Source organism: Rhizobium terrae, from assembly GCF_003425685.1.
Taxonomy (GTDB): Bacteria; Pseudomonadota; Alphaproteobacteria; order Rhizobiales; family Rhizobiaceae; genus Neorhizobium; species Neorhizobium terrae.
In genome coordinates this window covers 170,698-226,443 of the sequence record NZ_QJKM01000008.1, presented here as the reverse complement: position 1 = coordinate 226,443, position 55,746 = coordinate 170,698, and the positions used below count along the sequence as shown (strand labels likewise).

General features: G+C 63.0%; 58 protein-coding genes and 2 pseudogenes (2 of these 60 cut by a window edge). 41 read left to right on the top strand and 19 right to left on the bottom strand.

Annotation, left to right across the window (positions count from 1 at the left end):
* The 13 genes and pseudogenes from modA to DMO26_RS16855 all read left to right on the top strand — a co-directional run.
* On the top strand, positions 1 to 69 hold the final stretch of the coding sequence (modA, locus tag DMO26_RS16910; RefSeq protein ID WP_404947058.1) for a molybdate ABC transporter substrate-binding protein. It extends 726 nt beyond the left edge of the window; the window shows 69 of its 795 coding nt (coding positions 727-795); its start codon lies beyond the left edge, outside the window; it ends in the stop codon at positions 67 to 69.
* Between the two features lie 282 nt (positions 70 to 351).
* Positions 352 to 585 carry a hypothetical protein gene (locus tag DMO26_RS16905; RefSeq protein WP_117193318.1) on the top strand — a complete coding sequence of 78 codons (234 nt, stop codon included), beginning with the start codon at positions 352 to 354 and terminating at the stop codon, positions 583 to 585.
* A gap of 85 nt (positions 586 to 670) precedes the next feature.
* Positions 671 to 883, top strand: coding sequence for a hypothetical protein (locus tag DMO26_RS16900; protein WP_117193317.1), 213 nt, complete (start codon positions 671 to 673; stop codon positions 881 to 883).
* A gap of 98 nt (positions 884 to 981) precedes the next feature.
* Complete coding sequence (locus DMO26_RS16895; RefSeq protein ID WP_117193316.1) at positions 982 to 1,194, top strand: hypothetical protein; 213 nt, start codon at positions 982 to 984, stop codon at positions 1,192 to 1,194.
* Between the two features lie 223 nt (positions 1,195 to 1,417).
* Positions 1,418 to 2,119: a molybdate ABC transporter permease subunit gene (modB, locus tag DMO26_RS16890; protein ID WP_117193315.1), complete on the top strand. Its 702-nt coding sequence runs from the start codon at positions 1,418 to 1,420 to the stop codon at positions 2,117 to 2,119.
* Positions 2,116 to 3,192: a molybdenum ABC transporter ATP-binding protein gene (gene modC / locus DMO26_RS16885; RefSeq protein ID WP_117193314.1), complete on the top strand. Its 1,077-nt coding sequence runs from the start codon at positions 2,116 to 2,118 to the stop codon at positions 3,190 to 3,192. Before modB ends, modC begins: the two co-directional genes overlap by 4 nt.
* 235 nt (positions 3,193 to 3,427) lie before the next feature.
* Complete coding sequence (locus DMO26_RS16880) at positions 3,428 to 4,774, top strand: extracellular solute-binding protein (RefSeq protein WP_117193313.1); 1,347 nt, start codon at positions 3,428 to 3,430, stop codon at positions 4,772 to 4,774.
* Between the two features lie 94 nt (positions 4,775 to 4,868).
* A complete protein-coding gene (locus DMO26_RS16875; RefSeq protein ID WP_117193312.1) occupies positions 4,869 to 6,170 on the top strand; it encodes a carbohydrate ABC transporter permease in 1,302 nt (433 codons plus the stop codon).
* A 2-nt stretch (positions 6,171 to 6,172) separates the two neighbouring features.
* Positions 6,173 to 7,015: a carbohydrate ABC transporter permease gene (locus tag DMO26_RS16870; RefSeq protein ID WP_117193311.1), complete on the top strand. Its 843-nt coding sequence runs from the start codon at positions 6,173 to 6,175 to the stop codon at positions 7,013 to 7,015.
* Positions 7,015 to 8,070, top strand: coding sequence for an ABC transporter ATP-binding protein (locus DMO26_RS16865; protein WP_117193310.1), 1,056 nt, complete (start codon positions 7,015 to 7,017; stop codon positions 8,068 to 8,070). Before DMO26_RS16870 ends, DMO26_RS16865 begins: the two co-directional genes overlap by 1 nt.
* Positions 8,071 to 8,077: 7 nt before the next feature.
* Positions 8,078 to 8,845: pseudogene (locus DMO26_RS34160) on the top strand (glycerophosphodiester phosphodiesterase); the annotation flags it as partial.
* Positions 8,822 to 9,850 carry a LacI family DNA-binding transcriptional regulator gene (locus DMO26_RS16860; RefSeq protein WP_117193421.1) on the top strand — a complete coding sequence of 343 codons (1,029 nt, stop codon included), beginning with the start codon at positions 8,822 to 8,824 and terminating at the stop codon, positions 9,848 to 9,850. The pseudogene DMO26_RS34160 and the gene DMO26_RS16860, both read left to right, overlap by 24 nt.
* Positions 9,850 to 10,680, top strand: coding sequence for an inositol monophosphatase family protein (locus DMO26_RS16855; protein ID WP_117193309.1), 831 nt, complete (start codon positions 9,850 to 9,852; stop codon positions 10,678 to 10,680). The genes DMO26_RS16860 and DMO26_RS16855 overlap by 1 nt, the downstream gene beginning before the upstream one ends.
* 290 nt (positions 10,681 to 10,970) lie before the next feature.
* On the opposite strand, the gene DMO26_RS16850 is transcribed toward DMO26_RS16855, so the two are convergent.
* Positions 10,971 to 11,702, bottom strand: coding sequence for an SDR family NAD(P)-dependent oxidoreductase (locus DMO26_RS16850; RefSeq protein WP_117193308.1), 732 nt, complete (start codon positions 11,700 to 11,702; stop codon positions 10,971 to 10,973).
* A gap of 81 nt (positions 11,703 to 11,783) precedes the next feature.
* On the opposite strand from DMO26_RS16850, the gene DMO26_RS16845 reads away from it, so the two are divergent.
* The 8 genes from DMO26_RS16845 (at position 11,784) to DMO26_RS16810 (ending at position 17,834) form a co-directional block, all read left to right on the top strand.
* Positions 11,784 to 12,176: a winged helix-turn-helix transcriptional regulator gene (locus tag DMO26_RS16845; protein WP_117193307.1), complete on the top strand. Its 393-nt coding sequence runs from the start codon at positions 11,784 to 11,786 to the stop codon at positions 12,174 to 12,176.
* Positions 12,177 to 12,314: 138 nt separating this feature from the next.
* Positions 12,315 to 13,349 carry a LacI family DNA-binding transcriptional regulator gene (locus DMO26_RS16840; RefSeq protein ID WP_117193306.1) on the top strand — a complete coding sequence of 345 codons (1,035 nt, stop codon included), beginning with the start codon at positions 12,315 to 12,317 and terminating at the stop codon, positions 13,347 to 13,349.
* A 111-nt stretch (positions 13,350 to 13,460) separates the two neighbouring features.
* Positions 13,461 to 14,129, top strand: coding sequence for an amino acid ABC transporter permease (locus tag DMO26_RS16835; protein ID WP_117193305.1), 669 nt, complete (start codon positions 13,461 to 13,463; stop codon positions 14,127 to 14,129).
* 18 nt (positions 14,130 to 14,147) lie between these two features.
* Complete coding sequence (locus DMO26_RS16830) at positions 14,148 to 14,804, top strand: amino acid ABC transporter permease (protein WP_117193420.1); 657 nt, start codon at positions 14,148 to 14,150, stop codon at positions 14,802 to 14,804.
* A gap of 52 nt (positions 14,805 to 14,856) precedes the next feature.
* On the top strand, positions 14,857 to 15,660 hold the full coding sequence (locus tag DMO26_RS16825; RefSeq protein WP_117193304.1) for a transporter substrate-binding domain-containing protein: 804 nt from the start codon (positions 14,857 to 14,859) through the stop codon (positions 15,658 to 15,660).
* 24 nt (positions 15,661 to 15,684) lie between these two features.
* A complete protein-coding gene (locus tag DMO26_RS16820) occupies positions 15,685 to 16,476 on the top strand; it encodes an amino acid ABC transporter ATP-binding protein (RefSeq protein ID WP_404947057.1) in 792 nt (263 codons plus the stop codon).
* 56 nt (positions 16,477 to 16,532) lie between these two features.
* A complete protein-coding gene (locus DMO26_RS16815) occupies positions 16,533 to 17,438 on the top strand; it encodes a 2-hydroxyacid dehydrogenase (protein ID WP_162894945.1) in 906 nt (301 codons plus the stop codon).
* Between the two features lie 72 nt (positions 17,439 to 17,510).
* On the top strand, positions 17,511 to 17,834 hold the full coding sequence (locus DMO26_RS16810) for a hypothetical protein (protein WP_117193301.1): 324 nt from the start codon (positions 17,511 to 17,513) through the stop codon (positions 17,832 to 17,834).
* 113 nt (positions 17,835 to 17,947) lie between these two features.
* Here the strand turns inward: DMO26_RS16810 and DMO26_RS16805 are convergent, their stop codons facing one another.
* The 3 genes from DMO26_RS16805 to DMO26_RS16795 form a co-directional block, all read right to left on the bottom strand.
* Positions 17,948 to 18,757 (bottom strand): AraC family transcriptional regulator, encoded by an 810-nt coding sequence (locus tag DMO26_RS16805; RefSeq protein WP_117193300.1) that lies wholly within the window; start codon positions 18,755 to 18,757, stop codon positions 17,948 to 17,950.
* Positions 18,758 to 18,855: 98 nt separating this feature from the next.
* Complete coding sequence (gene kynA / locus DMO26_RS16800) at positions 18,856 to 19,695, bottom strand: tryptophan 2,3-dioxygenase (RefSeq protein ID WP_117193299.1); 840 nt, start codon at positions 19,693 to 19,695, stop codon at positions 18,856 to 18,858.
* 24 nt (positions 19,696 to 19,719) lie between these two features.
* Complete coding sequence (locus DMO26_RS16795) at positions 19,720 to 20,373, bottom strand: glutathione S-transferase (RefSeq protein WP_117193298.1); 654 nt, start codon at positions 20,371 to 20,373, stop codon at positions 19,720 to 19,722.
* Positions 20,374 to 20,486: 113 nt separating this feature from the next.
* Between DMO26_RS16795 and DMO26_RS16790 the strand changes: the two genes are divergently transcribed.
* From DMO26_RS16790 to DMO26_RS16750, 9 genes are all read left to right on the top strand, one after another.
* Positions 20,487 to 21,701 (top strand): polyhydroxyalkanoate depolymerase, encoded by a 1,215-nt coding sequence (locus DMO26_RS16790; RefSeq protein ID WP_117193297.1) that lies wholly within the window; start codon positions 20,487 to 20,489, stop codon positions 21,699 to 21,701.
* 73 nt (positions 21,702 to 21,774) lie between these two features.
* On the top strand, positions 21,775 to 23,148 hold the full coding sequence (locus DMO26_RS16785) for a malonyl-CoA decarboxylase (protein ID WP_117193296.1): 1,374 nt from the start codon (positions 21,775 to 21,777) through the stop codon (positions 23,146 to 23,148).
* A complete protein-coding gene (locus DMO26_RS16780; RefSeq protein WP_117193295.1) occupies positions 23,148 to 24,674 on the top strand; it encodes a malonate--CoA ligase in 1,527 nt (508 codons plus the stop codon). The genes DMO26_RS16785 and DMO26_RS16780 overlap by 1 nt, the downstream gene beginning before the upstream one ends.
* Positions 24,675 to 24,762: 88 nt before the next feature.
* On the top strand, positions 24,763 to 26,427 hold the full coding sequence (locus DMO26_RS16775; RefSeq protein ID WP_117193294.1) for a UGSC family (seleno)protein: 1,665 nt from the start codon (positions 24,763 to 24,765) through the stop codon (positions 26,425 to 26,427).
* Between the two features lie 3 nt (positions 26,428 to 26,430).
* Entirely contained in the window at positions 26,431 to 27,390 is a 960-nt protein-coding gene (locus DMO26_RS16770; RefSeq protein WP_117193293.1) for an NAD(P)/FAD-dependent oxidoreductase, read from the top strand.
* Between the two features lie 7 nt (positions 27,391 to 27,397).
* Entirely contained in the window at positions 27,398 to 28,087 is a 690-nt protein-coding gene (locus DMO26_RS16765) for a GntR family transcriptional regulator (RefSeq protein WP_117193292.1), read from the top strand.
* A 101-nt stretch (positions 28,088 to 28,188) separates the two neighbouring features.
* Positions 28,189 to 29,238 (top strand): ABC transporter substrate-binding protein, encoded by a 1,050-nt coding sequence (locus DMO26_RS16760; RefSeq protein ID WP_117193291.1) that lies wholly within the window; start codon positions 28,189 to 28,191, stop codon positions 29,236 to 29,238.
* Between the two features lie 194 nt (positions 29,239 to 29,432).
* Positions 29,433 to 31,181, top strand: coding sequence for an ABC transporter permease (locus tag DMO26_RS16755; protein WP_205421229.1), 1,749 nt, complete (start codon positions 29,433 to 29,435; stop codon positions 31,179 to 31,181).
* Between the two features lies 1 nt (position 31,182).
* Positions 31,183 to 32,253: an ABC transporter ATP-binding protein gene (locus DMO26_RS16750; protein ID WP_117193289.1), complete on the top strand. Its 1,071-nt coding sequence runs from the start codon at positions 31,183 to 31,185 to the stop codon at positions 32,251 to 32,253.
* Between the two features lie 2 nt (positions 32,254 to 32,255).
* Here the strand turns inward: DMO26_RS16750 and DMO26_RS16745 are convergent, their stop codons facing one another.
* From DMO26_RS16745 to DMO26_RS16715, 7 genes are all read right to left on the bottom strand, one after another.
* Positions 32,256 to 32,633 carry an HVO_A0114 family putative DNA-binding protein gene (locus tag DMO26_RS16745; RefSeq protein ID WP_117193288.1) on the bottom strand — a complete coding sequence of 126 codons (378 nt, stop codon included), beginning with the start codon at positions 32,631 to 32,633 and terminating at the stop codon, positions 32,256 to 32,258.
* On the bottom strand, positions 32,633 to 33,004 hold the full coding sequence (locus DMO26_RS16740) for a toxin-antitoxin system TumE family protein (protein ID WP_117193287.1): 372 nt from the start codon (positions 33,002 to 33,004) through the stop codon (positions 32,633 to 32,635). Before DMO26_RS16740 ends, DMO26_RS16745 begins: the two co-directional genes overlap by 1 nt.
* A gap of 37 nt (positions 33,005 to 33,041) precedes the next feature.
* Positions 33,042 to 33,788, bottom strand: coding sequence for an ABC transporter ATP-binding protein (locus DMO26_RS16735; protein ID WP_117193286.1), 747 nt, complete (start codon positions 33,786 to 33,788; stop codon positions 33,042 to 33,044).
* Complete coding sequence (locus DMO26_RS16730; protein ID WP_117193285.1) at positions 33,785 to 34,594, bottom strand: ATP-binding cassette domain-containing protein; 810 nt, start codon at positions 34,592 to 34,594, stop codon at positions 33,785 to 33,787. The genes DMO26_RS16735 and DMO26_RS16730 overlap by 4 nt, the downstream gene beginning before the upstream one ends.
* The gene (locus DMO26_RS16725) at positions 34,591 to 35,448 is read right to left on the bottom strand and encodes an ABC transporter permease (protein WP_117193284.1); all 858 of its coding nucleotides are present in this window, start codon (positions 35,446 to 35,448) and stop codon (positions 34,591 to 34,593) included. Before DMO26_RS16725 ends, DMO26_RS16730 begins: the two co-directional genes overlap by 4 nt.
* Positions 35,445 to 36,419 carry an ABC transporter permease gene (locus DMO26_RS16720; protein WP_226951318.1) on the bottom strand — a complete coding sequence of 325 codons (975 nt, stop codon included), beginning with the start codon at positions 36,417 to 36,419 and terminating at the stop codon, positions 35,445 to 35,447. The genes DMO26_RS16725 and DMO26_RS16720 overlap by 4 nt, the downstream gene beginning before the upstream one ends.
* Before the next feature lie 83 nt (positions 36,420 to 36,502).
* Complete coding sequence (locus DMO26_RS16715; protein WP_226951331.1) at positions 36,503 to 37,972, bottom strand: ABC transporter substrate-binding protein; 1,470 nt, start codon at positions 37,970 to 37,972, stop codon at positions 36,503 to 36,505.
* 295 nt (positions 37,973 to 38,267) lie between these two features.
* Between DMO26_RS16715 and DMO26_RS16710 the strand changes: the two genes are divergently transcribed.
* Both DMO26_RS16710 and DMO26_RS16705 read left to right on the top strand, forming a co-directional pair.
* Complete coding sequence (locus DMO26_RS16710) at positions 38,268 to 39,500, top strand: M24 family metallopeptidase (RefSeq protein ID WP_117193283.1); 1,233 nt, start codon at positions 38,268 to 38,270, stop codon at positions 39,498 to 39,500.
* A 110-nt stretch (positions 39,501 to 39,610) separates the two neighbouring features.
* Positions 39,611 to 40,072 (top strand): RrF2 family transcriptional regulator, encoded by a 462-nt coding sequence (locus tag DMO26_RS16705; protein WP_117193282.1) that lies wholly within the window; start codon positions 39,611 to 39,613, stop codon positions 40,070 to 40,072.
* Here the strand turns inward: DMO26_RS16705 and DMO26_RS16700 are convergent.
* Positions 40,069 to 41,286, bottom strand: a complete 1,218-nt coding sequence (locus tag DMO26_RS16700) for an SfnB family sulfur acquisition oxidoreductase (RefSeq protein WP_117193281.1) — start codon at positions 41,284 to 41,286, stop codon at positions 40,069 to 40,071. The two genes, DMO26_RS16705 and DMO26_RS16700, sit on opposite strands and share 4 nt — an antisense overlap.
* Before the next feature lie 285 nt (positions 41,287 to 41,571).
* On the opposite strand from DMO26_RS16700, the gene DMO26_RS16695 reads away from it, so the two are divergent.
* Together DMO26_RS16695 and DMO26_RS16690 are read left to right on the top strand one after the other, a co-directional pair.
* On the top strand, positions 41,572 to 42,891 hold the full coding sequence (locus tag DMO26_RS16695; RefSeq protein ID WP_117193280.1) for an LLM class flavin-dependent oxidoreductase: 1,320 nt from the start codon (positions 41,572 to 41,574) through the stop codon (positions 42,889 to 42,891).
* Between the two features lie 177 nt (positions 42,892 to 43,068).
* Positions 43,069 to 43,260 carry a hypothetical protein gene (locus DMO26_RS16690; RefSeq protein ID WP_117193279.1) on the top strand — a complete coding sequence of 64 codons (192 nt, stop codon included), beginning with the start codon at positions 43,069 to 43,071 and terminating at the stop codon, positions 43,258 to 43,260.
* Positions 43,261 to 43,353: 93 nt separating this feature from the next.
* Here the strand turns inward: DMO26_RS16690 and DMO26_RS16685 are convergent, their stop codons facing one another.
* The 6 genes from DMO26_RS16685 to DMO26_RS16660 all read right to left on the bottom strand — a co-directional run bounded on the left by DMO26_RS16685 (position 43,354) and on the right by DMO26_RS16660 (position 50,003).
* A complete protein-coding gene (locus tag DMO26_RS16685) occupies positions 43,354 to 44,013 on the bottom strand; it encodes a peroxiredoxin (protein WP_117193278.1) in 660 nt (219 codons plus the stop codon).
* A gap of 46 nt (positions 44,014 to 44,059) precedes the next feature.
* Positions 44,060 to 44,272 carry a thioredoxin domain-containing protein gene (locus DMO26_RS16680; RefSeq protein WP_205421228.1) on the bottom strand — a complete coding sequence of 71 codons (213 nt, stop codon included), beginning with the start codon at positions 44,270 to 44,272 and terminating at the stop codon, positions 44,060 to 44,062.
* A 303-nt stretch (positions 44,273 to 44,575) separates the two neighbouring features.
* On the bottom strand, positions 44,576 to 46,261 hold the full coding sequence (locus tag DMO26_RS16675) for a urocanate hydratase (protein ID WP_117193277.1): 1,686 nt from the start codon (positions 46,259 to 46,261) through the stop codon (positions 44,576 to 44,578).
* 10 nt (positions 46,262 to 46,271) lie between these two features.
* Positions 46,272 to 47,360 carry a DUF917 domain-containing protein gene (locus DMO26_RS16670; RefSeq protein WP_117193276.1) on the bottom strand — a complete coding sequence of 363 codons (1,089 nt, stop codon included), beginning with the start codon at positions 47,358 to 47,360 and terminating at the stop codon, positions 46,272 to 46,274.
* A 13-nt stretch (positions 47,361 to 47,373) separates the two neighbouring features.
* A complete protein-coding gene (locus DMO26_RS16665; RefSeq protein WP_117193275.1) occupies positions 47,374 to 48,624 on the bottom strand; it encodes a Zn-dependent hydrolase in 1,251 nt (416 codons plus the stop codon).
* Complete coding sequence (locus DMO26_RS16660) at positions 48,621 to 50,003, bottom strand: dihydroorotase (protein ID WP_117193274.1); 1,383 nt, start codon at positions 50,001 to 50,003, stop codon at positions 48,621 to 48,623. Before DMO26_RS16660 ends, DMO26_RS16665 begins: the two co-directional genes overlap by 4 nt.
* 170 nt (positions 50,004 to 50,173) lie before the next feature.
* Between DMO26_RS16660 and DMO26_RS16655 the strand changes: the two genes are divergently transcribed.
* From DMO26_RS16655 to DMO26_RS16625, 7 genes and pseudogenes are all read left to right on the top strand, one after another.
* A complete protein-coding gene (locus DMO26_RS16655; protein ID WP_117193273.1) occupies positions 50,174 to 51,376 on the top strand; it encodes a LysR family transcriptional regulator in 1,203 nt (400 codons plus the stop codon).
* A gap of 212 nt (positions 51,377 to 51,588) precedes the next feature.
* Positions 51,589 to 52,428 (top strand): transporter substrate-binding domain-containing protein, encoded by an 840-nt coding sequence (locus DMO26_RS16650; protein ID WP_117193272.1) that lies wholly within the window; start codon positions 51,589 to 51,591, stop codon positions 52,426 to 52,428.
* Entirely contained in the window at positions 52,422 to 53,192 is a 771-nt protein-coding gene (locus tag DMO26_RS16645; RefSeq protein WP_117193271.1) for an amino acid ABC transporter ATP-binding protein, read from the top strand. Before DMO26_RS16650 ends, DMO26_RS16645 begins: the two co-directional genes overlap by 7 nt.
* Before the next feature lie 9 nt (positions 53,193 to 53,201).
* Positions 53,202 to 53,885 carry an amino acid ABC transporter permease gene (locus DMO26_RS16640; RefSeq protein WP_117193270.1) on the top strand — a complete coding sequence of 228 codons (684 nt, stop codon included), beginning with the start codon at positions 53,202 to 53,204 and terminating at the stop codon, positions 53,883 to 53,885.
* 1 nt (position 53,886) lies between these two features.
* Positions 53,887 to 54,549, top strand: a complete 663-nt coding sequence (locus DMO26_RS16635) for an amino acid ABC transporter permease (RefSeq protein ID WP_117193269.1) — start codon at positions 53,887 to 53,889, stop codon at positions 54,547 to 54,549.
* 89 nt (positions 54,550 to 54,638) lie between these two features.
* Positions 54,639 to 54,930 (top strand): annotated as a pseudogene (locus DMO26_RS16630) (type II toxin-antitoxin system RelE/ParE family toxin).
* 4 nt (positions 54,931 to 54,934) lie between these two features.
* On the top strand, positions 54,935 to 55,249 hold the full coding sequence (locus DMO26_RS16625) for an addiction module antidote protein (protein WP_117193267.1): 315 nt from the start codon (positions 54,935 to 54,937) through the stop codon (positions 55,247 to 55,249).
* Between the two features lie 56 nt (positions 55,250 to 55,305).
* Here the strand turns inward: DMO26_RS16625 and DMO26_RS16620 are convergent, their stop codons facing one another.
* Positions 55,306 to 55,746 carry the 3' portion of an aspartate/glutamate racemase family protein gene (locus tag DMO26_RS16620; protein ID WP_162894938.1) on the bottom strand. It continues 210 nt past the right edge of the window, so 441 of the gene's 651 nt are visible here — the last part of the coding sequence; its start codon lies beyond the right edge, outside the window — the gene reads right to left on this strand; its stop codon occupies positions 55,306 to 55,308.

Below are 55,746 nucleotides of genomic sequence, written 5' to 3'. Positions count from 1 at the left end.
CTCGAATTCCTGAAATCGGCCAAGGCGGCTTCCTTCTTCGAAAAGGAAGGTTTCACGGTTCTGAAGTAGCCGACCGGATCATCCGGAACCGGATGGAAGCGGCTCCGAAAGGGGCCGCTTTTCCTTTTGTCGCCGAGGCACCCGACCCATTTGCAGGTGCCGGCACGGGTCAAGACGTGTTCACGCATTCTTTATTCCGGATTTCCGAACAATCCGTTTGGAAATCATTGCCTACCGGCTGGAGAGGGGCACTCCCATCTCAGGGTCGGAAGCAAGGCAACGAGCTTCACCAAATCGAAAAATTGCGGGGCCGGCTCCCAAGCGGTTCCGCTCCAACCAAGGACCAAGACCATGAAGACCATTCTTTCCACTCTCGCCGCCGCGATGATCGCTTCGGCTTCCTTCGCCGGCGTCGCACTTGCAGAAGGCGATTATTACGAAGGTGCCTCCAAGACGAAGGCTGCTTCGCACGTCGACCGCGTCCAGCATGTCGACCGCGTCCAGACCGGCAGCATCAACCACGACCACGCAGAGAAGGACAGCCCGCGCTCCGTCTTCGAACCGAGTGACGGCGACAACTACTAATCCGCAGCTCATTCAAGATATCGAATACATCCGCCGGCCGGTCGCAAACTTTGAGCCACGGATGCACTCTGAAAGGACCAAGACAATGAAGACTTCCATTTCCGCTATCGCCGCCCTGATCGTCGTCAGCTCGTTCGCAGGCTCCGCCCTTGCCGATGGCGACTATTACGAAGGCACGTCCAAGACCCAGGCTTCCGCCAAGGTCGACAATGTGAACACCGGCAGCATCGGCCAGACTCGCGTCGATACCGACCGCGGCCAAGTGATCTTCCAGCATGAAAGCCGCGACAACCGCTAATCGCGGTCCAGTCCGCGCAGCTCATTCAAGATACCGAATACATCCGCCGGCCGGTCGCAAACTTCGAGCCACGGATGCACTCTGAAAGGACCAAGACAATGAAGACTTCCATTTCCGCCATCGCCGCCCTGATCGTCGTCAGCTCGTTCGCAGGTTCCGCCCTTGCCGAAGGCGATTATTTCGAGGGCACGTCCAAGTCTCAGGCCTCCGCCAAGATCGACAATGTGAACACCGGCAGCATCGAGCTGGCCCGTGTCAACGCGGATCGCGGCCAGCCGGTCTTCGAAAAGACGACCCGCGACAACCGTTAAACTGCGGTTTCGCAGGCCAGGGCCGCGCCGCGGCCCGAGGTCTTCTTATCAGTGAATGCCCGTAATTCGCATATCCTGGTGCAGGGAGAGACTTTGGCTCTGCCATCGCTCTCCCACCGCCTTTCAAGACTCCCCCGTGATAACTTTCCCGCCAGTATCTAGCCATCCGGCCCATCTCGATATATCCAGAGTGATATATTGATCGGCGAATAGGGTCGAGCGTTTGGACTGGCTGCATCTGAGTGACGAGGAATGGACCGCGATCAGGCTCAGCCTGTGGGTTTCCGGCGTCGCCATGGTCGTCAGCCTTCCCTTCGGCATCTTCATCGCCTATCTTCTGGCGCGCGGAAGGTTCTGGGGAAAATCGGTCCTCAACGGCATCGTTCATCTGCCGCTCATCCTGCCGCCGGTCGTCACCGGCTTCATCCTGCTCATCCTGTTCGGCCGTCGCGGCGTCATCGGCGCCTTTCTCAACGATCATCTCGGCATCGTATTCTCCTTCCGCTGGACGGGGGCTGCACTCGCCTGCGGCATCATGGGTTTTCCGCTGATGGTGCGCGCCATCCGGCTTTCCATCGAAGCGGTCGACCGCAAGCTGGAGGATGCCGCCGGTACGCTCGGCGCGAGCCCCGCCTGGGTTTTCCTGACGGTGACGCTGCCGCTCATCCTGCCCGGCGTGATCTCCGGCATGATCCTAGCCTTCGCCAAGGCCATGGGCGAGTTCGGGGCGACGATCACCTTCGTCTCCAATATTCCAGGCGAAACCCAGACGCTTTCGGCGGCGATCTACACCTTCACCCAGGTGCCGGGCGGCGACGCCGGCGCCATGCGGCTGACGCTGGTCGCGATCGCTATCTCCTTTGCGGCACTGCTTGCCTCGGAATTCCTGGCCTATCTCGTCGGCAGGAGGGTCGATATCGAATGACCCATCCCGGGACCGGCCTTGTCGTCGAAGCGAAACAGAGGCTCGGGGAGTTCGTCCTCGACGCGGGCTTTGCCTCGCAAGGCGGCGTGACCGCGCTTTTCGGCCGTTCCGGCTCCGGCAAGACATCGCTGCTGCGGGTCATCGCCGGCCTCTCCCGGCCGGATCGCGGCCGGCTGACGATCGATGGAGACGTGCTGCTCGATACGGAAAACCGCATTTTCGTGCCGAAGCACAGGCGGCGTTTCGGTTATGTCTTCCAGGAAGGCCGGCTGTTCCCGCATCTCAACGTGCGGCAGAACCTGAATTACGGCCGCTGGTTCGCACCGAAGGCGGCGAGGAAAGAAAGTTTCGACCACATCGTCGATCTGCTCGGCATCGAAGCGCTGCTCGAACGGCGGCCGGGAAAATTGTCCGGCGGCGAAAAGCAGCGCGTCGCGATCGGCCGGGCTCTCCTTTCGGCTCCAAGACTGCTCCTGATGGACGAACCGCTCGCCGCGCTCGACGACAACCGCAAGGCGGAAATCCTGCCCTATCTCGAACGGCTGCGCGACGAGACGGCGACGCCGATCATCTATGTCAGCCATTCGGTCGCCGAAGTGGCGCGGCTTGCCGACAAGGTCGTGGTGATCAGGGACGGCCGGGTGGAAGCCGTCGGCTCGCCATCCGAGGTCCTCTCCATGCCGTCGACGGACCGCCGCGACGCGGGCGTGGTGCTCGCCGGCACGGTCGAGGCGATCGATATCCCGCACCGGTTGGCGACGATCCGGCTCTCGGCGGGGGAGATCATCGTGCCGAATGCCCATGTGGAGCAGGGGCGCGGCGTCCGGGTGCACATTCCCGAACGCGACGTGATGGTCGCCACCCGGCGGCCGGAAGGATTGAGCGCCCTCAACATCCTCGAAGGCCGGATTGCCGCCATCGAACCCGATACGGACGGCATGGTGCGAATCCGGATCCGGGCCGGCGAGGATATTCTGCTCGCCCGCATCACGGCGCTCTCGGTCGAACGACTCGATCTCAGGTTGGAAAAACCGGCTTTCGCCGTCATCAAGACGGTGGCGCTGGAACGTTAGCCCCGCATCGTGACGAGGGCCAGATCGAACCTGATACGCTGGCGTTTCCGAGGTTGAGCAAGCTCGAAGGAAATTTTGCACACGCGTACATTTTGTCATCCGGGTGTTATGGAGCACCTCTAAACCGCTTCCTGTTGATGATCTTTCAGCGCTTCCGGAGGCCTTGGCCCATGGGCTTTCACGGGTCTTTCCAAGGTTTCGGAGGCAGCCATCTCGCTCTTCGGGGAGTTAAACCATGACTGTTCTTCCGATCCTGAAATCCGCCGCGCTCGCAGCCGTGCTGCTCGCCTCGACCGCGGTCTTCGCCTCCGCCAAGGATGTCACCATTTCCGTCTGGTCCGGCGGTTCCGGCCCGAACGACAACTACCGCACCGATGCCTTCGACATCGCTGCCGATATTCTCGAGCGTGAAGCCGCCATCCGCGGCGAGCAGCTCAACATCATCGTCCAGAAGACGCCCTATTCCGGCTGGGAAGACTTCAAGCAGGCTCTGACGCTCGCCGCCGAAGCCAAGAAGGCGCCGAACATCGTCGCCACCGGCCATGAGGATATCGGTCCCTGGGCCCAGGCCGGCCTCATCGTTCCGGTCGAAAACTATATCGACCTCGACTCGTGGCCGATCGGCGACATCTATCCGAACCTGATGGAGATCACCTCCTTCAACGGCGCCGTCTACGGCATTCCGCAGGACGCCGAATCCCGTCCGATGTTCTTCTGGAAGCCCTACATGAAGGCCATCGGTTACACCGACTCCGATATCGAAGCGCTGCCGGGCAAGATCGAAAAGGGCGAATACACGCTCAAGAACGTGCTCGAAGACGCCAGGAAGATGCAGGACAAGGGCCTCGTCCAGGCCGGCTACGGCTTCTATCCGCGCAACAGCAACGGTCCGGACTACTGGCAGTTCTACACGTCCTTCGGCGGCGTGATGGAAGAAGAAGGCAAGCTTGTCTTCGACAAGGCCGCGATGAAGCGCACCTACCAGTATTTCGCCGATCTCGTGAAGGCCGGCGTCACCAAGAAGAACCACATCGGCATGCCGGGCGACCAGTGGTGGAAGGAAGTCGCCACCGGCAAGGCTGGCATCTGGCACGGCGGCACCTGGCACTATGCACGTCTCGTCAACCAGGAAGGTCTGAAGGATTTCTTCGCCAACGTTCAGTTCACGCTGATCCCGGCCGGCGAAGGCGGCAAGGCCAACACGCTGACCCATCCGCTTGCCTACCTCTTGATGGCCGGCCACACCGAAGAGGAAACCCAGATCGCCGCCGACCTCATCAAGATCGCCTCCGAGCCGCGCATCAACGCGCTGCACGCGATCAAGTCAGCCCATCTCGGCATCTCGCCGTCCGAAACCAAGGTCGACCTCTATGCCGGCAACCGCTGGGCATCGGAAGCCACCGAGCGCCTTCTGCCGCATGCCAACGCTATGCCGAACAACGCTGAATTCGGCAAGTACTGGACGATCATGTGGAAGAACCTCGAAGCCACCTGGACCGGCGCCAAGACCGCCGACGCCGCCGTCAACGATGCCGAAACCGAGCTGAAGTCGACGCTCGGCAACTCGATCATCATCCGTTGACGCTAAGGGCGAGGTTTCCTCGCCATCCCGCGGGCGGCGCTCGCTCCGCCGCCCGCATCTATACCCATCCCCACCGGCAATCCGGGCTTTTCCCATGCGCACCTCAAGAACGCTCGGCCTGTTCATGATCGCGCCCGCGTCGATCATGATCTTCCTGTTCTTCCTGATGCCGGTCGTGCTGACCGCCATTTTCGCGATGACCAACATGAGCACGGCGACCGGCATTTCCGGCGGCGCCTGGCAGGTGACCCAGGCAGCCGTGAACCGGCTGAAAACGGACCTGCCGGAGCTTGCCGACGGCATCGCCGAACCGCGGTTCATCATCGATGAGGAGGGGCTGAAGGAACTCGAAACCCTGAAGCTCAAGCCGGGTTTCGCAGCCGAACTGCGCGCCGAACACATGGGCGAGGTCTATCCCTCGCGGCGCGAGGCGGAGCGGGTCATCAAGGCGCTGAAGGACCGGCCCTCGACCCGCGAGGTCAAGCAGATCTCCGACCTCTTCAACCGTTCGGTGCTCAACACCCGCTTCGAGACCCGCGACGAACTGATGGCGAACCTCAAGAAGCTCGGCTTCGACCTGACACCCCAGCAGCAGGATATCGTCGCGCGGGCCACCTATACCGGCTGGATCTGGACCACCGACAATTTCCGGATCATCTCCAGCTCGCCGGACATGGCGCAGATCTTCTTCAACACCGCCTTCTACGTCTCCGTGACGCTGCTCCTCTTCAATGTCGGCTACGCGCTCTTCCTGGCGCTGACCACCCATTACATGCAGGCCTCTACCGCTTCCGTCTTCCGCGCCATCTGGCTTCTGCCGCGCATCACGCCGGTTGTCATCTACGTGCTGCTGTGGAAATGGCTTACCTGGGACAGCGGCTTCATCTCCACCTTCATGTCCCAGTTCGGTTATCCGCCGAAGAACTATCTGCTCGACACGGCCTATAATGCCTGGTTCTTCGTCATCCTGATCAACGGCTTCATCGGCGCCTCGATGGGCATGCTGGTCTTTTCCTCCGCCATCAAGGCGATCCCGCAGACGCAGTTCCATGCGAGCGAAGTGGATGGCGCCAGCCGCTTGCAACAGATCCGCTACATCATCCTGCCGCAGCTTCGCTGGCCGATCCTGTTCGTCACCTGCTACCAGACGCTTTCGCTGCTGGCCTCCTTCAACGAAATTCTCCTCTCGACCCGCGGCGGGCCGGGGAAGGCGACGGAGGTCTGGTCTCTCGCCGCCTTCCACACCGCGCTCAACAATTATACCGGCAATCTCGAATACGGGCTCGGCGCGGCCATGGCGCTGGTGCTGGTGGTGGTCGGCATCATCCTGTCGCTCATCTACCTGCGCATCTTCCGTTACGACACGCTTATCTCCAAGCCGCTGATCGAGGACTGACGATGGCCGAGAAACCCCAACCTTCGGCAAACTTCTCCAGCCTGCCGGTGATCCTGCTGCTGACGCTGTTTAGCCTGCCGCTGGTGCTGATGTATGCCTATCTCTTCATCGACACGATCAGCGAGACCCCGGTCGGCTCGCTGATCCCGAACGAGTTCACGCTGCGCCACTGGAGTTTTCTCTGGCAGACGAAGACCGGCAAGCCGAACATCTGGCTCGTCACGCTCAACACCTTCATCTTCGCAAGCTGCATTACCGCAGTCATCCTGACGGTCGCATCGATGGCGGGTTACGTGCTGTCGCGCCTCAACGTGCCGGCGCGCGGCTTCTTCCTCGCCGGCGTGATGGTGCTGCATGCCTTCCCATCGGTGACGCTGATCATCGCGATCTTCATCGTGCTCCAGTATATCGGCCTCTACAATTCGCTGATCGGGGTGATCCTCGTGAAGGCGGCGATCGATCTGCCGCTCGGCATCTGGCTGATGAAGGGTTTTTACGACACCGTGCCCTGGGAAATCGAGATGGCCGGCATCGTCGACGGCGCCTCGCGCTTCACGGTCTGGCGCAGGCTCGTCCTGCCGCAGATCAAGCCGGCGGTGATGGCGCTCGGCCTGTTCTCCTTTTTGACCGGCTGGAGCGAGTTCATCCTGCCGCAGGTGCTCGCACCCGGTGCCCAGGTCCAGGTCCTGTCGGTCTATCTGGCGAGCCTGATCATCGACGACAACAATTTCGATTTCGGCACCTTCAAGGCCGTCGGCGTCTTCTACGTCGTGCCGGTGCTGATCCTCTACGTCTTCTTCCAGAAGCATCTCATGAACATCTACGGCGGAGGCACGAAGGGCTGATGCGCATCCTGCTCGACAAATTTTCCAAGAGCTTCGGCTCCACCAAGGTCATCGAGGACATGAACCTCGAAGTCGCGTCCGGCGAGATGCTGGCGCTGCTCGGCCCTTCCGGCTGCGGCAAGTCGACGACGCTGTTTGCCGTCTGCGGCATCCACCGTCCAACATCGGGCCGCATCCTGTTCGGAGACAGGGACGTCACCAACTTGCCGAGCCAGGAGCGCAATGTCGGCGTCGTCTTCCAGTCCTATGCGCTTTATCCGCATATGACGGTGGAGGAGAATATCGGCTTTCCGCTGATGGTGAAGCGGGCCGCCGCGCCCGACATCAAGAAGCAGGTGGCTGCGATCGCGGCACTCGTCCATATCGACAACCTGCTCGACCGCCGGCCCTCGCAGCTTTCCGGCGGCCAGCAACAGCGCGTGGCGCTGGCGCGTGCGCTGATCCGCCGTCCGGACGTGCTGCTGCTCGACGAGCCGCTCGCCAATCTCGATGCGAAACTGCGCCTTGAAATGCGTTCGGAGATCCGCCGGCTGCAGAGGGAAACCGGCATCACCGCCATCCTCGTCACCCATGACCAGGTCGAGGCGATGTCGATGTGCGACCGCATCGCCATCATGAAATCCGGCGAAATCGTCCAGATCGCCACGCCGTCCGCCATGTATAACGACCCGCGCACCTCCTTCGTCGCCGGCTTCCTCGGCAATCCGCCGATCTCCTTCATCAAGGGCACCGCCTTCCAGGGCGCATTTGTCTCGGGCGACGGCCATCTCAAGGTCCCGCTCGCTGCGTTGTCCGGCATTTCGGACGACACGCCGCTGACGCTCGGCGTCCGGCCTGAACATTTCGGCACGGGCGGCGATATCGCGGTCGAAGGCAGGATTGTCTTTGCCGAAACGCAAGGGCGCGAAAACCTTTACGATGTCGCCCTGCCGGACGGCTCGGTGCTGCGCTCGATCCAGCCGGTGAGGAACGACATCAAGCCTGGCGACCAGGTGCGCTGGATGCTCGGCAGCGATGCAGCCTTCATCTTCGCTGAAAACGGCCAGAGACTTTGAGGGAGCTCTGATGCGCGACTTTTCCGCCTTTTTCCAGAAATACGGCTGGCCGGAAAGCCCTTTGGCGAACAGGGGCGGCAAGCTGCCCTTCTGCATCGGCCATCGGGGCGCCAGCGGCCACGAGAAGGAAAACACGCTCGCGGCCTTCCGCCGCGCCGCCGAGCTCGGCGCCGAAATGTGGGAACTCGACACGCAGATGACCGCGGACGGCGTTGTCGTCGTCTCCCATGATGACCATCTGCAGCGCGTCTTCCAGCAGGATCTGCATATCTCGCAGATGACCTTTGCCGAGCTGCGTGCCGCAGTGCCGGACGTACCGAGCTTCGAGGAAGTGGCGGCGCTTGGCCGCGAGACCGGCTGCGGCCTCTATGTGGAGCTGAAGCGGCCGGGCACCGGTCCGCTCTGCTGGCGGCATCTCAAGGAGAGGAACCAGCGGTTCGCCGCTCTCGGCTCGTTCGATGTGGCCCAGGTACGTGAGCTCCGCGAGATGGGCTGCGATTATCCGCTCTCCGTCCTGGTCCGCGTCGGCCATGATCCGCATACGGCGGGCGAGGCGGCCGGCGCCGATATCCTGCATCTCTGCTGGGAAAAGGCGAGCGACACGCCGCAGGACCTCGTCACCGAGGAGCTGATGGAAAAGGCCTTTGCCGATGGCAAGGAGCTCGTGCTGTGGCACGAGGAGCGGCCGGATGTGCTGAAGGATATCATGGTCCTGCCGGTCGTCGGCATCTGCACCGACCTGCCGGACCTGATGCGGCCGCCAAAATCCCAGGACGGCGACGGCAATGGCGCATCCCGCGAGCCGCGCCGCGTCACGTCCTTCGACGTGGCGAGGGTCGCGGGTGTTTCCCGCGCCGCCGTCTCGCGCGCCTTCACGCCGGATGCCAGCGTCTCGGAAAAAACCCGCCAGAAGGTCTATCAGGCCGCCAAGGAACTCGGTTACCGGGTGAATTATCTCGCCCGCAGCCTCACCAACAAGCGCTCCGATCTCGTCGGCCTGGTCGCAGCCGGCCTCGACAATCCGTTCCGGACCCAGCAGCTCGAACATCTGGCCCGGACGCTGATCGCCCGCAACTATCGGCCGATCCTGCTGCCGACCTCGAAGGAAGCCGACAGCGCCACTGTCATCGGCCAGCTGCTGCATTATGCGGTGTCAGGCGTCATCGTCACTTCGGATGCGCCGCCGTCGCATATCTTCGAGGAATGCGCGGTCGAGGGCGTGCCGATCGTGCTGGTCAACAAGGGCGAGGATTTCCCCTTCGTCGACCGTGTCGTGTCGGACGACCGCATGTCAGGCTACGTGGCGGCAGACCATCTTTTGGAAGCCGGCGCGAAAAAGCTCGCGGTCATCGCCGGCACAGCCGTCTCCTATTCCTCGCGCCGCCGAGCGGAAGCCTTCCAGAACCGCTGTCAGATGCTCGGGCTCGAGGCGCCGCTCATCCCCGTCGCCGTCAATGATTATGCGCACGGCCATGGCGCGGCGGAAAAACTGCTCGATCTCGGCATCGACGGCGTCTTTTCCGTCAACGACTACATGGCCTGCGGCGTCCTTGACGGCTTGAGAAAAGCCGGCCGGCCGGATGGATCGGTGAAAGTCATCGGCCATGACGACATTCCTCAGGCAAGCTGGAGCGCCTATGAGCTCACCACCTTCGTCCAGCCCTGCGACGTGCAGGCGGAACAGGTGATCGACCTCCTCACCAGCCGCATGTCCGAACCGGACGCGGTCGCGCGGGTGGAATTCACGCCCGTGACGCTGATCAAGAGAAGAAGTGCATAATGGCATCCGCATTCGATCTTTCCGCCCTTACGCCCCGTGCCGCCGTTGCAATCGACGTTGCCCGCGATGTCGGCCGGCAGGCCGCCGCCTTCCGCACTGACGCCCGGCCGGAAACGCTCGGCGTCGAGAACAAGGGTCTGCAGGATTTCGTCACGGTCGCCGACAAACAGGCGGAAGAGGCGGTCCGCGCGGCACTGCTCGCAAGATTCCCGCTGGACGCCTTCATGGGCGAGGAGGGCGGCGGCAATGCCGATGAAAGCGAGCGCGGCACCTGGGTGGTCGATCCGATCGATGGCACGACGAATTTCATCCGTGGTTTCCGGCACTGGGGCGTATCCATAGCCTTCGTCGCCGGCGGCGAGATCCTGATCGGCGTGATCTACGACGCCGCGCAGGACAAGGTCTTCCACGCGATCCGGGGCGAGGGGGCCTTCAAGGAAGGCCAGCGTATCGCCGCCGCCAAGACGTCCGATCCCAATCATGCGATCGCCATCCTCGGCCATTCTCGCCGCACGGATTTCGAAGACTATCTCGCCATCTCGCGAAAACTCTATGAGCGCGGCATCGATTACCGCCGCATGGGCGCCGCCGCCATCGGCCTTATCCGCGTCGCCGAGGGCGTCTCCGACCTCTATTACGAACGGCACCTCTCCGCCTGGGATATGATGGCCGGCGTGCTGATCGCGTCAGAGGCGGGAGCGGTCGTCGCGATCCCGCCGCTCGGCCTTCTGCTACGCCAGGGCGGCCCGGTCGTGGCCTGCTCGCCGGGGCTAGAGGATGAGTTTGCCTTTTTGATGGATATGGAAGGGCTGCTGGCCGCGGCGGAATGATGCGAGGGGAAGGTTTGTCGATCGATCCCGACCAAGGCGAGGCAATTGCATAAGACGTCAAGGTGCTTCCAAACCTTGAGGTCGGGGCGGTGGGTCCGCTGTCGGCCCGGAGCGGACGTTTCACGACAGGTGAAAGGGCTCGTCGAAGACAGCGCCGCTAACACGATCACACGCGGTGTTCAGTCGCTTTTTTTTGGTGTTGAACGGCTTCAATCTAAGGTCGATCTGTCATCGAGCGCGTTTTGCTGTACCCGACCTGCTCAGATCGGGTACACCGTATCGAGCTAACCTTAGACCTGCCGCAAGCCGCCGTCGACGCACAGTTCGACACCAGCGATGTAACTCGCGTCATCGCTCAACAAGAACAAGGCGGCCGCAGCCACTTCTGAAGGCCGCGCCATTCGCCCCATCGGGATCGGAGCGACAAACGCTGCACGCATGTCTTCCGCGACAGCAGCCATCATCTCCGTATCCGTGGGGCCGGGTGCAACGACGTTGACCCGAATACCTTTGGGTGCGAGTTCTGCCGTCCAGGTTCTGGCGTAGGATCGAACGGCCGCTTTGGTTGCGCAGTAGGTTCCATAAGCCGAGTAGCCCGCGTTCCCGGCTATGGACCCGACGAGGACGACCGAGCCGCCTTCTGTCATTGCGGGGAGAGCTGCTTGGAGGCCGAACACCATTCCTCGGACGTTGACGCCAAAGTGGCGGTCGAAGTGGTCCGGCGTTATTTCGCCGATCTGCGAAGGCTCGGAGAGGCCTGCATTCAATACGAGCGCGTCAATACGACCGCATGCTTTGCGTACTTTTTCGACAGCCTCCACCATGTCTTCCGGAGAGCTTGCGTCAGCGGTAATGCCGACAGCGCCATTGCCGATGCCTTTGGCCGCCTTTTCAGCATCTTCACCTCTACGGCTGGTGATGAAGACATTTGCCCCTTCGGCAGAAAGCCGCTCTGCAATCGCTAGGCCGATACCCTTCGCGCCACCGACGACCAAAGCCACTTTGTTATTCATTCGAGCCATCGTAAATCCTTTCACTGAATGGTCTCGCTATGATATACTTTGGATATCTGATATCAACTACGCACCTGGAATAGCCTAAATATGGACCAGTATACTGACCTTGAAGCACTGTCTCATCGCGCACTTTGCGACATGGCGCAGGTTCGTCCCGTGCTCGACAAGATCGCTGACAAATGGACGATCCTGATACTGACAGTGATCTGTCCCAAACCCTCGCGCTTCAACGAGATCAAGCGGCGTCTCGACGGGATCACGCACAAGGCTCTGGCCGACGCCTTGAAGAGGCTTGAGCGGAACGGCCTTGTGACGAGAACCGTGCTGCCAACGCAGCCGATTGGCGTGGAATATGCAATTACTCCACTAGGCCATTCACTGCGGGAGCCGTTTGAAGCACTGTGTGCATGGGCAGCCGCCAATGGCGACAAGGTCGAGGCAGCCACGCTGCGCTATGACAACACGGGAAATCGTCGCTGACGATGTCCCTATGACCGCTTCTGGCGCAAAGCTGCCATGCCTATACTCCTCCACACTTATCCGGGGTTACTTGCGATTCCGGTGCAATGGCAGGCGGGGGTCTGTTCGGGCTCCCCACATTCCTGCTAAATCAAACCCATGCCATCCGAAGACCGCAAGAAAAGCCGTGTGACGCTTCTCGATGTGGCGCGGCGAGCCAATGTCTCGCGCGCCACCGCCTCGCTCGTGATCCGCAAGAGCCCGCTGGTCGGCGCCGAGACGCGCGCCCGCGTCGAGGAAGCGATGCGGGAACTCGGTTATGTCTACAACATGGGCGCTGCGCGGCTGCGCGCCGAGCGCAGCCACACGGTCGGCGTCATCGTGCCCAATCTCACCAATCCGTTCTTCGCCGAACTCCTCTCCGGCATCGAGGCGGTGATCGATGCGGCAGGCATGGTGGTGATCCTGGCGAACAGCGGTGATTTGGTCGAACGGCAGGATACGGTCATGCGCCGCATGCGCGAGCACGGCGTCGACGGCGTCATCTTCTGCCCTGCGGCGGGCACCGAGCGGCAATTCCTGCACCAGCTCATCGAATGGCACCTGCCGCTCGTCCAGGCGCTCAGGCATATTTCCGACGAGGTCGATTATGCAGGCGCCGATTACGCGGCCGGCATGCGCCAGGCGGTGGATCATCTCGCCTCGCTTGGCCACAAGAGCATCGCCTTTGCCGTGCACGGACCGATCCATTCCGCCTATCACGAACGCATCGAAGGATTCCGCGAGGCCATGCACGCGCGCGGGCTCGACAGCGGCCTGATCGTCCGCATGCCGAACCAGACGGCGCAGATCCCAAGCGCGGCCCACCTGCTCTTCGAAGGTGTGGAGCGGCCGACCGCGGTGATCTGCTTCAACGACGTCATCGCGCTCGGCCTCAATGCGGGGCTCACGGATCTTGGGCTGAAGGTCGGCGGGAACTTCTCGCTGATCGGCTTCGACGATGTCGCCGAGGCCGACGTCATCCGCCCGCGGCTCACCTCCGTCTCCACCGCACCGGTGACGATCGGCGAAAACGCCGCCCGGCTGCTGCTCGATCGGCTGACCGATCCGCTCGCGCCACCTCGCAGAGTTGTGACGGAAACGCAACTTCATATTCGCCAATCCTGCGGACCCATCGCGGTTCCGGCCGGTTAGGAATGAACTAATTTACGGTTGACGCCCGCTTCGAAAGCTTTTAGATCGATCTAAAAGGAGGGGCGCTGCCGAGGAGCGGCGTCCGTCCGGCATCATTGGGGAGGTCCCAAGTTGTACAATTTCAACTTCGAGCCGGTCTTCGCCGGTTTCGACCAGCTTCTGCTCGGCGCCTGGTTGACGATCCAGCTTTCGGTGGCGGCGATGATTCTCGGGCTGATCGTTTCGATCGCCTGCGCCGCCGGCAAGACCTCCGGCGTAGCACCGCTGCGCTTCCTGATCGACGCCTATATCGAGGTGATCCGCAACACGCCTTTCCTGGTGCAGATTTTCTTCATCTTCTTCGGCCTGCCGTCGCTCGGCCTGCGTCTGACGCCGAACGGCGCTGCCCTTCTGGCGCTGGTCGTCAATTTCGGCGCCTACGGCACCGAGATCATCCGCGCCGGCATCGAGTCGATCCAGAAGGGGCAGGTGGAGGCGGGCACCGCGCTCGGCCTCTCGAAGCTGCAGATCTTCCGTTACATCATCATGAAACCGGCGCTCAGGACCGTCTATCCGGCACTCACCAGCCAGTTCATCTACCTGATGCTGACCTCCAGCGTCGTCTCGGCCATTTCCGCCGACGACCTTGCCGCCGCCGGCAATAACCTGCAGTCGCAGACCTTCGCGAGCTTCGAAGTCTATATCGTCATCACGATCATGTATCTTGTCATGTCGGTCGGGTTCTCGATGATCTTCTCGGCGATCGAGAAGGCCGCCTTCAAATATCCGCTGAGCCGGTAAGGGGAGAGACCAATGCCTCTGATCAGACCCTTCGGCATCAACGAGTTCTGGATCATCGTCTTTGCGGCGCAATGGACGATCGCCCTGTCGGCTATCGCCTTTGCGGGCGGCGGCATCGGCGGGCTCCTGATCGCGCTGCTCCGCGTCTCGGATGCGAAATGGCCGCGCCTCGTCGCCACCGGCTTCATCCGCGTCTTCCAGGGCACGCCGCTCCTGATGCAGCTTTTCCTGGTCTTCTTCGGCATGAACATCATGGGCTTCGCCATCAATCCATGGCTTGCCGCTACCGTCGCCTTCACGCTGCATGCCAGCGCCTTCCTCGGTGAAATCTGGCGCGGCTGCATCGAGGCGGTACCGCCCGGCCAGCGGGAGGCGGCGACCGCGCTCGGCCTGCGTTATTATAACCGCATGCGCTACATCATCCTGCCGCAGGCCTCGAAGATCGCGGTAGCGCCGACGGTCGGTTTCCTGGTGCAGCTCATCAAGGGTACGTCGCTTGCGGCGATCATCGGTTTCACTGAACTTACCCGCCAGGGCCAGATCATCAACAATGCCACTTTCAGCCCCTTCCTCGTGTTCGGCACGGTGGCGGCCGTCTATTTCGTGCTGTGCTGGCCGCTTTCGGTTCTCGCACGGCGCATGGAAATCCGATTCTCCCGGGCGACGACACGCTGACGGGACCCGCGCCGGAGGGAGGTCAACCCGGCACAACAGAAAGGGTAGGAAGATGAACATTTTCAGACGCATGATGATAGCCGCAATCGGCGCCGGCCTGATGATGGGCGCAACGGCTTCGACGGCCTCCGCACAGACGGTCGAAAGCATCAAGGCCGCGGGCACGGTGAAGGTCGGCATGCTGGTCGATTTCCCGCCCTTCGGCATCATGAACACCAACAACGAGCCGGACGGCTACGACGCCGACGTGGCGAAGCTGCTTGGCAAGGAATGGGGCGTGAAGGTGCAGATCGTGCCGGTCACCGGCCCAAACCGCATTCCCTATCTCCAGAGCAACCAGGTCGATCTCCTCGTCGCCTCGCTCGGCATCACCGAAGAGCGCGCCAAGAGCGTCGATTTCTCGCAACCCTATGCCGGCATCTCGATCGGCGTCTTCGGCGCCAAGGGCACCGCGGTCTCCAAGCCGGAAGACCTTTCCGGCAAGACGATCGGCGTCGCCCGCGCCTCCACGCAGGATACCGGCGTCACCAAGGTCGCCCCGAAGGATGCCAGGATCCAGCGTTTCGATGACGATGCCAGTGCCGTGCAGGCTCTTCTGTCCGGCCAGGTCGAGCTGATCGGCATCTCGAACGTCGTCGCCGCCCAGATCGAAAAGGCCGCTCCCGGCCGCTTCGACCAGAAGCTGCAGCTCAGCCAGCAGGTTCAGGGCATCGCGGTCCGCAAGGGTTCGCACGAGCTGTTGACGGCTGTCAACTCCTTCGTCGAAAAGGCCAAGTCGAGCGGCGAACTCAATAAGATCCACGAAAAGTGGCTCGGCGCGCCCCTTCCGAACTTTGTAGCGGATGCCAAGAAGTAAGAACGTAAAAGGGAGTTCCTCGTGATGACTGAGGTAAACGCAAACGCATCGGCCGCAGCCACGCGAGGGACTTCCGACGCCGCTTCCCCCTGGGTCGTCCGTATGGAAGGCGTCAACAAGTGGTACGGCGAATTCCATGCGCTGAAGAATATCGAGCTGTCGGTGAAACGCGGCGAGCGCATCGTCATCTGCGGCCCGTCCGGTTCCGGCAAGTCGACGCTGATCCGTTGCATCAACCAGCTCGAGACGATCAAGAACGGCAGGATCGTCGTGGACGGCCATGATCTGACCGCCGGCGGCAGGAATGTCGATATCGTGCGGCAGGAGACCGGCATGGTCTTCCAGCAGTTCAACCTTTTCCCGCATATGACGGTTCTGGAAAACTGCACGCTGGCGCCGATGAAGGTGCGCGGCGTTTCCAAGGCAGAAGCCGAGAAGACCGCGCGAAAATTCCTGGAGCGGGTGCGCATTCCCGAACAGGCGGAAAAATACCCGGCCCAGCTTTCCGGCGGCCAGCAGCAGCGTGTCGCGATCGCCCGCGCGCTCTGCATGAACCCGAAGATCATGCTGTTCGACGAACCCACCTCGGCGCTCGATCCGGAAATGGTCAAGGAAGTGCTCGACACCATGATCGACCTTGCCAAGGAAGGCATGACCATGCTCTGCGTCACCCATGAAATGGGCTTTGCGCGCCAGGTCGCCGACCGCGTGATCTTCATGGACCGCGGAGAAATCCTAGAAATGGGAACGCCGGACGAGTTTTTCGGCAACCCGAAGAACGAGCGTCTGAAAATATTCCTCGGCCAGATTTCCTGACCGCTTTCAAAAGACGGATTGCTTCCATGAAACCAGATATCCTGCTTGTCGAACAGATGATGCCGTTCATCGAAGAGCGTCTCGATGCAGCCTACACGGTGCATCGCCTGTACGACCCGGCCCAGAAGGCGGCGCTTGAGGCTGCGCTGCCGAACATCCGCGCGGTGGCGACAGGCGGCGGAACCGGCCTTTCCAACGAGTGGATCGAGAAGATGCCGTCGCTCGGCGTCATCGCCATCAACGGCGTCGGCACCGACAAGGTGGACCTGAAGCTCGCCCGCTCCCGCAATATCGACGTCACGACAACACCGGGTGTTTTGACCGACGACGTCGCCGATCTCGGCATCGCGCTGATGCTCGGCGTGCTGCGCCATATCGCCCAAGGTGACGCCTTCGTGCGTGCCGGCAAGTGGGGCAGGGAAGGTTTTCCGCTCGGCAACAGCCCGAAGGGCAAGAAGCTCGGCATCCTCGGCCTCGGCCAGATCGGCAAGGCCTTCGGCCGCCGCGCCGAGGCTTTCGGCATGGATGTTCGCTACTGGAACCGCTCGCCGGTGAAGGACACGAGCTGGAAGGCCTGCGCTTCACCGGTGGCGCTCGCCGAAGACAGCGACGTGCTCTGCGTCATCGTCGCGGCGAATGCCGAGACCCGGAACATCGTCAATGCCGATGTCCTGAAGGCGCTTGGACCGAAGGGCATCCTGATCAACATCGCCCGCGGCAGCGTCGTTGACGAGGACGCGCTGCTGGCAGCCCTGAACGACGGCACGATCGGCGCGGCCGGCATCGACGTCTATCTCAACGAACCGCGCATCCGCGAGGATTTCTTTACCGCGCCGAACACGGTGCTGATGCCGCATCAGGGCAGCGCCACGGTCGAGACCCGCGTCGCCATGGGCGAACTGGTGCTCGCCAATATCGCCGCCCATTTCGCCGGCGAAAAGCCGCCGACCACCGTCAACTAGGCAATTCCGGAAAAGTGTGGGCGGCTTACCGTCAGGAATTGCGCCGGACAAGAATAAAGCGAGATTGAAACCATGATCATCCGTCAAGCCTTCTTCGAAGGCACGATCAAGGCTGGCCGGGAAGAGGCGTTCAAGGCCTATGTGGCTGACAAGCTGATGCCCATGTGGCGCGCGTTTCCAGGCGTCAGGGAAGTCCGCGTGCTCTACAATGTCGAACGCGACGAGGGCGCACCGTCCTATCCGATGGTGCTCTCCACCTTGTACGACAGCCGCGAGGCGCTGGCGGCGGCACTCGAAGCGCCGGTGCGTTATGAAAGCCGCGAGATGACCAAGGGCCTGCTCGAAATGTTCGAGGGCCACATCCATCATCACGTCTTCGATCTGGCCCTGAGCTGAGATCCGGGAAGCCGCGGCAAGTGCGCTCCTTCAGATCCGCTCAGCGCGCTTTGGCGCCTTGTCTTCGCGCATGTCGCCATCGGAAGACGTTGGGCGGCCTTTAACAATGTGCTTCAACGCACGGCTTCCGCATAAAGGCGAGGAGAAAGGCCATAGCTGCGGGTAAAGATGCGGGTCATATGGCTCTGGTCGGCAAAACCGCTGGCAAGTGCCGCTTCCGCAAGGCTCACCCCGCCGGCAATCAGCTTACGGGCGAGCTGGATGCGCCGCTGGATCAGATAGGCATGCGGGGTAAGCCCCGTTGCGCGGTCGAAAGCCCGCAGCAGCTGGAAACGGCTGAGCCCGGCCAATCCGGCGAGTTCGGCGAGATCGACGGGTGCCGCCGGATCGTCGTCGATCCTCTCCCGGGCGGACCTGACACCTGCCGGCGCAGCCTTCGCCGCCGGCGCCGCGCGCATCACCTCGGCCAGCAAGGTCAGCAGCAGTTCGCCGCCGCGCATATCGGCATCGGCTTCGGCCGAGGTCACAGCCGCAAAAAGCCGCCGCATCGTGGCAGCGGAAGGTGCCGTCGTCATCACCGGATCGCAGAATTCGAAATCGCCCGGCAGGCCCTGGCGGATATCGGCAACCGCCTGGGCCACGACCTGCGGGTCGAGATACAGCATCCGCCAGAAACGCGCGTTGCCGCCGATCGGCACGCCGTCATGCACTTCGCCGGGATTGACGGTGATGACATCGCCCGGCCCGGCCTCCACCTGTCCGCGGCCGCTCAGCGATGTCTGCGCGCCGGCCTCGATCACGCCGATGCCGAACTGGTCATGGGTATGGCGGGCGAAATGCCGGTCGGAGCACGCCACCACCGCCTGCACGCCGGCCATGCGGGTGCGCAGTATCGTAAATCCGTGTCGTCCGTTCGTCCGCATCGGCTTCGTCCCAAGATCAAAGCCAGCCTAGCGCCGCCGGAGCGGATTTCCAAACGGCAGTTTACAGATCTGACGACGAGGCGAGACTTGCGTTCGCCCTAAAGGACCGTGCGCACCCGCCAGAGCTCGGGGAAGAGCTCGACCTCCAGCATCTTCTTGAGATAGGCCGTTCCGGACGTGCCGCCGGTGCCGCGCTTGAAGCCGATCACCCGCTCCACGGTCGTCACATGATTGAAGCGCCAGCGGCGGAAATAGTCCTCGAAATCGACCAGTTTTTCGGCGAGTTCATAGAGTTCCCAGTGTTTGCCGGGGGCGCTGTAGACCTCCCGCCAGGCCTCCAGAACCTTGGGATTTTCGCCGCGCTTGTCACGCCAGCCGGTGCGGGCGGCATCCTCGCCGATGTCGAAGCCGCGGCGGGCCAGCAGCATCAGCGCCTCGTCGTAGAGGCTCGGCCGCGCGAGAATGCCTTCCAGCATCTCGGTTACATCCGGCCGGTGCGCATGCGGGCCGAGCATCGCGGGATTGCGGTTGCCGGCCAGGAATTCAATCGCCCGGTACTGATAGGACTGGAAGCCGGAGGACTGGCCGAGCGAGGCCCTGAATTCGGTATATTCGCTGGGCGTCATGGTGCGCAGCACGTCCCAGGCATTGTTGAGCTGCTCGAAGATGCGCGCGACGCGCGACAGCATCTTGAAGGCCGGCTGCGGGTCGTCGTTGCGGATCGCCCCGATCGCCGAGCTGATCTCGTGGATCGCAAGCTTCATCCACAGTTCGGAGGTCTGGTGCTGGATGATGAACAGCAGTTCGTCATGCGCATCCGAGATCGGTTCCTGCGCATCGAGCACCCGTTCGAGATGCAGGTAGTCCGAATAGGACATCTTCTCGCGGAACGACATTTCCGCGCCGTCCTCGGCAGGATCGTAGGGTTTCGAGCTCATGATGTCCGGCCTGTCTTCCGCGGGTTAGAATTCCACTTCCAACTCGACGATTTCGTCCGGTTCCGCAAGCGCCCCTTCCGTCCATTCGATGATCAGCGGCCAGGAGAGGATCATCTCGGCATAGGCCGCAAGCCTTGGCTCCAGCTCGACCGCATAGGTGCGGAAACGGGTGCAGACAGGCGCGTACATGGCGTCCGCCACGGTGGGCCTGGCGCCGAACAGCCAAGGGCCGCCGCTCGCCTCGAGACATTCGTTCCAGATCGCCTTGACGCGCTCGACATCCGGCCGGGCGCCGGAAAAGATCTTGAAGCGCTCGTGCCTTGCCTTCAGGTTCATCGGCAGGGCGGAGCGGAGATTGTGGAAACCCGAATGCATCTCCCCCGAAACCGCGCGGCAGCGGGCGCGATCGGCGATATCGGCCGGCCACAGCCCCGCATCCGGGAAGATCTCGTTCAGGTATTCGGCGATCGCCAGCGTATCCCACACGGTGACCTTGTCGTGAGTCAGCCGTGGCACCAGAACGGAGGGCGACAGCAGCAGCAGCTCTTGGCGCGCGTTCTCGTTCATCTCCACCAGCACCTCGCGGAAATCGAGCCCCGCCATGCGGCAGAGCAGCCAGCCGCGCAGCGACCAGGAGGAGTAGTTCTTCGAGGAGATCGTCAGTGCCGCCTGCGCCATGGGTTATTCCTGTCGGACAACAATACTTTTCCATGACAATCTTCTCGCATCGCGAGACATATTGCACTAGCATTTTTGCACCGCCGCATTTGCGCGGCGAGCGGGGTCATCGAATGCTCTACCAGGCCTACCAATTCCAGGACGACCTCCTCGCGCCGATGCGGGATTTCGCAACGCGCATGCAGATCCTCTCCTCGGCGCTGTTCTTCGGCCCCGCAAGCGAGATGGGACGGCATGCCGCAGCCGCTTTCGAAATGGTCTCCCGCTTCAAGATCACCCATGAGCGGCCGGATTTCGAGATTTCCTCGATCGCGATCGGCAACCGCCAGGTGCCGATCAGCGTCGAGACTGCGCTGGAACTGCCCTTCGGCAAGCTCCTGCATTTCGTGGCGGATGTCGATACGCCCCGGCCTCGCGTGCTGGTGGTCGCACCGCTCTCCGGCCATTTCTCGACGCTCCTGCGCAGCACGGTCCAGACGCTGCTGAAGGATCACGACGTCTACATTACCGACTGGGCCAATGCGCGGGATGTCTCAACCTCCGCCGGTCGCTTCGGCATGGACGATTATGTCGATTACATCATTCGCTTCCTGGAAGAGATCGGCCCGCGCGGGCATGTGCTCGCCGTCTGCCAGCCCTGCGTCCAGACGCTCGCCGCCGTCGCGGTCATGTCGGAGGACAAGAATCCGGCGACGCCGCGCACCATGACGTTGATGGCGGGACCGGTCGATACACGCGAGAGTCCCACCGAGGTCAACGAACTGGCGGTCTCGAAATCGCTGTCGTGGTTCGAAAGCCAGCTGATCAGCGGTGTTCCGATGGGTTTTCCCGGCAACGGACGGCGAGTCTATCCGGGTTTCCTGCAGCTCGTCGCCTTCATGAGCATGAACATGGAGCGGCATGTGGAGGCGCACCGCAAGCTCTACCGCCATCTCTCCAGGGGCGAGACGGCCGAAGCCGGCAAGATCAAGCATTTCTACGACGAATATTTCGCCGTGCTCGACATGACGGAAGAGTTCTACCTGGAAACCATCGACCGCGTCTTTCAGAGGGCGGAACTGGCGGAAGGCACCTACACGCATCACGGCCGCAAGGTCGATCCCGGCCAGATCCGCAACACGGCGCTTTTGACCGTCGAAGGCGGCCGCGACGATATCTGCGGCCTCGGCCAGACGTCTGCGGCGCATGATCTCTGCCGGTCGCTGCGCCCTCATCTCAGGCGTCACCACCTTCAGGCCAATGTCGGCCATTACGGCGTCTTCAGCGGACGCCGCTGGGAAAACGAGATCTATCCCGTGGTGCGCAACACGATTCTCGCGATGGAATGACCGGTTCCGGACTTGCTACTCCTTGCATACGATCCAATATCTGCTGTATGCAATAGTGGGCAGGAGAAACGAGATGAGCCGCAGGGACCCTGTTTTCGGCTGGTGGGATGCGCCGCCCTTTATCGGCGAACTGGTTCAGTCATTGTCGGATCGCGGCCGGGCCTTGTTCGGCCTTTCATCACCGCCGGTGCAGAACCGCGATCTGATCGGCCTTGCCGAAATGATCCTGTCGCGGCGCGGCGAAGTCTCCGGCGCCATCCTCGCGGAAGCCTTTCTGGAAGCCTATCGCCAGGCGACCGCGCCCGAGCGCGATGCCTTCATGCGGGCGCTGCTCGACCGTTTCGGACCGAATCCGGAGGCCCTGCAGGCCGCTGCGGCCGCCTATCAGGCGGAGCCTACCGCTCCCAACATCGCCAGGCTCCACGAGGCTGCCGAACCGCGCCGGCAGGAGCTTTTCCGCCGGATCAATTTCGCCAAGCACGGCACCGCCAACCTGGTGGAGATGCGCGAGCATCTGATGGACATGCTCGGCAGGCATCCCGAACTGCAGCCGGTCGATCTTGATTTCTGCCACCTCTTTTCCTCATGGTTCAACCGGGGTTTCCTGATGCTCAGATCGATCGACTGGACGACGCCCGCCAACATTCTGGAAGCGCTGATCCGTTACGAGGCGGTACACGACATCGACGGCTGGGAAGACCTGCGCCGCCGGCTGGCGCCGGAGGACCGGCGCTGCTTCGGTTTCTTCCATCCGCAGCTCGAGGACGAGCCGCTGATCTTCGTGGAAGTGGCGCTGACCGACCATCTGGCGTCCTCCGTCGATGCGTTGCTGGCGCGAGACCGGCAGCCGCTGGACGTGCAGCAGGCGACGACGGCGGTGTTCTATTCCATTTCCAACTGCCAGCGGGGCCTCACCGGCATTTCGCTCGGCAACTTCCTGATCAAGCAGGTGGTCAACGACCTGAAGCGCGACCTGCCGAAGCTCGAAAATTTCGTGACGCTGTCGCCCATTCCAGGCTTCGGCACCTGGCTGCGCGGCGAAAGCCGTTTCCAGGACAGCGAAGACATCCGGGACGAAAAGAAGCGGCTCGTCGCAAGGCTGGAAGGAGATTGGGCCTCCGCCGGCGAACAGGAACTCGATCAGATCCGCCGTGCCATGCTGCCGCTCGGCGCGCATTACCTCTTGAACGTCCGCCGCCCGAATGGGCGTCCCGCGGATCCCGTCGCCCGTTTCCATCTCGGCAATGGCGCGCAGGTGGAGCGGCTGAACTTCCTCGGCGACCGTTCGCCGAAGGGCATGCATCAGTCCTACGGGCTAATGGTCAATTATCGCTACCGGCTCGGCGAAATCGAAAAGAATCACGAGGCCTATGCCGAAAACGGACATATCGCGGCGATGCCGGCGCTGCGCAAACTGGCCCAACCGGTATCCCAGGAGGTGTTCTGATGGCTGGCAATCTCTATGACGCGCTGCTCGGCAGGCTCGACCGGGAGGACCGGCTGCTCCTGACGGACGAAACGGCGGGCTCGGTCAGCTACCGCGCCTTTGCCGACCAGTGCGCAAGACTTGCCGGAGCGCTGCTCGAAGCAGGCCTGCAGCCCGGCGACCGGGTGGCCGTGCAGGCGGAGAAATCGGTGACGGCGCTGGCGCTCTACCTCGCGACGGTCAGGGCCGGCGGCATCTATCTGCCGCTCAACATCGCCTATACGCCGGCGGAGATCGAATATTTCCTCACCGACGCAGAGCCTTCGATCTTCGTCTGCGATCCTTCGAAATTCGCGGCACTCGAACCGATCGCCAGGGCCGCCGGGGCGAAAACGCTGACACTCGATCCAGCGGGCAAGGGCACCTTGACCGACGCCGCGGCCGCGGCCGAACCGATCGCACAAACCTCTTCGCGCAGCGGCAGCGATATTGCCGCGATCCTCTATACCTCGGGGACGACGGGCCGCTCCAAGGGCGCGATGCTGTCCCACGACAATCTCCTCTCGAATGCTCTTTCGCTGGTGGAAAGCTGGCGGTTCACGGACAAGGACGTGCTGATCCACGCCCTGCCGATCTTCCATACGCACGGGCTTTTCGTCGCGACCAACGTGGTGCTCGCCGCGCGCGCCTCGATGATCTTCCAGCCGAAGTTCGATCCGAACAAGATCATGGAAGCCATGCCGCAGGCGACGACGCTGATGGGCGTGCCGACCTTCTACACCCGCCTCCTGCAGCATCCGGGCTTGAGCAGGGAAAGCACGGCGCATATGCGCCTCTTCGTCTCCGGCTCCGCGCCGCTGCTCGCCGAGACGCATATCGAATGGCAGGAACGCACCGGTCACGCCATCCTCGAACGCTACGGCATGACCGAGACCAACATGAACACCTCGAACCCCTATGACGGCCGCCGCGTCGCCGGCACGGTCGGCTTCCCGCTGCCGGGCGTCGAGGTGCGGGTCGCCGATCCGGAAACCGGCGCGCTGTTCGGCACCGAAGAGATCGGCATGATCGAGGTGCGCGGCCCGAACGTGTTTCAGGGTTATTGGCGCATGCCGGAAAAAACCGCTTCGGAATTCCGCAAGGACGGCTTCTTCATTACCGGCGACCTCGGCAAGATCGATGCCGACGGCTATGTGCATATCGTCGGCCGCGGCAAGGACCTCATCATCACCGGCGGGTACAATGTATACCCGAAGGAGGTGGAGATGGAGATCGACGCCATGCCGGGCGTCAACGAAAGTGCCGTCTTCGGAGTCAGGCATCCGGACTTCGGCGAGGGCATCATCGCCGCCGTGGTGCTGAAACCCGGCGCGGAGTTGACCGAACAAAGCGTCATCAAGGCTCTGGACGGCCGTCTGGCAGGCTACAAACGCCCGAAGAAGGTGGCTTTCATGGCCGAACTGCCGCGCAACACCATGGGCAAGGTGCAGAAGAACCTGCTGCGCGACCAGTTCGCCGGTACGTTCGAACCTGCTGCAGCAAAATAAGCCGGCCTGATTTTTCTGCTTGACCTTCCGTGTATACGCGTAGACTATGATTGCATACGAATGCAGATCATTTCTGGGAGGAGATGCAATGCTGCAGCAGGGCCAGCCCGAAAGCGGACAGCCGCTTCTCACCGTCCATAACCCGATGGGTTATCCCCCGAAGGTCAGCCGCAAGCAACCGGCTGACCGACCGGCCAGCCTGGACGGCAAGGTGGTCTACCTGGTCGATAGCCGCTTCGACGACTCGGTTGAGCTTCTCAAGGAAGTGCAGGCCTGGTTCGAGCGCAATATGCCGTCAGTCAATGTGCGTATACGCCAGATGGCCAACACGTATTCAAAAGACGATCCGCAACTCTGGGAAGAGATCAAGGCGAACGGTCACGCTGCGATCATCGGCGTCGGCCACTGCTCCACTTGCGCACCGGCCGTCACCACCCATGCGATCACGCTGGAAACCAAATACGGCGTGCCGACCGCCGCCATCCATACCGAAAAGTTCGCCAAGGTCGTCCGCTCCGTTGCCAAGATGGGCGGCCTTTCGCAGCAGCCGCTGGTCTTCGTGCCGCAGCCGGTCATGGGCAAGACATCCGAGGAGCTGCGTGCCTATGTGGAGGGCATGGACCCGATCAACGGCAAGCCGGTGATGCGGGAGATCATCGAGGCGCTGACGCTCGGTCTCGGCTCCGGCGAAGACGCGCAGTTCGAGCGCAGCACGCCGCGCCACGTGGAGCCGGACACGGAAGACAATCTGCACGCCGCCTTCCTGCGCAACCACTGGACCGACAAGCTGCCGATCATCCTGCCGACCGACGCGCGCGTCGCCGACATGCTGGCCGGAACGTCCCGCAAGCCGGACGAGGTGGTCGGTCACATGCAGCCGACCACCAATCGCGGGCTGTGGGAATACACGGTCGAGAAGGTTGCCGTGAACGCCGTCATGGCCGGCGCCTCGCCGGAATATTTTCCGATCATCCTGGCGCTTGCGGCAGCGCAGGTTTCCGCCCGCGGTTCAACGTCCTCGTCGGCCGCGGCCATGGCGGTCGTCAACGGCCCGATCCGCGGGGAGATCGGCATGAATTGCGGTGTCGGCGCGCTTGGCCCCTACAGCCACGCCAATGCCACGATCGGCCGCGCTTTCGGGCTTCTGTCGCAGAACCTGCAGGGCGGTTCGGTGCCCGGCGAAACCTTCATGGGTTCGCTTGGCAACAACTACACCTACAACAACCTGACATTCGCTGAAAACGAGGAGCGCAGTCCGTGGGAGCCGCTGCACGTGCAGAAGGGTTTCGACGCAAGGACGAGCACCGTCAGCCTCTTCCACGGCTGCCGTTCCACCACCTTCAGCCTCGGGCTGCGCAAGGAATACTGGCGCGAACACGTGCGCGACATGCTGCTCGGCACCGATGCGATCACCGCGCCGACCCTCGTTCTCGACCCGATCTGCGCCCGCCAGTTCATCGATCGCGGCGGTTTCGTGAAGAAGCAGGATTTGCTGAACTTCATCTACGAAACGGCGCAGATGCCGGCCGGCCGTTATTGGGATCTGCAGCTGGTGCAGAACTACATCTATCCCCGCGCCACCTATGGCGAGGAGCCAATGGCCGGCAAGCTGAAGGCCGGCAAGGATGAACTCGTCCACATCTTCCGTCCGCAGGACATCAATGTCGTGGTCGTCGGCGGCGAATCGAACGGCTACTGGCAGATCTACGGCGCCCATTACCGCACCACCGTTTCCATCGACGACTGGCGCTGAGACATGGGGAACGATTACGACATCGCAGTCATCGGCGCCGGCGTGGCGGGGCTCAACGCCGCCATCACCGCCGCCCGCCACGGAGCCCGCACCATCGTCATCGACAGGCTGGGCGCCGGCGGCCAGGTGATCAACATCGACCGCATCGACAATTTTCCGGGCCCCGCCGAAGGCATGTCGGGCTTCGAGCTCGGGCCCATGCTGCAGATGCAGGCGGACGAAGCGGGCGTCGAATTCGCGCTCGATACGATCGAGGCGGTCTCGAAGACCGATGCCGGTTTCCGCATCGCCGGCAGCGATCTCGACCTGACGGCCGGCGCTGTGATCGTCGCCGCCGGCTCTGCAAAACGCACGCTCGGCATCCCGGGCGAGGAGACGTTCGAGGGGAGGGGCGTTTCCCACTGCGCCTCCTGCGACGGTCCGCTGATGCGCGGCAAGGACGTGTGCATCATCGGCGGCGGAGATTCGGCATTGGACGAGGCTCTGGCGCTGGTGCCGCATGCGGCGCGGATCACGATCATCCATCACGGGCCGAAACTGACGGGAAGTGCCACCCTGCAGGCGAAGGTCCGGGATGCCTCCAACATCGAGGTGAAGCTCGAAACGCTCGCGACTGAGATCCGCGGCACCGACGGCGTCGATGCCCTTCACGTGCGCAATCTCACCACCGGCGCGGCAAGCGACATCCCTTGCCACGGCGTCTTCGTGTATGTCGGCCTCGAACCGAACACCGCCTTCCTCGGCGAGACAGTCGCCTTGGCTCCGGATGGCCGGATCGTCGTCGATCTCGACATGCAGACCTCGGTGCCCGGCATCTTCGCCGCAGGCGATATCCGCGCCCGTTCCGTCGCGCATCTCGCCGCCTCGGCCGGCGACGGGGTGACGGCGGCGATATCGGCGGTGCGCCACCTCGCGGCGGACGGTATCGGAGAGCCGGTCCAACATTACGCATCGGCGGGGTAGGGCAGCGATGAACATGCAGGCGAAGGGAAAACACGGCAAGCCGAGCGTTCGCGACGCAATCGAGCAGGATATCGTCACCGGTTTTTATTCGCCCGGAGATCGGCTCGACGAGGCAAGCCTTGCGGCCCGCCATCAGGTTTCCCGCACGCCGATCCGCGAGGCGCTGATCCAGCTGAACGCCATGGGCCTCGTGCAGATGGTGCCGAACCGCGGCGCTTTCGTGACGCAGCTGACGATCACCGAACTGGTCGAGATGTTCGAGGTGATGGGCGAGCTGGAGGCCATGTGCGCCCGGCTTGCGGCCCGTCGCATCCGGCCGGAACAGCTCGCCAGGCTGGAGGAAGCGCAGGCCGCCTGCGCTTCTGCCCAGCAGGCCGGCAATTCCGACGATTATTATTACGCCAACGCCGAATTCCACCGGCTGATCTACGAGGCGAGCGGCAACGGCTTTCTTGCCGAGAACGCCCATTCGCTGCAGCGGCGGCTCAAACCCTATCGCCGCCTGCAATTGCGCGTGCCGGGCCGCGTCAACAGTTCGCTTTGCGAGCACGAGGAGGTGCTCGCGGCGATCCGTGCCCGCGACGATGCCCGCGCCCGCGACGCAATGCGCGCCCATGTGGTCATCCAGGGCGAATATTTCAGCGATTTCCTGGCGCTGATGCGCCCGGTCGAACGCCAGCTCATACCCGGGGAGTGAAGAGGAGAACGTTTCGGGAGCAGGCGGAGGAAAGTGCATGAACCCTGGGCTCGGGAGGGAGCCTTTGCCGGCCGAAGGCCGGTTCAACGGGAGGAGAGATCATGAAGCATGCCTTCAAATATTTAGCCGGATTCGTTCCGGCGCTGCTGCTCACCGCCGGCATTGCCGGCGCCGCGGAAATGACCGCCGGCGAAAAGCAGCTTTACGAAGCCGCCAGGAAGGAAGGTTCGGTCACCTGGTACGTCTCGCAGACGACCACCGAATTCGCCGACGGCATGTGCGGCCTGTTCAAGAAGAGATACGAGGGCGTCGGCTGCAACGTCGTGCGCGCCTCCGGTCAGGTCATCTTCCAGCGCCTGGTGCAGGAACTGCAGGCCAAGGCCGTGCAGGGCGATCTGATGTCGACCAATGACGACGGCCAGATGGCGCAGTTGAAGGAAATGGGCGCGCTCGCCCAGTTCGCGCCGGAAAACCTGAAGGACATGGTTCCCGAACTGCGCGCGCTGGCCGACAAGGAAAACTACTGGATCACGTCCGGCGTTTCTCCGCTCGTCATCGCCTACAACACCAAGCTGGTGACCGAAGCCGAGGCGCCGAAGAACTGGACCGACCTGACCGACCCGAAATGGAAGGGCCAGGTCGCCATCGGCCATCCGAGCTTCTCCGGCAGCGTCGGGCTCTGGACGATCATGATGAACGACCTCTACGGCTGGGATTTCTTCACCAAGATCGAGAAGAACAAGCCCCAGATCGGCCGTTCGGTCGCCGACGGGCATAACCTCGTCGTCTCCGGCGAACGCAAGGTGGCGCTGGCGCCGCTACCGCTGATCCTTTCGGATGCCGCCGCCAAAAGGGCACCGGTCGCCGTCGTCTACCCGACCGACGGAGCGCTGCTGCCGCCTTCCGCCACCGCGATCATGAAGGATGCGCCGCATCCGAATGCCGCACGCCTCTTCGAAAACTTCCTGCTCGGGCCGGAAATCGCCGAGTATTTTTCCAAGGACTATCGTTATCCGCTGCGTGCCGGCGTGCCGCTCGCACCGGGCATGAAGCCGCTCGACAGCTACAAGACCAAGTCGATCCAGATTTCCGACGGCATCAAGAAGCTGCCGGACGTGCAGTCGAAGTTCCGTGACACGTTCGGTATCTGAGCCGCCCCCTCCGGAGGCCGGTCCGCCGGCCTCCGCTTATGCCCGCAAGCGCGGGTGAACCGACGCCTCTAGAGCAATTCCAGCAAAAGCGGGAACCGATTTTGCATCCGGAATTGGGTAAAAACAAAGACATAGAGCATTGCAGGCGACTCCTTTTCGCCGGAAATGCGCTGGTGATGAAGTGAGCGCCGATCATGACGAGTGTTTCCGATACCCACGCGATGGGCTGGTCGAAGGACGAGCCGGCCAAGGTGCGCGTGCCCTGGCGCCAGCGCCTGCAGCCGGCCAATCTGCTCTGGCTTTTCCTCGCCGGCATTCTGGCGGTGCTGATCATCGCGCCGATGTGGACGCTCGTCGTTTCCAGCTTCACGGATGCCAAGACGGGCGGCTGGACGCTGCAGAACTATGTCGAGGCCTACGGCAAGGAGCGGCATATCACGGCGCTCACCAATACGCTGAAGATGGGTGCCTGCGTCGTCATCCTGAAACTCATGTTCGGCGTGCCGCTCGCCTGGGCCTGCACCCGTACCGACATGCCCGGCCGCAATTTCGTGCGCTACAGCGTGTTCGGCGCCTTCATCATGCCGCCCTATCTCGCCGGCGTTGGCTGGATCCTGCTCGCCGGCCCCAATACCGGCTGGATCAACAAGATCTGGCATGCCGTCTCCGGCTCCACCGAACCGCTGGTCAATATCTTTTCCTTCGGCGGCCTCGTTCTCGTCACCGCGATCGGCGGCTTCTTCCTCGTCTTCGTGCTGGTCAGCTCCGCCTTCGAGATGATCAATTCCGAGATGGAAGACGCCGCCAACATTCTCGGCGCCGGCCCGTTCAAGACAGCGATGAAGGTGACCTTTCCGCTCGTCATGCCGGCGATCATCGGTGCGGCACTGCTCTCCTTCCTCGGCGCGATCGCGCTTTACGGCGTGCCGGCGCTGATCTCGATCCCGGCGCGCTATCCGGTCGTGGTCATCCAGCTCACGGAATTCTTCTCCTTCCCCCTGAGGATCGAGGTCGCCGCCGCCTATTCGATCCCGTTGCTCCTGATCACCGCGGCACTGCTCGGCCTTCAGAAACTCATCCTGCGCCGCAAAGGCTATGTTTCGGTCAGCGGCAAGGGCGGCGAGCGGCGCATCGTCAAGCTCGGCCGCTGGCGCTGGGTCCTGTTCGCCTATTGCATGATCGTCGTGTCGCTCGCCGTCATCATGCCGCTTTTCGTGCTGCTGCTCGCCGCCTTCTCCGAAAGCTGGACGACCGGATTCTCGCTGTCGAACCTGACGCTCTCCAATTTCCATTACGTACTCTTCGAGCACTCCAGCTCGCAGCGGGCGCTGATGGGCAGTATCGGGCTCGGCATCGCGGCGGCGACTGTGGCGATCACGCTCGCGCTGTTCATCGCCTATATCGTCCAGCGCAAGCTCCTGCCGTTCTCCAGCGTGCTCGCCTTCCTGGCGGTCTCGCCCTATGTCGTGCCCGGCATCGTGCTGGCGATCGGCTTCTACGCGGCCTATGCACTGCCGCCGATCGCGCTTTACGGCACCTACATGATCATGGCGCTCGCCTTCATCACACGCTTCCTGCCGATCGCGTTCACCACCAGCTCGGCCGGCGTGCGCAGCATCCATCCGGAAATGGAGGAGGCCGTGCGCATCCTCGGCGGCGGGCGTACTACGGCGCTCCGCCATGTCGTCGGGCCGCTCTTGAAGCGCACGCTCGCCGGCGGCTGGCTGCTGATTTTCGTGCCGGCGGCACAGGAACTTTCGACCGCCATCTTCCTGGTCGGTCCCACCACGCGCGTCGTTTCCGTCGTGCTGCTTGATCTCAGCGAGGAGGGCGAGCTCGAAAAGCTCGCGGCGCTGGGCTCCGTACTTTTGATCATCATCGTAGCGGTGGTCGCTCTCGGGATGAAATATCTCGGCCGCGACTTCATGTTGAGGAGGAGCTGATATGGACGGACTTGTCCTCAAGAACCTGGGCCGCCGTTTCGGTGCGGTCGATGCGGTCAAGGATTTCGACCTGCATATCAAACCCGGCGAATTCGTCTCGCTGCTCGGTCCTTCCGGCTGCGGCAAGACGACGACGCTTAGGATGATCGCCGGCTTCATCGATCCGACCTCCGGCTCGATCGAGCTCGACGGCAAGGTGCTGTCGGCGCCGTCAGGCTCGGTGCCGCCGGAAAAGCGCGGCATGTCGATGATCTTCCAGTCCTATGCGATCTGGCCGAACATGACGGTGGCGCAGAACGTCGCCTTCGGCCTCAACCTGCGCAAGCTGCCCTCCGACGAGGTGAAGAAACGCGTCGGCGCGGTGCTCGAAACGGTGCGCATGAGCCATCTCGCAGACCGCTACCCGGCCGAGCTTTCCGGCGGCCAGCAGCAGCGTGTGGCACTCGCCCGCGCCGTGGTCATCCGCCCCGCCGTACTTTTGCTCGACGAGCCGCTCTCCAATCTAGACGCCAATCTGCGCGAGGAAATGCGCTTCGAAATCAAGCGCATGCATGACGAGTTCAAGATCACCTCGGTCTATGTCACCCACGACCAGGGCGAGGCGATGGTGACCTCCGACCGCATCGCCGTGATGAACAACGGCCGGCTCGAACAGATCGACAGCCCCTACGCGCTCTATAGCCGCCCGAAGACGCGCTTCGTGGCAAGCTTCATCGGCCGCACCAATTTCCTCTCCGGAAACTGCGGCAACCACATGATCGACTTCTCCGGCTTCAGCGTGCCGCTCGGCATGCTCGGCGAAGAAGTGACCGGCGGCGGCCCGATCACCGTCTCGATCCGCCCGCAGGCGATGAAGCTCTCGGCCACCGAAGCCGGCAGGGACAAGGCGATCAACCTCGAAGGCTCCGTCAAGCAATCCTCCTTCCTCGGCGAGACCTGGGATTACGTCTTCCAGTCCCGCGAAGGCGGCCTGCAATTCCGCGTCGCAGCCCCGCCCGCCGACGTCTTCCAGGTCGGCGCCCCCGCCTGGCTGCAGATCGACCCGAAACAGATCGTGCCGATTGCGGATTGAGTTTAAGAGGCGCGCGAAAGCAGCGGCAGGTCGAGGACGATGTGATCATAGGGAACGCGGGGAATGATCCGCCCCTGTTCCCCATCCTCCAGCTCGACCAGCCCGTAACGCGCCATGGTCTTCAACGTGCGGGAAAGATTGGATTTGGCGCGGCCGGACAGTGTTTCGAGTTCAGCGAGCGAACCGGGCTTGCGTTGCGCAATGAGATCCAGCAAGGCCTGATTGCGAGCCGAGAGAACCTTGGCCAAGCTTTCAAGCGAGGTGAACCACACGGTCGGATCCTCTTTGCCCGGCTTCTGTTCTCCGCGGGCAATGGCCATGGTCCGCGCCTTCATCTGGTCGAAAGTGGCAATTCCAATTCGAAGCGTTTTATCCGTCATCAGATCACTCCTCGTTCCCGAAGCACCGCATCCACTTCCTTCCAGAAGTCTTCGAGCAGCGTTCCGGCATCGCTATAGTCATAGGGCCGGATCGTGCGCAGGCGATGCCTATGGTCGTATCTTGCGGTACGTCTTGCCGAGGGCCCGCTTCCCTCGCTGATCGGATGGGCATTGTCGAAGCCGACGATGCGTTCGCCCGTATCGTCATGCAGCGTCAGCGAATAGCTGAGGCCGTGCGGACGTGCCTCGCTGGCTTCCACCCGGATGACGACGAACTTCACCCAATATTTGCCTTCCGGATCGACGAACAGCGTCCGCCCGTGAAGGTCAAGCAAGGTGTCGAGGCTCGTGTCACGATCATGCCCGGTCATCAATATAGGTTATCAGATACTGATAACAAGAGACAAGTCACGCCGGCATCCTTGGAATGCTGGCGAGCAGTTTTCGCGTATAGGCGTGGCGGGGGGCGGCGAGGATATCGCGCGTCTTGCCGCTTTCGACGATCCGGCCGCGTTCCAGGATGATGGTTTCTTCGCAGAGCGAGGCGACGAGGCCGAGATCGTGGGAGACGAGCACGAAGGTGACCGTCTTCGACAGGTCCTTCAGAAGCTCGACGATGCGGATGCGGGTGGAGAGGTCGAGCGCGCTCACCACCTCGTCGGCAAGGATCACCTCCGGCCGCGAGACGATCGCCCGGGCGATCGCGATGCGCTGGCGCTGGCCGCCGGAGAATTCGTGCGGGTAACGTTCCACGGCATCGGCCGGCAGGCCGACGGAGGCGAGGGCACCTGTTACCGCGGCTTTCGTATCGCCGGGGATTTTCAGCGAGCGCAGCGGCTCGGCGATGATATCGAAGACCTTCTGCCGCGGATCGAGCGAGGAATAGGGGTCCTGGAAGACCGCCTGCACGGTGCGGCGGAAGCCGCGCATGAAATCGCGGTTGCCGGGATCGAGCGAGGCGCCGTTGACTGTAATCGTACCCTCCGAAGGCCGGTTAAGGCCGAGCAGCAGGCGCAAGAGGGTCGTCTTGCCGGAACCGGATTCGCCGACGATACCGAGATTGGCGCCTTTCGTGAGCGTCAGGCTGACGTCGTCGAGTGTCCTCTGTTTGCGGCTGTAGCCGAAGGAGACGTTGCGGACATGGATGAGGCTCATGGCGCATTCTCCAGCGCATTGTCAAAGGCGCGCGCCGCGGCGACGAGGCTCCGGGTATAGTCGTGGGACGGCTCGCGGAAGACGGTTGAGACCGGCCCCTGTTCGACGACCCGACCGTGTCTGAGCACGATGACCCGATCGACCGTGCCGGCGACCACGGGCAGATCGTGGCTGATGAAGAGCAGCGCCATGTTGCGCTCGCGGACCAGTTGGCCGAGCAGTCTCAGGATTTCGGCCTGGGTGGTGACGTCGAGCGCCGTGGTGGGCTCATCGGCGATCAGGAGCTTTGGTTTGCAGGCGAGCGCCATGGCGATCGCGGCGCGCTGGCGCTGGCCGCCGGAAATCTCGTGCGGCCAGGATTCGGCGATGCGCTGCGGCTGCGGCAGCGCCACCTGGTCGAGCAGGTCGAGCACCTCGCTCATGACGCTTGTCGCATCGGTCGGGCGGCCGTCGCGCTTTGCCCGGCGGCGCACGGCCTGGCCGACCTGCCGGCCGATCTTCATCAGCGGGTCGAGGGCGGTGAGCGGTTCCTGGAAGACGACGGCGGCCGTTGCGCCGCGCAATGGCACGAGATCGCGGTCGCGCGCTCCGACCACCTGCCTTCCGTTGAGCAGGACAGAGCCGGACACTTTCAGGCCATCTGCCAGGAGGCCGATCGTGGCCAGCGCGGTCAGCGACTTGCCGGAGCCGGATTCGCCGATCAGGCCGAGCCGCTCGCCCGGCGCGACGGCGAAGGAGATATCCGAGACAAGAGCCTTGCCGCCGGCGTGGACGGAGAGGTTTTCGATATGGAGAAGCGGGTTCAACGGCGCCTCCTGCGGGTCGGATCGCCAATGTCGCGCAGGCCGTCGGCCAGCAGGTTGATGCCGATGACGAGCAAGACCAGCGCGATGCCGGGCGCAATGGCGCCGAAAGGCGCGGTATAGACCGTACCCTGCGCCTCCTGCAGCAGCCGTCCCCAGGAAGCGTTGGGCGGCGGGGCGCCGAGACCAAGATAGGAGAGCGAGGCCTCGGCGATCACCGCCAGGCCGAATTGCAGGGCGAGATTGACGAGCAGCGTCGGCCAGATATTCGGCAGGATATGGATTGCCACGACGCCGAGCCAGGACGTGCCGGAAATGCGCGCGGCGGTAATGTAATCCATCCGCAGAACGCGTTTCGCCAGGATGCGGGTGAGCCGTGCGACGATCGCCGAATTGGCGATACCGATCGCAACGATGGCGGTGCCGAGGCTGGCGCCATCGCTCGAAGCCACGATCAGCATGGCGAGCAGCAGCGTCGGGAAGGCGATCAGGATATCGAGGCTGGCGGCCAGTATGTCGTCCAACGTCCTGGAGGCGAAGGCGGCGAGGAGGCCGATGGTGATGCCGATCAGCCCGCCGATGATCACCGCGCCGGTACCAACCACGAGCGCGATGCGCGAGCCGATCATGATCAGCGTAAAGAGGTCGCGGCCGAGCCGGTCGGTTCCGGCGAGGTGGGAAAGCGACGGCATTTCCAGCCGGCCGCCGGACATCCCGGTCGGATCGTAGGGCGTCCAGAAGAGCGTCGAAAGGCCGATAACGAGGTGCAGGCCGACGATGATCGCACCGATCGTGAAGGTCCAGGACCGGCGGGTGCGGCCTTCGGGCGAGGCTGCGACGAGGTTCGTATCGGTCATCGGTCGCTTCCCGCCGCGCGGCCGCGCAAGCGCGGATCGATGATGCGTTGAGCGAGGTCGGCCGCAAAGCCGACCAGCAGCACGAGCAGCGTCGAGATGAACAGCACGCCCTGGACGTTCGGGTAATCGCGCTGCTCGATGCCGAGCAGCAGCATGGAGCCGAGACCCGGGAGCGAAAAGACGCGCTCGACGACGACGGCACCAAGCAGCGTCGAAGCGAGTTCGATGCCGAGGATGGAGATGACCGGCACGGCGCCATTGCGGATGCCATGGCGGATCAAGGCTTCCGAAAAGCTCGCGCCAAGCGCGCGGGCGGTGCGCAGGTAATCGCTGCCCAACACATCCTGCGCAGCGGAGCGCACATAGCGGATCAGCGAGGCGGACATGACGATGGCGATCGTCACCACCGGAAGCACGAGGGCTTCGAAAGCCGCTTCCGGCCGCTGCCAGCCGCGCGACGGGAAGCCGCCGGATGGAAAGAAACGGAGGTTCACGGCGAAGACGGTGACCAGAAGAATGCCGATCCAGAAGACCGGCACGGCGATGCCGAGCTGCGAGACGACCGAGATCATTGAGCCATACCAGCGGTCGGCCTTCACGGCGGCGACGATGCCGAGCGGCAGGGCGATGGTGATCGCCAGCAGGAAGGACATCAGCGTCAGCGGCACGGTGACCGCCAGCCGCTTGCCGATCTCCGGCAGCACCGGCGCATGGCTGACGAAGGAATTGCCGAGGTCGAAACGGGCAAGGCTCGAAACGAAGCGGACAAACTGTTCGGAAAGCGGCAGGTCGGAGCCCACCTGCCGGCGGGCCGCCTCGATCTGCTCCGGATCAGCACCGACCGAAACCAGCGCATTGGCCGGATCGCCCGGCAGCAGGCGCAGCAGCAGGAACAGCACGGCAGCAGCGATCACGATCGAAACGATGAGAATGGCCAGACGGCGCAGGAGATAGGAAAAAATGGCCGGCACCTTTCACGGGAAAACCGCCCGGCAGGGAACCGGGCGGCCAGCTATATAGCGCAGATTATCGATTTGCCGATGGCAGGTTTCGATCAATCGGCCTTCTTGATGCCGGAGACGAAGAACTGCGAATTGAGGCCGTTGACCGGATAACCCGTCACCGATTTCGCCGAAACGACGATCTGCGGATAGAGATAGATCCAGTTGCTGGCGGCATCCTCGGCGATGATCGTGTTGGCTTCCTTGAGCTTCGCCGTTTGCTCGTCGGTCGTGGCGCTCGCTTCCGCCTGCTTGATCAGGTCGATGACCTTCGGGTTGTTGTAACCCCAGTAGAAGTCCGGATTGCCGTAGAAGACGATGTCGCGGTGATTGACATGTTCCTGCAGGGTCGCCTGGAAATCATGCGCCTTGTAGATCTTCGAATACCATTCGTTGGCGGTGATGACGTTGATGTTCACCTTGACGCCGACCTTTGCAAGTTCCGTCTGCAGGAACTGCGCGGCGATCGGATGCGGATCGTAGTTCGGGGTGTCGATGGTGAAGGTGAAGCCGTTCGGGTAACCGGCCTCGGCAAGCAGCGCCTTGGCGCTTGCCGGATCATAGGCATCCGTTTTGGTGAGGTCGACATACCAGGGGTCGGTGGGCGGTACCATGGAACCGATCAGCGTACCGTAATCACCCCAGACGGCCTTCAGGAGCTTGGCGTCGTCGACGGCGCGCGCGAGCGCCTTTCGGACCTTGACGTTGTCGAAGGGTGCCACGCGGTCGTTATAGGCGAGCAGAAGCTTGGTGGTGGATTTGCCTTCGGCGACCGTGAAATCCTTGTTATCCTTGAACTGCTTCAGCGAGTCCGGGCTCTGGACGGAGGTGATGATATCCACCGAACCGGTGAGCAGGGCGTTGTTCAACGCCGTCGCCTCTGTGAAATACTGGAAAACGACATCGCCGTTCGTCGGCTTCTGGCCCCAGTAGCCGTCGAAACGGGTGAGCGCTAGCGAGGAGCCGCGGCGCCAGTCTTCCAGCTCATAGGGGCCGGTTCCGTCTTCGGTCGCGGTCAGGTTGGTCGCCGTGTCATTGACGATCCAGACATAGCTCAGGTTATAGGGCAGCGAGATGGAGCGCGAGGAGAGCTTGATGACGACGGTCGCGTCGTCCGGCGTCTCGATGCCGGCGATCGGCTTCAGGCTGTTCTTCCGGGAGCTCTTCGATTCCGCCGAGGTGACGCGCTCGATCGAGAACTTGACGTCCTTCGACGTCAGCGGATCGCCGGAATGGAATTTGACGCCCGGCTGAAGGGTGAACGTATAGGTGAGGCCGTCGTCGCTCACCTTGTAACTCTTGGCGAGAACCGGCTCGACATTGCCCGCATCCGTCAGGCGGAAAAGCGCCTCGTAGACATTGCTGTTGAAGGCTTCGTTGATGCCCTGGCCGGCGCCGGCGGTGTTGTCGAGGTTCTGCGGCTCATAGAGCGAACCGATGTTGATTGTCGCATCGGCATCGAAATCCTGAGCCTGGGCGGAGCCTGCGATCAGCGCACCCAAGAGAAGCGCCGCCGCCGTCATGGCGCGCGCCTTCAACGTCCCGATCATCCGGCTGCCGGACTTCGAGGCAACGCCCGTACGGGTCGTCAAACCGTTCATTTTGAAACTCCCTGATCGTTCGGCTTTTCGGCCATTGTATACCGGCGCGGAGAATATCTCAGTCTTTTTCCACCGGAAGGGCGTGCGGGGACGATTTTCGCTATGCACGGGAAATGCGCTTCGCTCGAATAGGCGTTGCGAGGAATTTTCTTCCAGTCCTGGCGCTTTGCCGATGAGCCGGCTAAGTCCTTGGGAAATGTGATGATCGGAGCCGACGATGAGCGATATCGACCGGAAACATGCGGAGCGCCTGATGGGCGAGGCCGGCCTCGACGCCCTGGCCCTCTTCCAGCCGGAAGCCTTCCGATATGCGATCGGCGCGCCGGCCGGCGTCGCGACCATGTGGGGCAGGGCGGGGGCGGCCATTGCGCTGGTGCCGGCCGATTCGGAAGCAGGCCTTGCAGCCGTCGCGAGTGACCATGCGGCCGGATTGATCCGTAAGGCCGCAACGGATGTGGATCTTCGCACCCATCGCATCTGGATCGACATGCTCGATCTCACCGGCGCCGGCAGCATCCCGGAAATCGACGCGGCCTATCGCCGGCTGGGCGTCGCCGGCCCGCGGCCGGAGACCTTCGACCGTTCCGCCGCGTTCGACCTGCTCGGCGATCTGCTGAAGGAACGCGGTCTCGACCGGGCGAGGGTCGGCGCCGATCTGGAATTCATGCCGGCCGCCGATTTCGAAGCACTGAAACAGGCGCTGCCGGATGTCGACTGGGCTGACGGATCCCCGATTCTGCGCCGTTTGCGGGCGGTCAAGACGCCGCGCGAGATCGAACGGCTGCGCCGTGCCTCGAAAGCGGCCGAAGCCGGGCTCCTGCGGATGACGGGGGTGGTGAAACCCGGCGTGTCCCTCGGCGAGCTCTCCCTTGCCTGGAAAGCCGGCGCGCAGGCTGCGGCAACCGAAGGCGGCTTCGGCCTGAGCGGGCATTGGGATTTCATTTCGGTCGGTGCCGATCTTTCGGACATGGCCGCCGTGGTCACGCCCGGCGCACTAATCAAGGCGGATGTCGGCACGCTGGTCGAGGGCTATTCTTCCGATGGCGCCCGCACCTTCACCTACGGCCCCGCGTCGCCGCTGGCGCGGGACATCTTCAAGGCGCTGGAAACCGCATTCGCCGCCGGCCTCGAGCAGATCCGCCCCGGCAACACCTTCGGCACCGTGCATGAGGCCATGCTGGCATCCATGTGCGGGCAAGGTTTCGGCGAATATTATCGAGGCCATTTCGGCCATTCGGTCGGCGGCGGCTCCGGCATCGAGGAATGGCCGTTCTTCTCCACCGGCAACCCGGAAATCATCCTGCCGAACATGGTGGTGGCGCTGGAAGCGCCGTTCTACGGGCAGGGGATCGGCGCGCTGATGATCGAGGACCAGTTCCTGGTGACGGAAAACGGCGTGGAATGCATGAACAGCCTGCCCCGAACCCTGCGCGACCTTGCCGCCGAATAGCGCGATATTGGAAAGTGACGTTGAACCTTCGGCATGGCTCCTGTATCGGTGTCCTGTCCCTTGGCGATTGAAGCCGGGATGATGCCATTCAAGCGGACTTTCGATCTTCGATGCTGACGAAAAAGGGAAAATACGGGCTCAAGGCGCTGATCCATCTCGCGCAACTCGAACCCGGCAAGACCGCCTTCGTCAGCGACATCGCCCAGCAGAACAACATTTCCAAGAAATTCCTCGACGCCATCCTGCTCGAATTGCGCAAGGGCGGCATGCTGCGCTCCAAGAAGGGACCGGGCGGCGGATATGCGCTGTCGAAGCCCGCGTCGCAGATCTATGTCGGCCAGGCGGTGCGCATCCTCGACGGACCGCTGGCGCCGATCCGCTGCGCCAGCAAGACGGCTTTCGAGGCCTGCGACGACTGCGACCACCCGGAAGACTGCCAGATTCGCCATTCGATGACCGAGGTGCGCGACGCGATCGCCTCGGTGCTCGATACGATGACGCTGGAACAGATGGTTTCGAAGCGGTCGAGCGGTCTTCTGGACGACAGCGAGCCGACCGCGAAACAGGGTTAAAACTGCCCGTTCGGCTTCGGCACGTTGCCGTTGAGGTGATAGTCGCCGATCGCGTGATGTTTCCAGCGCACGGGGTCGTGCACCGTGTGGGTGCGTGCGTTGCGCCAGTGACGGTCGAGATTGAACTCCTCCTTGGTGGCCGAGGTTCCGGCGAGCTCGAATAGGCCGTTGGTCGCGTCCATCGCCGCTTCCGTCGTCAGGATCTTCGCCGCCGCGACCGAAAGCGAGGCTTCGACCGCCGTCTCGCGCGAGGGGGTGATCTGCGCCACATCCACCTTGCGGCCGGCCCGTTCCAGCACGGCCGTCGCCGCTTCCAGCTTCACCGCGATCGAACCGGCGCGTGCGACGGTCAGCGGATCGCTGCTCGCCTTGTCGATGCCGAGATTGCGCATGCCGCGGGATTTGTGGCGAACGAAATCCAGCATGTCGGCAAAGGCGGCGCGGGCGATGCCGAGATCGACCGCCGCGTGCAGAAGCTGGCCGAGCGAGCCGACCGGCGCGTGCCGCTCGAAGCTGCGGTAATAGGCGATCACCGAGTCCGCCGGCACATAGACGTTCTCGATCAGCACCGTCCCACTCGCCGTCGTGCGCTGGCCAAAGCTGTCCCAGTCGTCGACGATAGTGAGCCCTTCCGTCTCGCGCGGCACGATCGCCATGGCGAGCCTGCCTTCGGGATCGATCGCGAAGATCGCCACCCAGTCGGCGAACAGGGCCCCGGTGGAATAATATTTGCGGCCGTTGATGCGGTAGCCGACGCCGTCCGGCATCAGCCGCGTCTCGATATCGCCGGCCGAGGCGACGCCGGCTTCGGCGAGCGCATTGGCGAAATGTTCGCCGGCCAAGGCGCGTGCAAAGAAGAATTTCTTCTGTTCCTCCGTGCCGCAGAGCCGCAGCGCCTCAAGGATATGATAATGGTTCTGCGGGATCTGGCCGATCGAGGCATCCGCTTCCGAAATGATGGCTATCACCTCCGCCAGGAAGGCGTTGGAAATATCCGCCCCGCCATATTCGGCCGGCACGGTGATGCCGAGCAGGCCCGACCGGGTGACGAGTTCCACCTCGTCATGGGGCAGAAGCCGCTGCCGGTCACGCTGGTTGGAGCCTTCCGCGATCCGCGCCCCCAGCGCCTTCGCCACATCGAGCGCCTCGTCCTCCGTGGCGATGAATGGAGCCACTGCCTTGATCTTTCCTGCCAAATGGAAAACCCTGCTCATGTGCGTCTCCTCGGGTGAAGCCGGTATTGAGACATGCCGCAAAGGCCGGGAGAAGGAATAAAGCTTCAATTGCACGCGTCGGGCGAAGCGAATTTTCTCTTTTTGATGGCGGGAAGGAGAGATTTGCGGGTTGTCACAGCAAGTTGAGCGGCGATGCCGCCTTCGGGAGAGAGAATTTCTCCGCCGTGATTTGATCCGGGAACAGGATTCCTTAGCGCCTGAGGAATGAATACCTACGTTAGGGGTGACAGACCGTTCCTCCCTCCCAGCCCAAGAGCGTCTCCCATGGCGAAATCCCTTCACCTGACTGCCTTCATGCGCCCCGTCAGCCTGCATACCGGCGCGTGGCGTTATCCCGGCGCCTATGCGGATGCCAATTTCAACTTCGGCCACATCAAATCCTTCATCCGGAAGCTCGAGGCCGCGAAGTTCGATGCTTTTTTCATGGCCGACCATCTCGCCGTGCTGAACATGCCGGTCGAGGCCCTGAAGCGCAGCCATACGGTCACGTCTTTCGAGCCGTTCACGCTGCTTTCGGCGCTTGCCGCCGTGACGGAAAAGATCGGGCTCGCCGCCACCGCCTCGACGACCTATGACGAGCCCTATCACATCGCCCGCCGTTTCGCCTCGCTCGACCATATCAGCAATGGCCGCGCCGCCTGGAACATCGTCACCACCTCCAATCCGGATGCCGCCCGCAATTTCGGGCACGAAGAGCATACCGAACACGGCGAACGCTACAAACGGGCGCGGGAATTCTACGACGTCGTCACCGGCCTCTGGGACAGCTTTGCCGACGACGCCTTCATCCGCGACCAGGAAAGCGGCATCTTCTGGGACCCGGCCAAGGTGCATGTGCTCGATCACAAGGGCGAGGAACTCAGCGTACGCGGGCCGCTCAACATCGCCCGGCCGGTGCAGGGCTGGCCGGTGATCGTTCAGGCCGGCCAGTCGGAGCCCGGCCGGCAGCTTGCGGCGGAAACGGCGGAAGTGGTCTTCTGTTCGCCGCGCGATATCGCCGCCGCCAAGGCGCTTTACGCGGATATCAAGGGCCGCATGGCAGCGGCGGGCCGCAATCGCGACCACCTGAAAATCCTGCCGGCCGCCTTCATCGTCATCGGCGATACGGTGGAGGAGGCGAAGGCCAAGCGCGCCAAGCTCGACAGCCTTGTGCATTACGACAGCGCCATCGCCTCGCTCTCGATCGCACTCGGCCATGACGCCTCGGGCTTCGATCCGGACGGACCGCTGCCGGAAATCCCCGATACCAATGCCAGCAAGACGGGCCGCGCCCAGGTGCTGAAACTGGCCGAACAGGAAAAGCTCACGGCACGTCAGCTTGCCCAGCGATACGGCGGTTATTCCGGCCTCGCCTTTGTCGGCACGCCGGAAACCATCGCCGACGAGATGCAGGCCTGGCTTTCTGAAAGTGCTTCCGACGGCTTTACGGTCGTCTTCCCATACCTGCCGCAGGGTCTCGACGACGTCACCCAGCGGCTGATCCCGGAACTGCAGCGCCGCGGGATTTTCCGAAAGGATTACGAGGGAACCACGCTGCGCGAGCACCTCGGCCTGCCGCGGCCGGTGAACCGCTTCGTCGCATGACGAGGGACCGCCGATTCCGCTTGCGAAAATGACAGTTCCGGAAATGCCACATTCCAGACACAATCGTTTCGAAATCGTCAATGAATTAGTATAGCGTTTTGATAGACTACATTGACGGCCGGGCGGTTTCGCTGGACAGTAAGGGTGCATAATGTGGAACCCAACCGGAGGCTGACAATGATAGGTGGTGGCTTTTCCCTGTTTGGATTTGACCTTTACGGCCTGGGCCGGCGGTCGCCGTCGAAAGCAGGCACTGAGCCGGCCGAGCGCCAGGCGCAGGACAAGACCCGAAACGACCGCGACGCGAACTCCGCCGGCGACCGCGAACATTCCGAAAGTTTCTTCTGGGGCATGTATCCCGTTTATTGAGGGAAGGGCACCCGGCACGGGCTGCAACCAATCCCCGAACATGCAAAAGGCCGGCGGAGACGCCGACCTTTTCCGTTTTAGAACGAGCCGAACTCAGGCAGCCGGCTGCTTCGTCTTGCGCAGGTAGGGCAGGACGGTATCGAACGAACCGAAGCGGGCGATCGCATCTTCATTCGAAACGGCAGCGGTGATGATCACGTCGTCGCCCTGCTGCCAGTTGGCGGGCGTCGCCACCTGGTGCTTGGCGGTGAGCTGGATCGAGTCGATCGCGCGCAGGATTTCGTGGAAATTGCGGCCGGTCGTCATCGGGTAGGTGAGGATCAGCTTGATCTTCTTGTCCGGGCCGATGACATAGACGGAGCGCACCGTGGCGTTGTCGGCGGGCGTGCGGCCTTCCGACGTTTCGCCGGCGCCGGCCGGCAGCATGTCGTAGAGTTTGGCGACGTTGAGGTTCTTGTCGCCGATCAGCGGATATTCCACTTCGAAACCGGTCGCCGTTTTGATGTCGTCCTTCCACTTGCCGTGGCTTTCGACCGGATCGACCGAGATGCCGATGATCTTCACGCCGCGCTTCTGGAACTCGCCTTCGAGGCCTGCCATGGTGCCGAGTTCGGTGGTGCAGACCGGCGTAAAGTTCTTCGGATGCGAAAAGAGGACGGCCCAGCCGCTGCCGATCCAGTCATGGAAATGGATCGTCCCCTGCGTGGTTTCGGCCGTAAAATCCGGGGCGATGTCGTTGATGCGAAGGCTCATGTTGTAAAACTCCCTTTTGTCTTGATCATTTTCGGGCAGGGGTCTCTCAGTTGGCGACCGGGATTGCCCGTTGATTGTAGAAGATCTTGCGGATGCGCTCCGGCTCCGCCGGTGGCAGCGTCCTATTGTCGACCGCAAAATCTGCGCCGGCGGCAAGCCCGGGCTGCACGCCGGGGCGGGCGCCGACCTCGTCGAACCAGCGCTTGAAAATCGCCACCTTCTTGCCGTTCGGCATGGGCTGGTAATAGAGATCGATCATCCTCAGCTCCGGGCGGGATTTGCCTGCGATGACAGCATACTATCCTCTTCTCGGAAGAAGGCCGAATGCATTCGTTCCAAAATGCTTTACCGAAAGAGTGCAGCTTTTCAAAAGAGCGCCGCCTTGTGCGAGTTCCTTGCCATGGCAATCACCGGCATGTCGCAGTTCATCCTTGAACCCACCGCACAAGCGAGCCATTCCATCCTCCTGAATTCATGGTCATTATTTTCTTCGTTGCATTTAAAAAGGGAATCTGCCGCGGCTACAAGGCGGCGTCGCGTAAGAATGGTTATGGAACTTTTCTTATGCCCCTGATCCGCCCGGCACTCCACCAAGTTTGATATGCGGCACGCCGTGCTTCCGCGCCGCGTCGAGCGCCTCGTCGTATCCGGCATCGGCGTAGCGGATGATACCGAGCGATGTATCGTTGGTGATGGAATGGGCGATACGCTCGGCTCCGGCCTCGGTGCCGTCGGCCACGATCGTAACCCCGGCGCTGGTCATATAGCCGGCATATCCGCCGCCGCCGGAATGGATGACGACGAGGTCGGCCATCGAGGCGCAGAGCGTCATGGCATTGATCAGCGGCCAGTCGGCGATCGCATCCGAGCCGTCCTTCATCCGCTCCGTCATGATGTTCGGATGCGCCATGGCGCCGGCATCGAGGTGGTCGCGCGAAAAGGCGATCGGGCCTTTCAGCTCGCCCCTGGCCACCAGATCGTTGACCGCCAGCGCAAGCCTGGTGCGCTCGCCATGGCCGAGCCAGGCGATACGGGCGGGCAGGCCTTCGAAGGGCACGTTCTCACGCGCCAGCCTGATCCAGTTGGTGACGATCCGGTTGTCCGGAAAAAGTTCGAGCACGAGGTCGTCGATACGGGCGATGTCGCTTTCCTCGCCCGAGAGCGCCATCCAGCGGAACGGGCCGATCGCGCGCGCGAACAGCGGCCTGAGATAGGCTTCGGTGAAGATCGGGATGTCGAAGGCGTTTTCCACGCCGCCCTGTTTCGCCTGGGTGCGGATGAGATTGCCGTTGTCGAAAACTTCCGCGCCGCTCTTCTGGAAATCCAGCATGGCACGGACGTGATCGGCGATCGAGGCGCGGCTCGCCGCCATCAACTGCCCCTGGCCTTCGTTGCGCAGCCGCCGCACTTCGTCGAGGCTCATGCCCTTCGGCACGTAGCCGTAGACGAGGTCATGCGCCGAGGTCTGGTCGGAGACGACATCCGGCACGATGCTGCGCCTGACGATCTGCGGGTAGATATCCGCCGCATTGCCGACGAGGCCGATGGAGACGGCGCGCTTTTCCTTGACCGCCGCATCGATCATCCGAAGCGCCGTATCGAGGTCGGGCGCCACTTCGTCGAGGAACCCGATCGACTTGCGTTTGGCGACCCGTTCCGGATCGATATCGACGACGAGGATCGCCGCCCCCGCCATGCGCCCGGCGAGCGGCTGCGCGCCCCCCATGCCGCCAAGGCCGGCAGTCAGCACGAAACGGCCGGAAAGCGAGCCGCCAAAGCGTTTTTCGGCGATGCGCATGAAGATCTCATAGGTGCCCTGGATGACGCCCTGGCTGCCGATATACTGCCAGGCGCCGGCAGTCAGCCCGCCCCAGCAGATCAGCCCCTTTTCCTGCAGCTCATAGAAATATTCGGCCTTCGCCCACTGCCCGACGATGTTGCAGTTCGCCATGATGACGAGCGGCGCCTTGTCATGGGTCTTCAGGAGACCCACCGGCTTGCCGGACTGGATGATCAGCGTCTGATCCTCGTCCATCTCCTTCAGCGTCCGGACGATCGCGTCATGCGCCGGCCAGTTGCGCGCCGCCTTGCCGAGCGCGGCATAGACCACGAGATTGTCCGGATCCTCGCCGACCGAGAGCACGTTTTCGAGGAGCCGCAGCAAAGCCTCCTGCCGCCAGCCTTTCGCGCGCAATTCGGGCCCGCCGGGGATGGGGAATTTCGGATGACGCGGATTGGGCTTCGGCATCGTGATCTCCTCAGGCGAGCGCGTAATCGGCGATGCTGATCCCCAGCGCCTTTTCGCAGATCGGATAGACCGACGGGTCCTTGACGCTCGATGCCAGCGGAATCAGCGTCTTCGGCACGTGCAGCAGGAACACACGCATGCCGACTTTCAACTGGCCGACGCTCATCGGTTCGCCTTCGGGAGACAGCGTCGAGATGATGTCCGGGAAGGTGGCGAGACGATTGCCGCCGGGATCCTCCACGGCCATGTATTCGTTCATCACATGCATGGTGATCGCCTTGTCGCCCGAACCCAAGGTCAGCGTTCCGACGTCGAAGGCTTCGTTGGTGTAGACGACCGATTTGGCCGTCACTTCCGCTTCCGTGAGGATCGTACCGCCGGTCGTCTTGACGATCGCGTCGATGATCGCATGGCCACCCCTGGCATCCGCCGCGATGATCGCCTCGCCGAGCGCCAGCGCCAGGCTGATACCGCCGAGCGCCGCATTGTCGCGCACGTAGGAGGCCCGGAGCGGGTTGCGGCAGGATGCGATGAACCCGCCGGACATGTCGGAAGCGGTGCGCAGCACCGGCGAGACCTTGGCGGTGGCGCCACGGATGACCAGTTCGATATAGCGGTTTTCGGCGCGGTTGCCACCGACGGCGGTCTGGATCATCTGCTCGGGCGAATTCGCCATGCCGATCGAGCCCATGTCGCCGGTCGGATGGGCGCGCACGTCGCCGACCGCGTCGAGCACCTTGGTGCCGAGGATGGCCGAGGGCAGCCAGCCGTTCAGCGTCGAGGATTTGCCGTTCTGGCCGATCATCAGTGCCGAAAGCTGTTCGCCGAGCGCGTCTTCCAGAAGCTGCACGGCCTTCACGTAATCGATGCCCTGCATTTCCCAGGCAGTGGTGGACGCCGGCGCGCCGATCGCGGCAGCCGTCGCCACCCAGTCGTCGTCGTCGAGCTCGTCGATGGTGATCAGTTCCGGCTTGCCGATGCTGACCGCCGCATAACCCAGCATTCGGCCGTGATCGGCCCAGCCGCCGCCGCCGGCCGCATAAACGGAGCCGCCGCGCACGGCCGCCTCGACATCCTTTTCCGTCAGAATCCGACCCATGCCCATGCTCCTTTTATTGCTGATCCAGCTTCAAGACCGTTTCGTAGAGAACCGCGGCACCAAGCGCGATATCGTCGTTTTCCGCCCATTCCTCGGGGGCGTGGCTGCGCCCGTCACGGCAGGGAATAAAGACCATGGCGGCCGGCGCTACCTTGGCGAGGAACGCCGCATCATGCCCGGCGCCGGAGACCATGCGGCGGCTCGAAGCGCCGATTGCGGCTGCACTTTCCTCCAACAGCGCGACAACCGCCTGCGCCATGGGCGTGGCGGGGTTGTTGGAAATCCGGCGCGGCGGCGGGATGGTCACGCCGCTTTTCGCCGCCGTCTGAATGCACAGGGCGCCAACCGCTTCGCCGAACGTCTCCATCACCGCCGGATCCTCGGCGCGCGCGTCGATCAGCATGCGCACATGCGACGGCACGACATTGGCGGCATTCGGCTCCATCGAGAACTCACCGACCGTCGCGGCGAAATGCGTCGGCCCGAGCGACAGTTCCGAGGCAATCCGCTCGACACCGAGCACGAGGCGCGAGGCGGAGGTGAGCGCGTCGCGCCGCGAACCCATCGGCGTCGTGCCGGCATGGTCCGCCCTGCCCTCGACCGTGATCTCGAAACGGCTGATGCCGGCGATCGCCGTCACCACGCCGATATCGATATTCCGGTTTTCCAGCACCGGCCCCTGCTCGATATGCAGTTCGAGAAAGGCCCTGATGTCGTCGCGGCCGCCGGCGACGGCCGGATCGCCGCCGACCAGACGGATGCCTTCGGCCAGTGTCATCCCATCCGCCTGCCGCTCCAGCCATTCCACGGGGCGAAGGCCCAGCATGCCGCGGCTGCCGATGCAGGAGACGCCGAAGATCGAGACTTCTTCCGCCAGGAAATCGGTGATTTCCAGATCGTGTTCCAATTCGATGCCGGCTTCATCAAACGCACGGGCGACCTCCAGCGCGGTGACGACGCCGGCGATGCCGTCGAAACGCCCGCCGTTCGGCACCGTGTCGGAATGGGAGCCCAGCATGATCGTGCCCTTCGCCCCGCCGTTCTCATACCCTTTGCCCTTGCGCACTCCAACGAGATTGCCGGCGGCATCGATGCGCGTCTCCAGCCCCGCCTCCTTGAAGCGGCGGATGAGGTAGTCCCGGCCCTTCAGGAACATCGGCGTGAAGGCGCGCCGCGTCCACGGCTTGTCCGGCTCGGTAATGGCGGCAAGCGCATCGATATCCGCCGCGATCCGGTCCGCCTTGACGGGAAGGTTGCGCGTCATGCCGCCAGCCCCTGCAGCGGCAGGCTCGGCAGCGGCCGGACGAAGTGTCCGTTGCCGGGTTCGGACAGCACTTTCGATCCGTCATAGGCGAGCTTGCCGCGCAGATAGGTTCCAGCCACCTTGTAGGGCAGTGCCATGCCGTCATAGGGCGACCAGCCGACGACGTTGTTGCCGGTCCTGGAGGCGTCGAAGACATGCGTTTCCGGCGTCAGCACGGCGATATCCGCGTGCTTGCCGATCTCCAACGCCCCCTTGATGTGGTCGATGCGGAAATGCCGCGCCGGGTTGAGCGCCATCAACTTCGCCGCCCAGGTCAGCGACACGCCGCGTTCCAGCGCGCCCTTGACGAAAAGCGGCACCATGGCTTCGAGACCCGGCAGGCCGGAAGCGTTGGCCAGCATGTCCGGATTGGTCTTGCGGTCGAGCGACCAGCTCACATGGTCGGTGGAAAGCAGCGTCACATTGCCGGCGGCGACATGGCGCCAGAGCTTTTCCACCTCGGCGCGCGGGCGGATCGGCGGATTGCATTTCGACTTGCCGCCGAGCCGCTTGGCATCGGTCTCGCTGTCGATCGTCAGGTAGTGGATCAGGCATTCCACCGTCGCGCGATGGCCCTGCGCCCGATAGGACGCGGCGATCTCGTATCCGCGGCCGAGCGAGCAGTGCACCACATGCGCCGGGCACCCGGTCGCCGCACCGATCTCGTAGATCTCTGTCATGGCGAGCAGTTCGGTGAGCGGCGGGCGCGACATTTCATGCGCCCGGTAGTCCGTGATGCCGGACGTCCTCACCTTTTCCATCGCCCAGCGCACATATTCGTCGTTTTCGTTATGCACGCCGGCCGTCAGTCCTGTCGGCGCGATTGTCGAGAAGCATTCGGCCATCAGCGGCGCGAAAATGCGCGGAAACCGCTTCGGATCGGTGCCGAAGGTGGAGAATTTGAAGGCAGCGACGCCGGCCTCCACCTGTTCGAGGATGCGCTTCGAACCTTCCTCCGGATCGACGGTCCCATAGAGCGCGAAGTCGACGCGCGCCTGGGCACCGGCATGGGCCGCCTTGCCGCGCACCGCCTCCGCCGAGCAGACGAGATTGCCCTCGTCATAGGGCATGTCGACGATCGTGGTGACGCCGCCGGCAGCCGCCGTGCGGGTCGACCAGATGAAGTCCTCCTGGTTCTTCTGGGAGAGCGAATGCACCTGGGCGTCGATCGCGCCGGGCAGGATCAGCGCCTCGCCGAGATCGTGCCGTTCCTTCGCGGCCGGCATCTCCCCCTGCCCTACGTCTGCCACCAGCCCGTCGCGCACCGCGACATAGCCGCCGGGCACGACGCGATCCGGCAGGACGAGCATGCCTTTCAGAACAAGATCGAAATCCGACATGGATCATTCCTCCCTGATTGACGCACTGCCCGATTGCTGCGCTGGCCGGCCGTTCTGGCGCTGATGAAAGCCACGATAGGAGAATTTACAGAGCCGAGGGATATCCCATATCATGAACGAATTACACCGGCCTGCGTGTCCGGCACGTGACCTTGCGGAAAGTTTGGGCAATGGATGTCGCCACCCTTCTGATTGCCCATTACGTCCTGTCGCTCGGCAGCGTGCGGGAAGCCTCGCGGGCGCTGGAGAGACCCGTCGCCAGCGTTTCGGCCGCCCTTTCGCGCCTGCAGTCCCATATAGCAACGCCTTTGACGACGACCACCGGCAATCGCATTCTTCCGACGCTCGAAGGCCGCAGGCTCGGCCGCGATCTTTCCCGCGCCGCAGATCTCATCCTCGAACTCGCCGCCCTTTCGGCAACGCCGGAGGAAACGTCGGTCGAGCGCCACGCGGCCCGCATTTCGGTGTCCCTGCTGGCGTTGTCCCGCTTCATCGTCGTGGCGCGCACCGGCAGCATCCGCAGCGCCGCGATCGAGATCGGCATCGGCCAGCCTCAACTGACCCGGCAGTTGAGGAGCCTCGAACAGGATGCAGGCCTGACGCTGCTCGAACGCACCGCCTCCGGCGCCGTGCCCACTCCGGTCGGCACGCGATTCCTCTCGCTTGCCGAAGACCTGGAAACGATCTGGCTGCGGATATCCGACCGCGCCGGCGACCGTTTTCGCCGCGCCAGCATGATGACCCATCTCGGTTCGGTGACGCCGCTCGGCCGCGAAAGCCGGATCGCCAAGATCCTCGCCTTCCTGGCCGCCGAATGGCCGCTCCGGCAGCCGCGCAATCCGCTCTACATCTCCAGCACCAACGCGGAAGAACTGCTGGCGGGCCTCAACAACCGGCTTTACGACGTCGTTCTTCTCGACACGGTGGAAGTTCCGGCCGGGATCGATCACCGGGTCGTGTCGCGCTCCAGCCTCGCGGTCGTTGGTTCCGCCGGCGTCATCGGCGGGCGGGAAACCGATCTGAGGCGCCTGCTGATGACCACGCCGATCGCGCTTCCGAGCCTCAAGAGCGGCCTGCGCCAGAAATTCGTGACGCTGATCGAGGACATCCTGAAGCCGGCGGAACGCGCCCTCCTCTCCTTCGTCGAGATCGACTCCATTCCCGTCATAGCCAATCTGGTCATCGAGCACGGATATATCGCGCTCCTGCCGCAATGGGCGATCCTCGGACTTGACGACAAGATGGCGGCCATTCCCCTGCCGCAAACCTATGACATGCAGCTCTCGCTCGCCTGGAAACGCGGTTCGAGCAGCGAGAGCACAGCAGGCCTCGTGCAGCGGATTCTCGCCGATGGCGGCCTCATGGACGCCTGATGATTATTTAGGCTGCCGGCGGAAAGGCAGCGTTTTACGGCATCCTCTGTTCGGAATTTGGGATATGTCCGGTGAGAAGGATTGCTCGTAGCTTTCTACCTGCCTTCTGGATTTTCTACGTTGGGGCCTGGAAGGCGAATGGGAATGCTTTCAAGCCGTCAGGGCGCCGAATAGCGTGTGACGCCTTGCACTTGAGCAAAGAGGGGTAGGACATGCTTCGCAGAACACTCGCATTTTTTCTTGCCGCAACGGTGATCGGGGCCGTTCCCGCAATCGCCCAGGACAAGACGCCGCTGAAATCGGCCATTGACGCGACCTTCGCGCCGCATGCCATGCCGAAGGTTTCGGGCGGTCTCGAAGGCTTCAACATCGACGTCGTCGACGAGATCGGGCGCCGCATCGGCCGCAAGATCGATGTCGAAGGCACCCAGTTCGCCGGCCTCATTCCGGCCATGCAGGCCGGCACCTACGACTTCCTGACCGCCGTCGTGACGATCACGCCGGAGCGCGCCCAGCAGATGCTGTTCATGGAAGGTTTCGTCGATGCCGACTACCGTTTCCTGACGCTGAAGGACAAGCCCGACATCACCAAGCTCGAAGATCTGAAGGGCCAGGTCATCGCCGTCCAGAAGGGCTCGATCTACGAGAAGTGGGTCAACGACAATGCCGGGAAATACGGCTGGACCTCGCAGTCCTTCGCCACCAGCACGGATGCGGTCCAGGCCGTCCTTGCCGGCCGCGCCTATACCAATGTCTCGGCCTCCACGGTCGTCGCCTGGGTCGTCAAGAACAACCCGCGCCTCAAGAACTCCCTGCTTTACGAAACCGGGCTCACCTGGTCGATGCCGACCCGCAACGACCGCACCGAGCTTCGCGATACGCTGGAAAACGCGCTGGAATGCATGAAGCAGGACGGCACGCTGACCAAGCTCTACGTCAAGTGGTTCGAGGTCGAGCCGAAGAAGGGGTCTTCGACCACGACGATCTATCCGGGCTACGGCGCTCCGGGCGTCCAGGGTTACGACCCGAAAGAGCATACGCCGAAATGCTGAGCCAAGCTTCGGCAACCGGCGGAACGGCGCAGGGCTTCCTTCTGGAGGCCCTGCAGATCCGCAAGACCTTCGGCCAGACGGAGGTCCTGAAGGGGGTCGATCTGCAGGTGAAGGCCGGCGAACTGGTCTTTCTGATCGGTCCTTCCGGCTCCGGCAAGAGCACGCTCCTGCGCTGCTGCAACCGCCTTGAGGAGCCGACCGCCGGCACGCTGAAGCTCGACGGCACCGATCTTCTTTCCCGCTCCACCGACATCAACCAGATGCGCCGCAAGATCGGCATGGTGTTCCAGAGCTTCAATCTTTATCCGCATCTGACGGTGATGGGGAACGTCACGCTGGCGCTCCGCAAGGTGATGAAGATGCAGAAGGCAGAGGCGGAAGCCCGCGCCCTCGAGAACCTCAAGCTCGTCGGCATGGCCGAGAAGGCCTCGTCCTATCCGTCGCAGCTTTCCGGCGGCCAGCAGCAGCGCGTCGGCATCGCCCGGTCGCTGGCGCTCGAACCGATGCTGATCCTGATGGACGAGCCGACCTCGGCGCTCGACCCGGAACTGGTGGACAGCGTGCTGGAGGTCATCAAGTCGTTGCGCGACCGCGGCATGACCATGGTAATCGCCAGCCACGAGATGAATTTCGCCCGCAATGCCGCCGACCGCGTCGTCTTCCTCGAAAACGGCCTCGTGGTGGAATCCGGCACGGCCGAACAGATCTTTTCCGACGCAAAGCACGAGCGCACCCGGCAGTTCCTGCGGCAATCAAGGCACTAGGAGCGGTTCATGGACGCCTGGGACCGCTTCGTCTTCACCTTCTTCAACGCGGACGTGGCGTCGCGCTACTGGCCGATGATCCTCGAAGGCCTGTGGGTGACGATCCTTGCCGGCCTTGCGGTGGTGGTGACCGGCATCGTCTGCGGCATGCTGCTCGCCTCGCTCCGGACGCTCGGCATCCGGGCGATCAACATCCCGATCATCCTTTTCGTCGATATCTTTCGGGCGCTGCCGCCGCTCGCGATCATCCTGGTGATCTTCTTCGGCCTGCCGAATGTCGGCATCGTGCTGCCGAGCCTCGTGGTTCTCTGGATCTCGCTCGGCGCGGTGCTGGCCGCCTTCTCGGAAGAGGTGTTCTGGGCGGGCATCACCTCGGTTCCGCCCGGCCAGTGGATGGCGGCGCGCTCGACCGGCATGGGTTTCGGCCAGACGCTGTTTTACGTCATCCTGCCGCAGGCGGTCAGGCTCGCCATCCCGCCGCTCACCAACCGGACGATCTCGATCACCAAGAACCTCGCGCTCGGCAGCGCGATCGGCGTCAACGAGATCCTCGGCCAGGCGAATTCGGCGCTCTCCATGTCCTCCAACGCCACGCCGCTCACCATGGGCGCCTTTCTCTACGTGCTGGTCTTCGCGCCGCTGATCGTCGCCTCGCGGCTTCTCGAACGGCGTTATCAGTGGGGAGGCCACTGACATGGAGATGCTCACCCAGGAGTTCTTCAATTTTCAGGTCATGGCCCGCGTCTGGCCGATGATCCTTGCCGGCCTTTACCAGACCGCCCTCCTCTGCGCCGTGCTGATCCCGATCGGCGTCGCCGGCGGCATCGGCACCATGCTGCTCGCCACGTCCGGCCATCGCGCGGTCCGCTGGCCGACCATCGTCGCGATCGATTTCTTCCGCTCCTTTCCACCGCTGGTGCTGATCATCTTCGTTTATGCAGGCATCCCCTTCCTTGGGATACAGGTGCCGGCGCTCGCCGCCATCAGCGTCGCCTTCTTCCTCAATGCTTCGAGCTATTTCGGCGAGATCTTCCGCGCCGGCATGAAAAGCGTGCCTAAGGGGCAGGTGGAAGCGGCCCGCTCCACCGGAATGACGGCGGCCCAGACTTTTCTTTACGTCACCTTTCCGCAGGCGGTGCGCAACGTGCTGCCGGATCTTCTGTCGAACACGATCGAACTGGTGAAGCTGACGACGCTCGCCAGCGTGGTCTCGGTGCCGGAACTGCTCCACTCCGCCGACCTTGCCCGATCGCTCACCTACAACTCCTCGCCGCTGATCCTCGCCGCCGGCATCTATCTCGTCGTGCTATGGCCGCTCGTGCGGATCATCAGCCGTCTGGAGCACCGGCTGCGGTAGATTTCCCAGCACTCTGACGGTGGATATGACGAAAAGGTAGCTCGATCAGGGTCACCTTGAAAATTGTCTTCCATAGATTACAATAAGCCATGTTCACGATCAGGCGGACCCGCGAATTCGCGGACTGGATTAAAAAGCTCCGAGATTTCCGTGCCCAAGCCCGCATCGCTGACCGCATCGACCGGCTGGCCGGCGGCAATCCCGGCGACGTCAAGCCAGTTGGCGAGGGGATCAGCGAATTGCGCATCGATTATGGACCCGGTTACCGGGTCTATTTCCTCCGCGACGGAGCGGTCGTTTACGTACTGCTTTGCGGTGGCGACAAAAGCACCCAGGATCAGGATATCCGCCAAGAAACTGGCGAAACAATTGAAGGACTGAGGCAATGCCACTTGAGACCTATGTATACGACTCCGCCGAATTTCTCGACAGCGAGGAAGCCATCGCGGAATATCTGCTAGCCGCCAGCGAAGGAGGCGACCCCAATCACATCGCCCGCGCGCTTGGCGTAGTGGCTCGGGCGCGCGGCATGTCCGAGCTGTCCCGCACTACAGGCCTCACCCGTCCCGCGCTTTACAAAGCCTTGAGCGGCGAAGGCAATCCCGAATTCGGCACGATCGCCAAAGTTGCCGATGCACTTGGTTACCGGCTGAATCTGGTTGCAAAATCAGCCGATGCTTCTATTGCGGCAGCAGAATAGGAAACGTCACCAAGGCTGGGACGATCCCTCCCTTCAAATATCTGGAATTGCGAGAATCAAAACGAACGCAGCACCTGACCGAGCGCGGCGCCGATCGCGGTCTGGGTCGGGTCGATGACCGGGATGCCGAGTGCCTCTTCGAGCCGCGCCCGATGGGCCGGGAAGCCGGAGCAGCCGAAGATCGCCACTTCGGCGCCTTTTGCCTTCAACTCTTCGCCCGCCGCGACGAGCCCTGCGAACAGCGCATCATCCCCCTCCCCTTCCCGCTTCAGCACCACCTCGCCGGCCAGCCGGTGCTCAACGCCGAGCCAGCGGAGGTTGCGCATGTGCCGGGCGACCGAGGCCTTCGAAAGCGCGATGACGCCGAAACGGTCAGCCATGCCGATGGCCGTCAGAACCGCCGCATCCTGGATGCCGATCACCGGCGCCTTCGTCAGCGTGCGGGCATGATGAAGCCCGGGCTGGGCGTAACAGGCGATGACGATCGCCGCCGCATC

Coding starts and splice junctions, on each gene's coding strand:
- DMO26_RS16645 (WP_117193271.1), top strand. CDS start 52,422: ATGCTGAGCCAAGCTTCGGCAACCGGCGGAACGGCGCAGGGCTTCCTT.
- DMO26_RS16825 (WP_117193304.1), top strand. CDS start 14,857: ATGAACATTTTCAGACGCATGATGATAGCCGCAATCGGCGCCGGCCTG.
- DMO26_RS16650 (WP_117193272.1), top strand. CDS start 51,589: ATGCTTCGCAGAACACTCGCATTTTTTCTTGCCGCAACGGTGATCGGG.
- DMO26_RS16870 (WP_117193311.1), top strand. CDS start 6,173: ATGGCCGAGAAACCCCAACCTTCGGCAAACTTCTCCAGCCTGCCGGTG.
- DMO26_RS16625 (WP_117193267.1), top strand. CDS start 54,935: ATGCCACTTGAGACCTATGTATACGACTCCGCCGAATTTCTCGACAGC.
- DMO26_RS16815 (WP_162894945.1), top strand. CDS start 16,533: ATGATGCCGTTCATCGAAGAGCGTCTCGATGCAGCCTACACGGTGCAT.
- DMO26_RS16675 (WP_117193277.1), bottom strand. CDS start 46,261: ATGCCGAAGCCCAATCCGCGTCATCCGAAATTCCCCATCCCCGGCGGG.
- DMO26_RS16705 (WP_117193282.1), top strand. CDS start 39,611: ATGCTGACGAAAAAGGGAAAATACGGGCTCAAGGCGCTGATCCATCTC.
- DMO26_RS16850 (WP_117193308.1), bottom strand. CDS start 11,702: ATGGCTCGAATGAATAACAAAGTGGCTTTGGTCGTCGGTGGCGCGAAG.
- DMO26_RS16790 (WP_117193297.1), top strand. CDS start 20,487: ATGCTCTACCAGGCCTACCAATTCCAGGACGACCTCCTCGCGCCGATG.
- DMO26_RS16855 (WP_117193309.1), top strand. CDS start 9,850: ATGGCATCCGCATTCGATCTTTCCGCCCTTACGCCCCGTGCCGCCGTT.
- DMO26_RS16860 (WP_117193421.1), top strand. CDS start 8,822: ATGCGGCCGCCAAAATCCCAGGACGGCGACGGCAATGGCGCATCCCGC.
- DMO26_RS16895 (WP_117193316.1), top strand. CDS start 982: ATGAAGACTTCCATTTCCGCCATCGCCGCCCTGATCGTCGTCAGCTCG.
- DMO26_RS16845 (WP_117193307.1), top strand. CDS start 11,784: ATGGACCAGTATACTGACCTTGAAGCACTGTCTCATCGCGCACTTTGC.
- DMO26_RS16765 (WP_117193292.1), top strand. CDS start 27,398: ATGAACATGCAGGCGAAGGGAAAACACGGCAAGCCGAGCGTTCGCGAC.
- DMO26_RS16880 (WP_117193313.1), top strand. CDS start 3,428: ATGACTGTTCTTCCGATCCTGAAATCCGCCGCGCTCGCAGCCGTGCTG.
- DMO26_RS16710 (WP_117193283.1), top strand. CDS start 38,268: ATGAGCGATATCGACCGGAAACATGCGGAGCGCCTGATGGGCGAGGCC.
- DMO26_RS16750 (WP_117193289.1), top strand. CDS start 31,183: ATGGACGGACTTGTCCTCAAGAACCTGGGCCGCCGTTTCGGTGCGGTC.
- DMO26_RS16695 (WP_117193280.1), top strand. CDS start 41,572: ATGGCGAAATCCCTTCACCTGACTGCCTTCATGCGCCCCGTCAGCCTG.
- DMO26_RS16670 (WP_117193276.1), bottom strand. CDS start 47,360: ATGGGTCGGATTCTGACGGAAAAGGATGTCGAGGCGGCCGTGCGCGGC.
- kynA (WP_117193299.1), bottom strand. CDS start 19,695: ATGAGCTCGAAACCCTACGATCCTGCCGAGGACGGCGCGGAAATGTCG.
- DMO26_RS16900 (WP_117193317.1), top strand. CDS start 671: ATGAAGACTTCCATTTCCGCTATCGCCGCCCTGATCGTCGTCAGCTCG.
- DMO26_RS16810 (WP_117193301.1), top strand. CDS start 17,511: ATGATCATCCGTCAAGCCTTCTTCGAAGGCACGATCAAGGCTGGCCGG.
- DMO26_RS16665 (WP_117193275.1), bottom strand. CDS start 48,624: ATGACGCGCAACCTTCCCGTCAAGGCGGACCGGATCGCGGCGGATATC.
- DMO26_RS16805 (WP_117193300.1), bottom strand. CDS start 18,757: ATGCGGACGAACGGACGACACGGATTTACGATACTGCGCACCCGCATG.
- modC (WP_117193314.1), top strand. CDS start 2,116: ATGACCCATCCCGGGACCGGCCTTGTCGTCGAAGCGAAACAGAGGCTC.
- DMO26_RS16865 (WP_117193310.1), top strand. CDS start 7,015: ATGCGCATCCTGCTCGACAAATTTTCCAAGAGCTTCGGCTCCACCAAG.
- DMO26_RS16640 (WP_117193270.1), top strand. CDS start 53,202: ATGGACGCCTGGGACCGCTTCGTCTTCACCTTCTTCAACGCGGACGTG.
- DMO26_RS16760 (WP_117193291.1), top strand. CDS start 28,189: ATGAAGCATGCCTTCAAATATTTAGCCGGATTCGTTCCGGCGCTGCTG.
- DMO26_RS16840 (WP_117193306.1), top strand. CDS start 12,315: ATGCCATCCGAAGACCGCAAGAAAAGCCGTGTGACGCTTCTCGATGTG.
- DMO26_RS16715 (WP_226951331.1), bottom strand. CDS start 37,972: ATGACGGCGGCGGCGCTTCTCTTGGGTGCGCTGATCGCAGGCTCCGCC.
- DMO26_RS16660 (WP_117193274.1), bottom strand. CDS start 50,003: ATGTCGGATTTCGATCTTGTTCTGAAAGGCATGCTCGTCCTGCCGGAT.
- DMO26_RS16795 (WP_117193298.1), bottom strand. CDS start 20,373: ATGGCGCAGGCGGCACTGACGATCTCCTCGAAGAACTACTCCTCCTGG.
- DMO26_RS16785 (WP_117193296.1), top strand. CDS start 21,775: ATGAGCCGCAGGGACCCTGTTTTCGGCTGGTGGGATGCGCCGCCCTTT.
- DMO26_RS16635 (WP_117193269.1), top strand. CDS start 53,887: ATGGAGATGCTCACCCAGGAGTTCTTCAATTTTCAGGTCATGGCCCGC.
- DMO26_RS16755 (WP_205421229.1), top strand. CDS start 29,433: ATGACGAGTGTTTCCGATACCCACGCGATGGGCTGGTCGAAGGACGAG.
- DMO26_RS16690 (WP_117193279.1), top strand. CDS start 43,069: ATGATAGGTGGTGGCTTTTCCCTGTTTGGATTTGACCTTTACGGCCTG.
- DMO26_RS16905 (WP_117193318.1), top strand. CDS start 352: ATGAAGACCATTCTTTCCACTCTCGCCGCCGCGATGATCGCTTCGGCT.
- DMO26_RS16700 (WP_117193281.1), bottom strand. CDS start 41,286: ATGAGCAGGGTTTTCCATTTGGCAGGAAAGATCAAGGCAGTGGCTCCA.
- DMO26_RS16770 (WP_117193293.1), top strand. CDS start 26,431: ATGGGGAACGATTACGACATCGCAGTCATCGGCGCCGGCGTGGCGGGG.
- DMO26_RS16820 (WP_404947057.1), top strand. CDS start 15,685: ATGACTGAGGTAAACGCAAACGCATCGGCCGCAGCCACGCGAGGGACT.
- DMO26_RS16740 (WP_117193287.1), bottom strand. CDS start 33,004: ATGACCGGGCATGATCGTGACACGAGCCTCGACACCTTGCTTGACCTT.
- DMO26_RS16875 (WP_117193312.1), top strand. CDS start 4,869: ATGCGCACCTCAAGAACGCTCGGCCTGTTCATGATCGCGCCCGCGTCG.
- DMO26_RS16725 (WP_117193284.1), bottom strand. CDS start 35,448: ATGACCGATACGAACCTCGTCGCAGCCTCGCCCGAAGGCCGCACCCGC.
- DMO26_RS16685 (WP_117193278.1), bottom strand. CDS start 44,013: ATGAGCCTTCGCATCAACGACATCGCCCCGGATTTTACGGCCGAAACC.
- DMO26_RS16735 (WP_117193286.1), bottom strand. CDS start 33,788: ATGAGCCTCATCCATGTCCGCAACGTCTCCTTCGGCTACAGCCGCAAA.
- DMO26_RS16780 (WP_117193295.1), top strand. CDS start 23,148: ATGGCTGGCAATCTCTATGACGCGCTGCTCGGCAGGCTCGACCGGGAG.
- DMO26_RS16680 (WP_205421228.1), bottom strand. CDS start 44,272: ATGATCGATCTCTATTACCAGCCCATGCCGAACGGCAAGAAGGTGGCG.
- DMO26_RS16655 (WP_117193273.1), top strand. CDS start 50,174: ATGGATGTCGCCACCCTTCTGATTGCCCATTACGTCCTGTCGCTCGGC.
- DMO26_RS16745 (WP_117193288.1), bottom strand. CDS start 32,633: ATGACGGATAAAACGCTTCGAATTGGAATTGCCACTTTCGACCAGATG.
- DMO26_RS16775 (WP_117193294.1), top strand. CDS start 24,763: ATGCTGCAGCAGGGCCAGCCCGAAAGCGGACAGCCGCTTCTCACCGTC.